Origin of the sequence: Streptomyces odontomachi (assembly GCF_024435355.1) — a bacterium.
Taxonomy (GTDB): Bacteria; Actinomycetota; Actinomycetes; order Streptomycetales; family Streptomycetaceae; genus Streptomyces; species Streptomyces odontomachi.
The window spans coordinates 172,596-230,034 of the sequence record NZ_JAMJWG010000012.1 but is presented as its reverse complement, the minus strand read 5'-3'; the positions used below and the strand labels follow the sequence as shown (position 1 = coordinate 230,034).

49 protein-coding genes (2 of these 49 only partly in view) are annotated in these 57,439 nt (G+C 70.9%); 30 read left to right on the top strand and 19 right to left on the bottom strand.

The features are described from left to right. Both NQO67_RS24470 and NQO67_RS24465 read right to left on the bottom strand, forming a co-directional pair. Positions 1-122 carry the 5' portion of a GNAT family N-acetyltransferase gene (locus NQO67_RS24470; RefSeq protein ID WP_255952363.1) on the bottom strand. Its footprint begins 418 nt before the window's first position, so 122 of the gene's 540 nt are visible here — the first part of the coding sequence; its start codon is at positions 120-122; its stop codon lies off the left edge, out of view. Further along, positions 107-1,366, bottom strand: coding sequence for a helix-turn-helix domain-containing protein (locus NQO67_RS24465; protein WP_255952362.1), 1,260 nt, complete (start codon positions 1,364-1,366; stop codon positions 107-109). Before NQO67_RS24465 ends, NQO67_RS24470 begins: the two co-directional genes overlap by 16 nt. A 359-nt stretch (positions 1,367-1,725) precedes the next feature. Here NQO67_RS24465 and NQO67_RS24460 point away from each other — a divergent pair, with 359 nt between their 5' ends. Both NQO67_RS24460 and NQO67_RS24455 read left to right on the top strand, forming a co-directional pair. Continuing rightward, positions 1,726-2,037, top strand: a complete 312-nt coding sequence (locus NQO67_RS24460) for an ATP-binding protein (protein WP_255952361.1) — start codon at positions 1,726-1,728, stop codon at positions 2,035-2,037. Continuing rightward, complete coding sequence (locus NQO67_RS24455; RefSeq protein WP_255952360.1) at positions 2,034-2,243, top strand: hypothetical protein; 210 nt, start codon at positions 2,034-2,036, stop codon at positions 2,241-2,243. The genes NQO67_RS24460 and NQO67_RS24455 overlap by 4 nt, the downstream gene beginning before the upstream one ends. 12 nt (positions 2,244-2,255) lie before the next feature. Here NQO67_RS24455 and NQO67_RS24450 read toward each other — a convergent pair whose 3' ends face one another. After that, positions 2,256-5,582: an NACHT domain-containing protein gene (locus tag NQO67_RS24450; RefSeq protein ID WP_255952359.1), complete on the bottom strand. Its 3,327-nt coding sequence runs from the start codon at positions 5,580-5,582 to the stop codon at positions 2,256-2,258. A 601-nt stretch (positions 5,583-6,183) separates the two neighbouring features. Between NQO67_RS24450 and NQO67_RS24445 the strand changes: the two genes are divergently transcribed. Further along, a complete protein-coding gene (locus NQO67_RS24445) occupies positions 6,184-6,825 on the top strand; it encodes a tetratricopeptide repeat protein (protein ID WP_255952358.1) in 642 nt (213 codons plus the stop codon). Positions 6,826-7,235: 410 nt separating this feature from the next. Here the strand turns inward: NQO67_RS24445 and NQO67_RS24440 are convergent, their stop codons facing one another. From NQO67_RS24440 to NQO67_RS24420, 5 genes are all read right to left on the bottom strand, one after another. Continuing rightward, the gene (locus NQO67_RS24440) at positions 7,236-8,339 is read right to left on the bottom strand and encodes an ABC transporter ATP-binding protein (RefSeq protein ID WP_255952357.1); all 1,104 of its coding nucleotides are present in this window, start codon (positions 8,337-8,339) and stop codon (positions 7,236-7,238) included. A 26-nt stretch (positions 8,340-8,365) separates the two neighbouring features. Continuing rightward, on the bottom strand, positions 8,366-9,418 hold the full coding sequence (locus tag NQO67_RS24435; protein WP_255952356.1) for an ABC transporter ATP-binding protein: 1,053 nt from the start codon (positions 9,416-9,418) through the stop codon (positions 8,366-8,368). A gap of 10 nt (positions 9,419-9,428) precedes the next feature. Then, complete coding sequence (locus NQO67_RS24430) at positions 9,429-10,409, bottom strand: ABC transporter permease (RefSeq protein WP_255952355.1); 981 nt, start codon at positions 10,407-10,409, stop codon at positions 9,429-9,431. Between the two features lie 99 nt (positions 10,410-10,508). Next, positions 10,509-12,287 (bottom strand): ABC transporter substrate-binding protein, encoded by a 1,779-nt coding sequence (locus NQO67_RS24425; RefSeq protein WP_255952354.1) that lies wholly within the window; start codon positions 12,285-12,287, stop codon positions 10,509-10,511. A gap of 98 nt (positions 12,288-12,385) precedes the next feature. Further along, positions 12,386-13,414 carry an ABC transporter permease gene (locus tag NQO67_RS24420; protein WP_374119086.1) on the bottom strand — a complete coding sequence of 343 codons (1,029 nt, stop codon included), beginning with the start codon at positions 13,412-13,414 and terminating at the stop codon, positions 12,386-12,388. 411 nt (positions 13,415-13,825) lie between these two features. On the opposite strand from NQO67_RS24420, the gene NQO67_RS24415 reads away from it, so the two are divergent. From NQO67_RS24415 to NQO67_RS24395, 5 genes are read left to right on the top strand one after another with little or no spacing between them, the layout of a single operon-like run. Then, on the top strand, positions 13,826-15,460 hold the full coding sequence (locus NQO67_RS24415; protein WP_255952353.1) for a peptide ABC transporter substrate-binding protein: 1,635 nt from the start codon (positions 13,826-13,828) through the stop codon (positions 15,458-15,460). 11 nt (positions 15,461-15,471) lie between these two features. Continuing rightward, positions 15,472-16,395: an ABC transporter permease gene (locus NQO67_RS24410; protein WP_255952352.1), complete on the top strand. Its 924-nt coding sequence runs from the start codon at positions 15,472-15,474 to the stop codon at positions 16,393-16,395. Beyond that, the gene (locus NQO67_RS24405; RefSeq protein WP_255952351.1) at positions 16,388-17,344 is read left to right on the top strand and encodes an ABC transporter permease; all 957 of its coding nucleotides are present in this window, start codon (positions 16,388-16,390) and stop codon (positions 17,342-17,344) included. Before NQO67_RS24410 ends, NQO67_RS24405 begins: the two co-directional genes overlap by 8 nt. Positions 17,345-17,371: 27 nt before the next feature. Beyond that, entirely contained in the window at positions 17,372-18,364 is a 993-nt protein-coding gene (locus NQO67_RS24400; RefSeq protein WP_255952443.1) for an ABC transporter ATP-binding protein, read from the top strand. Next, positions 18,357-19,454, top strand: coding sequence for an ABC transporter ATP-binding protein (locus tag NQO67_RS24395; protein ID WP_255952350.1), 1,098 nt, complete (start codon positions 18,357-18,359; stop codon positions 19,452-19,454). Before NQO67_RS24400 ends, NQO67_RS24395 begins: the two co-directional genes overlap by 8 nt. Positions 19,455-19,911: 457 nt before the next feature. Here NQO67_RS24395 and NQO67_RS24390 read toward each other — a convergent pair whose 3' ends face one another. After that, positions 19,912-22,377, bottom strand: a complete 2,466-nt coding sequence (locus tag NQO67_RS24390; RefSeq protein WP_255952349.1) for a S9 family peptidase — start codon at positions 22,375-22,377, stop codon at positions 19,912-19,914. A gap of 233 nt (positions 22,378-22,610) precedes the next feature. On the opposite strand from NQO67_RS24390, the gene NQO67_RS24385 reads away from it, so the two are divergent. The 8 genes from NQO67_RS24385 to NQO67_RS24350 all read left to right on the top strand — a co-directional run bounded on the left by NQO67_RS24385 (position 22,611) and on the right by NQO67_RS24350 (position 30,932). After that, a complete protein-coding gene (locus NQO67_RS24385; protein ID WP_255952348.1) occupies positions 22,611-22,805 on the top strand; it encodes a hypothetical protein in 195 nt (64 codons plus the stop codon). 200 nt (positions 22,806-23,005) lie between these two features. Continuing rightward, entirely contained in the window at positions 23,006-23,893 is an 888-nt protein-coding gene (mshB, locus tag NQO67_RS24380) for an N-acetyl-1-D-myo-inositol-2-amino-2-deoxy-alpha-D-glucopyranoside deacetylase (RefSeq protein WP_255952347.1), read from the top strand. Between the two features lie 112 nt (positions 23,894-24,005). Then, entirely contained in the window at positions 24,006-24,413 is a 408-nt protein-coding gene (locus NQO67_RS24375) for a DUF6113 family protein (protein ID WP_255952346.1), read from the top strand. 244 nt (positions 24,414-24,657) lie between these two features. Continuing rightward, on the top strand, positions 24,658-27,192 hold the full coding sequence (locus NQO67_RS24370; protein WP_255952345.1) for a hypothetical protein: 2,535 nt from the start codon (positions 24,658-24,660) through the stop codon (positions 27,190-27,192). A 170-nt stretch (positions 27,193-27,362) separates the two neighbouring features. Continuing rightward, entirely contained in the window at positions 27,363-28,310 is a 948-nt protein-coding gene (locus NQO67_RS24365) for an ABC transporter ATP-binding protein (protein ID WP_255952344.1), read from the top strand. After that, positions 28,307-29,047: an ABC transporter permease gene (locus NQO67_RS24360; protein WP_255952343.1), complete on the top strand. Its 741-nt coding sequence runs from the start codon at positions 28,307-28,309 to the stop codon at positions 29,045-29,047. Before NQO67_RS24365 ends, NQO67_RS24360 begins: the two co-directional genes overlap by 4 nt. Beyond that, positions 29,044-30,321, top strand: coding sequence for a sensor histidine kinase (locus NQO67_RS24355; protein ID WP_374119084.1), 1,278 nt, complete (start codon positions 29,044-29,046; stop codon positions 30,319-30,321). Before NQO67_RS24360 ends, NQO67_RS24355 begins: the two co-directional genes overlap by 4 nt. After that, a complete protein-coding gene (locus tag NQO67_RS24350) occupies positions 30,318-30,932 on the top strand; it encodes a response regulator transcription factor (protein WP_255952342.1) in 615 nt (204 codons plus the stop codon). Before NQO67_RS24355 ends, NQO67_RS24350 begins: the two co-directional genes overlap by 4 nt. 91 nt (positions 30,933-31,023) lie before the next feature. Here the strand turns inward: NQO67_RS24350 and NQO67_RS24345 are convergent, their stop codons facing one another. Together NQO67_RS24345 and NQO67_RS24340 are read right to left on the bottom strand one after the other, a co-directional pair. Further along, complete coding sequence (locus NQO67_RS24345) at positions 31,024-31,977, bottom strand: transglutaminase family protein (protein ID WP_255952341.1); 954 nt, start codon at positions 31,975-31,977, stop codon at positions 31,024-31,026. Positions 31,978-32,012: 35 nt separating this feature from the next. Next, positions 32,013-33,101, bottom strand: coding sequence for a GNAT family N-acetyltransferase (locus tag NQO67_RS24340; protein ID WP_255952340.1), 1,089 nt, complete (start codon positions 33,099-33,101; stop codon positions 32,013-32,015). A 138-nt stretch (positions 33,102-33,239) separates the two neighbouring features. On the opposite strand from NQO67_RS24340, the gene fdxA reads away from it, so the two are divergent. Beyond that, positions 33,240-33,560 carry a ferredoxin gene (gene fdxA, locus NQO67_RS24335; protein WP_255952339.1) on the top strand — a complete coding sequence of 107 codons (321 nt, stop codon included), beginning with the start codon at positions 33,240-33,242 and terminating at the stop codon, positions 33,558-33,560. A gap of 568 nt (positions 33,561-34,128) precedes the next feature. Continuing rightward, positions 34,129-35,220 carry a bifunctional succinyldiaminopimelate transaminase/glutamate-prephenate aminotransferase gene (locus NQO67_RS24330; protein WP_255952441.1) on the top strand — a complete coding sequence of 364 codons (1,092 nt, stop codon included), beginning with the start codon at positions 34,129-34,131 and terminating at the stop codon, positions 35,218-35,220. Positions 35,221-35,318: 98 nt separating this feature from the next. On the opposite strand, the gene NQO67_RS24325 is transcribed toward NQO67_RS24330, so the two are convergent. Beyond that, positions 35,319-35,639, bottom strand: a complete 321-nt coding sequence (locus tag NQO67_RS24325; RefSeq protein WP_308295695.1) for an ATP-binding protein — start codon at positions 35,637-35,639, stop codon at positions 35,319-35,321. A 389-nt stretch (positions 35,640-36,028) separates the two neighbouring features. Beyond that, positions 36,029-37,042 (bottom strand): heavy metal transporter, encoded by a 1,014-nt coding sequence (locus tag NQO67_RS24320; protein ID WP_255952338.1) that lies wholly within the window; start codon positions 37,040-37,042, stop codon positions 36,029-36,031. Between the two features lie 170 nt (positions 37,043-37,212). On the opposite strand from NQO67_RS24320, the gene dapE reads away from it, so the two are divergent. Both dapE and NQO67_RS24310 read left to right on the top strand, forming a co-directional pair. Further along, on the top strand, positions 37,213-38,292 hold the full coding sequence (dapE, locus tag NQO67_RS24315; protein ID WP_255952337.1) for a succinyl-diaminopimelate desuccinylase: 1,080 nt from the start codon (positions 37,213-37,215) through the stop codon (positions 38,290-38,292). Positions 38,293-38,488: 196 nt separating this feature from the next. Beyond that, the gene (locus tag NQO67_RS24310) at positions 38,489-39,238 is read left to right on the top strand and encodes an LOG family protein (protein ID WP_255952335.1); all 750 of its coding nucleotides are present in this window, start codon (positions 38,489-38,491) and stop codon (positions 39,236-39,238) included. 82 nt (positions 39,239-39,320) lie between these two features. On the opposite strand, the gene folP is transcribed toward NQO67_RS24310, so the two are convergent. Next, on the bottom strand, positions 39,321-40,205 hold the full coding sequence (gene folP, locus NQO67_RS24305) for a dihydropteroate synthase (RefSeq protein ID WP_255952334.1): 885 nt from the start codon (positions 40,203-40,205) through the stop codon (positions 39,321-39,323). Between the two features lie 298 nt (positions 40,206-40,503). On the opposite strand from folP, the gene NQO67_RS24300 reads away from it, so the two are divergent. Both NQO67_RS24300 and NQO67_RS24295 read left to right on the top strand, forming a co-directional pair. Continuing rightward, complete coding sequence (locus tag NQO67_RS24300; protein WP_255952333.1) at positions 40,504-40,920, top strand: DivIVA domain-containing protein; 417 nt, start codon at positions 40,504-40,506, stop codon at positions 40,918-40,920. Then, a complete protein-coding gene (locus tag NQO67_RS24295) occupies positions 40,917-41,534 on the top strand; it encodes a DNA-3-methyladenine glycosylase I (RefSeq protein WP_255952332.1) in 618 nt (205 codons plus the stop codon). The genes NQO67_RS24300 and NQO67_RS24295 overlap by 4 nt, the downstream gene beginning before the upstream one ends. A 75-nt stretch (positions 41,535-41,609) precedes the next feature. Here the strand turns inward: NQO67_RS24295 and chcB are convergent, their stop codons facing one another. Then, a complete protein-coding gene (chcB, locus tag NQO67_RS24290) occupies positions 41,610-42,425 on the bottom strand; it encodes a 2-cyclohexenylcarbonyl CoA isomerase (protein ID WP_255952327.1) in 816 nt (271 codons plus the stop codon). Between the two features lie 448 nt (positions 42,426-42,873). Here chcB and NQO67_RS24285 point away from each other — a divergent pair, with 448 nt between their 5' ends. Continuing rightward, on the top strand, positions 42,874-43,041 hold the full coding sequence (locus tag NQO67_RS24285) for a DUF3117 domain-containing protein (protein WP_003966491.1): 168 nt from the start codon (positions 42,874-42,876) through the stop codon (positions 43,039-43,041). Positions 43,042-43,148: 107 nt separating this feature from the next. On the opposite strand, the gene NQO67_RS24280 is transcribed toward NQO67_RS24285, so the two are convergent. Then, on the bottom strand, positions 43,149-43,781 hold the full coding sequence (locus NQO67_RS24280; protein ID WP_255952440.1) for an O-methyltransferase: 633 nt from the start codon (positions 43,779-43,781) through the stop codon (positions 43,149-43,151). Between the two features lie 471 nt (positions 43,782-44,252). Here NQO67_RS24280 and sigE point away from each other — a divergent pair, with 471 nt between their 5' ends. The 6 genes from sigE to NQO67_RS24250 all read left to right on the top strand — a co-directional run bounded on the left by sigE (position 44,253) and on the right by NQO67_RS24250 (position 53,296). After that, a complete protein-coding gene (gene sigE / locus NQO67_RS24275; protein ID WP_255952326.1) occupies positions 44,253-44,948 on the top strand; it encodes an RNA polymerase sigma factor SigE in 696 nt (231 codons plus the stop codon). Then, positions 44,945-45,835, top strand: coding sequence for an anti-sigma factor family protein (locus tag NQO67_RS24270; protein ID WP_255952325.1), 891 nt, complete (start codon positions 44,945-44,947; stop codon positions 45,833-45,835). The genes sigE and NQO67_RS24270 overlap by 4 nt, the downstream gene beginning before the upstream one ends. 754 nt (positions 45,836-46,589) lie before the next feature. Further along, complete coding sequence (locus tag NQO67_RS24265; RefSeq protein ID WP_255952324.1) at positions 46,590-48,929, top strand: WD40/YVTN/BNR-like repeat-containing protein; 2,340 nt, start codon at positions 46,590-46,592, stop codon at positions 48,927-48,929. A 334-nt stretch (positions 48,930-49,263) separates the two neighbouring features. Beyond that, positions 49,264-51,576 carry a S1C family serine protease gene (locus tag NQO67_RS24260; protein WP_255952323.1) on the top strand — a complete coding sequence of 771 codons (2,313 nt, stop codon included), beginning with the start codon at positions 49,264-49,266 and terminating at the stop codon, positions 51,574-51,576. Between the two features lie 305 nt (positions 51,577-51,881). Further along, a complete protein-coding gene (locus NQO67_RS24255) occupies positions 51,882-52,310 on the top strand; it encodes a sec-independent translocase (RefSeq protein ID WP_255952322.1) in 429 nt (142 codons plus the stop codon). A 323-nt stretch (positions 52,311-52,633) separates the two neighbouring features. Next, entirely contained in the window at positions 52,634-53,296 is a 663-nt protein-coding gene (locus NQO67_RS24250) for a hypothetical protein (protein WP_374119083.1), read from the top strand. 121 nt (positions 53,297-53,417) lie between these two features. On the opposite strand, the gene NQO67_RS24245 is transcribed toward NQO67_RS24250, so the two are convergent. The 3 genes from NQO67_RS24245 to NQO67_RS24235 all read right to left on the bottom strand — a co-directional run bounded on the left by NQO67_RS24245 (position 53,418) and on the right by NQO67_RS24235 (position 56,666). Continuing rightward, positions 53,418-54,551 carry an Mrp/NBP35 family ATP-binding protein gene (locus NQO67_RS24245; RefSeq protein WP_255952321.1) on the bottom strand — a complete coding sequence of 378 codons (1,134 nt, stop codon included), beginning with the start codon at positions 54,549-54,551 and terminating at the stop codon, positions 53,418-53,420. A 173-nt stretch (positions 54,552-54,724) separates the two neighbouring features. Further along, positions 54,725-55,333 (bottom strand): DUF1003 domain-containing protein, encoded by a 609-nt coding sequence (locus NQO67_RS24240; RefSeq protein WP_255952320.1) that lies wholly within the window; start codon positions 55,331-55,333, stop codon positions 54,725-54,727. Beyond that, positions 55,323-56,666 (bottom strand): magnesium transporter MgtE N-terminal domain-containing protein, encoded by a 1,344-nt coding sequence (locus NQO67_RS24235; RefSeq protein ID WP_255952319.1) that lies wholly within the window; start codon positions 56,664-56,666, stop codon positions 55,323-55,325. Before NQO67_RS24235 ends, NQO67_RS24240 begins: the two co-directional genes overlap by 11 nt. Before the next feature lie 404 nt (positions 56,667-57,070). Between NQO67_RS24235 and NQO67_RS24230 the strand changes: the two genes are divergently transcribed. Beyond that, positions 57,071-57,439: the 5' portion of a hypothetical protein gene (locus NQO67_RS24230; protein ID WP_255952317.1), read on the top strand. 303 nt of this gene lie beyond the right edge of the window; the window shows 369 of its 672 coding nt (coding positions 1-369); it begins with the start codon at positions 57,071-57,073; its stop codon lies beyond the right edge, outside the window.

The following is a 57,439-nucleotide window of genomic DNA, read 5'->3' as shown; positions in this document are numbered from 1 at the left end:
TCATCGGGGTCTTCCGCATACGTATCTGCATGTACGTCCAAGAGGATCTGCCGGATTCTTGGAAGGTCCCCGTGGGTGAAGTGCCGTACGTCCACTTCAACGGTGGTCAAGCTCGACTCCATTCGGCTCGATAGCGGTCGCCCCACTCGCGTGCGGTGACGTTGGTTGGCGCGAGGGTAATGAGATCCCGGTAGTAGTCACCCAGCCTGGAACGCAGTCGCCCTGGAAGGTGCTGCCCAGACATCAAGGCAAAGACTTCGGAGGCAGTCGAACAGGCTTGGTCCACGTCTTTTTGGTGGAGTTGGGTCAGCGCGACTTCTGTTGTGGCCAGGGCGCGATTGCGACGAAACTGCTCCGGCAGGCTGGCCAATGCCCTGTGCCCGTATGCTTCAGCAGTGACAGGGTCACCCACGCGATCATGTACAACTGTGCCGATGGAATACAGCTCGGCACCACTGTAGAAACCGCTCCAAGCCGGTCGGGGCAGGGGCGGGTCGATCTTGCTGAAGGCTTCTTCTGCGTGGCCGAGATAGCGCGTGGCAGTTTTGCGATCACCGAGGTACGAGTGGCCGACAGCGATGCGAGCATGGGCGAGCGACCCGAAGAACGGATCTCGGCGTGCCACAGACGTCGACTGCGCAGCGTAGGCGGCGTCCACGGCCAACGGGTATTGGCAGCGCTGACGAGCGAGCATGGCGCGCAGGTTCCACAGCTGAAATTCCGTCGAGGAGTCGTTGGCCAGGCCCGCCAGATTCAGGGCCTGGTCCAGGTGTTGCTGAGCCCGATCCAAGCATCGGTCATCAATGGCGGACCATGCTGCTGTCGCCAAGTATCCCGCCGCTACTCCATACAGACGTTGTCGAATGCGCTGGGTGGCCCCCCGCTTCTGTAGCTCCAATGCCGTTCCTGCGCCGGACATGGCCCTGCGTTCCAACGAACCGTTCCCGCCCTGCCGTTGGTCGAGGAACATCATTGTGTCAAGGTCCTTCTGGAGCTTGATCACATCGGACGTACCCACACCAGGCCGTGCCAGAAGGGGCGCAACGGCAGCGCCGGTGCCTGCCGTCGTGGTGAGAAAGTGACGACGCCGCACGGAATCCTCCGTTGAAGTGGCCGGGTCACCCCTCCCGCGTGGCGGGGTGAACCCCAGATCAGCAGCAGTGCATCCGAACACCGCTTCTAAGGCTTCCCGTTGCCGAGGGTACGGGCACAGCGTCTTTCCGGTCAGCCAATAGCGCACCGTCCGCTCGCTGACCGTTCCTTCGTGGCCCGCGTCCCGCAGGCGCGCGTTCACCGCCTCCGCCAGGCCGGCCTGGGTGAAACCCGCCTCGGTCATGCGCTGCCTGAGTTTTTGGTTCCCCTCCATGAAGGCACCGTAGTCACTCGGTCGCCCACAGTGAAATGACAGAACGGGAAATTTCCGGTCCGCGAGGTGGCGCACTCCATTCCACTTTCCTTACCCAGAGTGACCATCGGGACGTTGACTTACCAGGGCCGCCGTAGCTCCTCTCTCCCCCCGGCGGCACCGAAGGGCGCCCGCGCCGGCTCCTCCCGACCGGGCGCGGGCGCCCGTCCCACCGCCCACACGACCCCGAGGTCCCGATGCCTGCGACCGCCGCCCCCAGCCCCACCGGGCACCCCGCGTACAGCGACACGTTCCGCTGCACCCCGCACAGCGCGTCCGAGGCGCGCAGCCTCGTGCGGACCGCCCTCTACGCCTGGACCTTGGACGACCTGACCGACACAGCCGCCCTCATCACATCCGAACTGACGACCAACACGATCCGGCACACCGCAAGCCGCACCATGCGCGTGACCATCACCCGCCTGGAACCGGAACTGATCCGCATCGGCGTCGTCGACAAGAGCAAGAAATTTCCGGTCCCGTGCAAGCCGACCGACGAAGAAACGCAGGGCCGCGGCCTGGCCGTGATCGAGCGCCTGGCGCACCGCTGGGGCGTGGACCCGTTGCCGTGGGGCAAACGGGTCTGGGCCGAACTCGGCCGCCGGACTGACGCCACCGGGACCACCCGATGACCGCCCCCCGCCGCACCCCCTGGGTCGGCGACCAGGTCCACGACACGGCAACCGACCGCGCCGCCATCATCACCGACGTCCAGCACGGCAGCACCTACCTCCTCCGCCCACCGCACGGCGCCGGCCCGCACTGGACCACGACCGACCCGACCCACCTCACCGTCACCATCCCCCGCGAACAGCGCCGCGCGGAGGACCGCATCTGATGACCGCCTACCTCAGAAGAGGCGGTCGTGCACGGGCGCGTACCCCTCCGCCATGGTGATCGCCGCCGCCATCTGCTCGCGGACCCCTTCGTCCTCCTCAACGGCCGCCTGAGCGCGCAGCGCGGGAACGGTCGCGCGATCCGCCGACCAGAGCGCCCCGAGCAACCGGGCGGCCGTCACACGCACCTCGGGGTGGGGCGAGTTGGACAGGGATACGGTAAGAAAGCCGGGACACCCGGGGGCGTCGTGGCGGCACGCCCGCTCGCGAAGTTCCTTGACCTGCTCCTGAACAGTGGGTTCAGCGGGCAAGTGGGCCACGAGTGCATCGCGTGCCCGGCTGCGGACGCCGGCGTCGGGGTCGTGTGCCGCACGGTCCCGGAAGAAGTCGCGCACGGTGAGATCTCGGCCCCAACGCCGGGCGAGCGTGCTGTGGAGCTCACCGCGGACGCTGGCGCTGGGATCATAGACAGCACGGTCCTGGATGAAGTCGCGCAGAGCGCAATCTTGGGGCTGTAACAGCGCGAGGAAGACCAGGGTGATGCCGCGGATGCCGGGGCTGGGATCGTGTGTGGCGAGGTCCCGGAGGAATCGGCGTGTGGCAGGGTGGGCAACCCAGTCCAAGGCGAGTGTAGTGAGAGCCGCGGAGCGGGCGTCGATGCGAGGGTCGTATGCGGCGCGGTTCCGGATGAGACCAAGTGTGGCGGGCTGGTCCCTGTAGTAGAAGGAAAATGCTGCGAGAGCCGTGTCGCCGATGTCGGTGTCGAGGTCCTGCATCGAGCGGAAGACGAACTCCCGTACCCCGGGACCGTCGCACCAGTGCCTGATAAGCGTCCCCAGCGCCTCGCTGCGGACGTCGGCGTTGGGGTCGTGCGTGGCGAGGTCCTCGATGAAGCCGCGGACGGTGGGATCTTGGGGCCAACGGGCGGCGAGTTCGCCGATGGCTCTGCTACGCACGCCGTTGTCCGGGTCGTGGCTGGCGAGGTCCTCGATGAGGTCGCGGACGGTGGGATCTTGGGACCAGCAGCCGGCAAGCATGCCGATGACTCGGCCGCGGATCTCTGCGCTCGGGTCGCGCGCAGCGTCGAGGACCAACCCCCGTACCGCAGCATCCTCGGTCCACCGCGTGGCCAGGACGGCGATGGCAGCGCTTCTGACGTCGGTGTTGCGTTCGTGTGCGGCGACGTTCTGGACTAGCTCACGAACCGTACCTGAGCTCGGATGCTGCCGCACGAGCTCTCTGTAGGCCTTGATCCTCAGAGCCGGGTAACACGACCGCGAGGCGACGACCGCCAAGACATCTTTGTCGGTGTACATGCTGAGCGCAGCCGAGGACAGTTTGGAGTCCTCCGTCGTGAGAAGCCAGCGCAGGACATGGCGGCGTCCGGCCCACTGATGGCCGAGCAGGGCGAACGAGGCTTTGATGTCCGACTCGATCCGGGGCCTGACGTACCCTGCCTCCTCCCCGAATTCCGTCAACGCCTTCGCGGTCCTGACGCTCTGCGCCTCCAACAGGCCGACCCTGCGTACCTCCGCCAGCGCACGCAGCGCCAGGACACGGGTCCCGGCAATGACCTGGTCCTCCTCGTCCTTGCCTTTCAGGCTCAGGATGGTGTCGACGGCCCGGCCCGCCACCCGCTCGCCGATCTGACCCACGACCAGCAGCAGCACTTCGTGCCACGCGGAGTCATGGGCGCGCTGGGCGAAGACGTCGTCTAACAGTTCCTCGTCGCTCAGGTCGCGCTGTCCGTAGCGGCGGACGATGTCGCTCGCCGCCAGGTACTCCAGGAAGGCGCGGTGCACGAAGCCGTACACCTCGCTGCCGTACCGGCTGAGGATGAAGTTCCGTTCGCGGAACTGCTTGACCATGGCGCGCGCGACCTTCTTCGCCGGGGCCAGGTCGAGTTGCAGCGTCTCCCGCATGTACGTGGTGAAGACCTGCTCCACGTCCTCCCCGAGGACCTGGTTTCCGGCGATGCCGCTCTCGCCGTTCTGCATGTGGCGGGCGAGGTGTTCCAGCATCTCGCGCCGGTCGCGGTCGTCGAGGTCGGCGATGGCGCAGACCTCAGGGGTGAGGTTCAGGTGCTTGGTGTCCTCGTCCCAGTGGGCGATGAGGACGTTGACCGCGTGCTGGTACACGCCGGCACGGTCCCGGGGCAGTCGTTGCCGGCGGGCGATGATGGCCAGGATCGTCAGCAGCAGGGGGTTGCCCGCGAGCTCACGCACCGGGCGCGAGACGTCGATGGCTTCGCACAGGCGCCCATGAAGGCGTTCTGCCGCTGCCTTGTCCGCCGGGCACACGGTCTCGTACCAGCGGCGGGCGAACTCGGCGATCTGGTCGTCGTCGAGGCTCTGGATCATGTAGTGACGAAAGCCCGCCGAATCGAGTGCGTGCGCACGGTAGCCGATCACCCGGGACGTCACGGCGATGCGGATCGCTGGGTAGCGCTCGGCGAAGCCGGTGATGCGATGGGTCACGTCATTCCGGACGCCCGGGTCGAAGAGTTCGTCGAGTCCGTCGAAGACGACGAGGGCCCGACCGTCCGCCAGACGGCTGCGCAACAGCGCGGGATGCGGCGCGCGGCGCTCCTGCTCGTAGAGATGGGCGAGGAAGTCCTCGAAGGTGCGCTCCCGCCAGTCCGCGTCGGCGTAACGACGCAGTTCGATCACCACCGGCAGCAGTTCGGCCAGGGGCGCCAGCGGGCCGGAGAGCGCACGGGAGGTGAGGGACAGTGCCAGATAGCGGGCGAGCGTCGACTTGCCGGCGCCCGGGTCGCCGAGCAGCACCAACCGACCGGACTCAGCGGCGGCGAGGGTTTCCAAGAGCGGCACCTTCGGCCGCTCCCGGTATGTCTCACGGGCCTTCACCCACATCTCCCGGTCCAGTCCGGGCACCGATGGAGTCTCCTCGGCCGTGCTCGGCAGCTCGCCGCGTTCTGCCAGACGCCGGTGTAGTTCCACGGGGAGTTCGACCGGGGGCGGGTCGGCGCGCAGCATCGGCGGCACGAAGACCTCGCGCAACTCCACGCGCGGGTGTTCGCCCTCGGTCGTCGGTATGAGGACTTCCAGGTCCAGCCGGCCGTACATGGAGCGGATCTGTCGTGCGTAGGCATCGAGTTCAGAGATCTCCGCCTCAGGAGACAGCGGGGCGCATGCGGGCCCTGTCAGGCCGCCCAGGTTGACGATCAGCCGCCGGTTGTCATTGACGGTGCTGCCTCTGCCCGTCGCGTTGTGGGAGGCGTCGTGACCCGCTCCCACGGCGCTGGTGCCGCGCGCGGACACCCGCTCGGGCCCGCCGGCAGGTAAGTCCGCGAAGTTGGCGTCCGAGGTATTCGAGCTCACTGTTCCTCGGCCTCGCTCCCGTTGCCGATCGCGTTTCCCGCCACGTCCCCTCCCGCCGCGACGGCACCGCGCCCGGATGCTGTCACTTGGGGCTGAGACGCCGCCACAGGGGTGGACGTGGGCGGGGCCGACGCCCGTCTCGCCACCCTGGACCTCCCCCCGACCGCGTTACCGGACACATTTCCCCCGGCCGCCACTGCTCCGCGCCCGTGCGCGCGAACCCCGCCGCCGGCATCCGTTCCAGCATCGGCGGCACCACCGCCGCCTTGCCGCACCCCGACCACCACGCTCACCGCAGCCACCACGAGCGCCACGACGGAGCCCGTAACGCTTGCGAGCCGGTCACCCGTGTCCAGGTCGACAAGGACCGTCACCGCAACCAGCCCGACTGCCGCTATCCCGCAGACCCCTGCGACCAGCCAGGCCCAACGCCGCGCCAGGACCCCATCATTCACCACGTGCCGCCCCTCCCTGCCCGACCGGGCTGAACTCACCAAAGACTACGCATACAGTGCGCAGCGCAAGGGCGCTCTCGCCCAACAGCCGCCCGGCCCCGTGCACATCGGGACCCCTCCCCGGTCAGGGCACCTACCGTGACCGCATGATGTTCGGCAAACGGGCGAGGTCGGAGCGTGGCTATCGGCAGGCTGCCGAGGCCGGTGACCCAGAGGCGATGTACAAGCTGGCGACTCTGCTGCTGGGCAGGTCGCGCACCGTCGCCGAGGGGGTGACGTGGTGCCGGCGGGCTGCCGAGAACGGCCACGTCGAGGCCATGAACAGCCTGGGGCTGACGCTCCACTCGCAGGGCAGGCTGTCCGAGGCCGAAACGTGGTTTCGGCGTGCGGCTGACAAGGGCCACCTGGAGGCCATGCACAACGTGCCGATCCTCCTCCAACAGCGTGGGGAGAGCGCAGCAGCCGAGGAATGGTTCCGGCGCGCGGCCGAGCACGGTCACCCGAGGGCGATGTACAACCTCGGTGTCCTGCTGCGGGACAACGGCAGTTCCGCGGAGGCGATGTCCTGGTTCCGGCGCGCGGCGGATCAGGGCAACGCCGATGCGATGTACAACCTCGGTACGCTGCTCTTCCAGCGCGGGGACTACGCCCAGGCCGAGACCTGGTTGCAACGGGCCGCGGACCGCGGCGACGCAGACGCCAAGGCCAACCTCGCAATGGTCCGGCTCGCGCTCCGCAATGATGTGAAGGTGGTCCACCTCCGCCGGGACACCCCCGACGAGGACTGAACCGACAAAGATCGGCCGTCCCCACAGCCGCCACGAAACGGCCCCCGCCCTCCCGCGGTCGCCGACGCAACAGCCCCACCTCCTCGCAGTCGCCGACGAAACAACCCACCGCCCCGCAGTCGCCGACGAGACAGAAGGGGGTGCGGGGGGATGTGCGCGCGCAGGATCCGGACCAAGTGCCGGTGACCCCACGGACGCACCGAGCGGGCCGGACCGAGCACGTACATCCCCCCGCGCCCCCGACTCACGCCGCAACCGCAGGCACCCAAGGGGCGCGGGGAACGGCGCGAGCAACCACACCCGACCAGCGGCCAGACGACAACAGAACACCCCCAAAGGAAGCCGCCCGCAGGGCAAAAAAGGGGGGGCGCCCCCAAGGAGGGCGCCCCAAGAACAGGTTCGCAAGGACGTCAGTCCTTGGTCACCACCCCATCCGCATCCTTGATCAACACCGGCGGCGGCGCCATGTCATCCCCCGACGCGACGGCCTGCACCACGATCTCCTCGCCCGGCTCCCCGGCCGCCTCGGGATAGTGGCACGCCGTCAGGTGGGTCTCCTTGCTGCCGTCCGCCCGCACCAGCGGCGGCGTCTCCGTCGCGCACTTCTCCGTCGCCTTCCAGCACCGGGTGCGGAACCGGCAGCCGGACGGGGGGTTCACGGGGGACGGCACGTCCCCCATCAACCGGATCCGCTCCCGCACCGGCGCACCGTCGGGCACCACTTCCGGCACCGCGGACAGCAGCGCACGCGTGTACGGGTGGCGCGGGTTGCTGTACAGCTCGTCGCGGTCGGCGATCTCCACGATGCGGCCGAGGTACATCACCGCGACCCGCTGCGAGAAGTGCCGGACGACAGCCAGATCATGGGCAATAAACACAAACGCAATGCCCAGCTCCCGTTGCAGCTTCTGCAACAGGTTGACGACCTGCGCCTGAATCGAAACGTCCAGTGCCGACACCGGCTCGTCGGCCACGATCAGCTTGGGTTCCAGGGCGAGGGCCCTGGCCACCCCGATCCGCTGCCGCTGCCCGCCGGAGAACTCGTGCGGGAAGCGGTTGTAGTGCTCGGGGTTGAGGCCGACCGTCTCCAGCAGCTCACGGACCCGGGCCTCCCGGCCGCCCTTCGGGTTGATGTCGTTGATCTCCATCGGACCGGAGATGATCTTGCCGACGGTCTGCCGGGGGTTCAGCGAGGCGTACGGGTCCTGGAAGATCATCTGGATCTCGGAGCGTACCGGAGCCAGTTCGCGCCGCGAGGCGTGCGTGATCTCCTGGCCGCGGTAGTGGATCTTCCCGGCGGTCGGCTCCAGCAGCCGGGTGATCAGCCGGCCCGTCGTCGACTTGCCGCAGCCCGACTCACCGACCAGACCGAGGCTCTCGCCCTCGTTCACCGAGAAGTCGACGCCGTCCACGGCCTGCACCGCGCCGATCGTCCGCCGGATGGGGAACCCACCCGTGATCGGGAAGTGTTTGGTGAGCCCGGCAACGTCCAGGAGGGGAGTGGTGCTGCTCATTGTCGTGAAGTCCCGTCTCTTGTACGTCAGTGGGGCTGCGCCGCGGCGCCGTGGCCCTCGACGACCGCGGTCAGGCCAGGGGCGAGCCGGTCGCGCTGCTCGGTGGTCAGATGGCAGGCCGCACCGCGGCCCTTCAGCAGCCGCAGGATCGGCTCGTCGGTGGAGCAGGTCGCGCCGCCGACCTCCCGGGTGAAGGCACAGCGCGGGTGGAAGCGGCAGCCGGTCGGCGGGTTGAGCAGGCTCGGCGGGGTGCCGGGGATCGGGTTCAGCGGTACGTCCACGGAGCCCTCCAGGGAGGGCATGGAGCCGAGCAGGCCCCAGGTGTACGGGTGCTGGGGGTTGCTCAGCACCTCCTTCTTGCTGCCGCGCTCCACGCACTTGCCGCCGTACATCACCAGGACGTCGTCGGCGATGTCGGCGATCACCCCGAGGTCGTGGGTGATGAAGATGATCGACGTGCCGGTCTCCTGCTGGAGCTCCTTGAGCAGGTCCATGATCTGGGCCTGCACGGTGACGTCCAGCGCGGTGGTCGGCTCGTCGGCGATCAGCAGCTCGGGGTTGCAGACCAGCGCCATCGCGATCATGGCGCGCTGCCGCATGCCCCCGGAGAACTGGTGCGGGTAGTCGTCCACGCGCAGATCGGGCTGGGGGATGCCCACCTTGTTCAGCATCTCCACGGCCCGCGCCCGCGCCTCCCGCTTGGAGGCGCCGGTGTGCTTGCGGTACGTCTCACCGATCTGCCGGCCGATGGTGTGGTACGGCGACAGGGAGGCCAGCGCGTCCTGGAAGATCATGGCCATCTTGTTGCCGCGCAGCCGTTCCAGCTCGCGCTCGGTCGAGGTGAGCAGGTCCTGCCCGTCAAGCAGGATCTCGCCGTCGATCTTGGTGTGCTCCGCGTTGTGCAGGCCGAGGATGGCGAGGTTGGTGACGGACTTGCCGGAGCCCGACTCACCGACGATGCCGAGCGTCCTGCCGTGCGCCACGTCGAAGGAGAGCCCGTCGACGGCCTTGACCATGCCGTCCTCGGTGGAGAAGTGCACGCGCAGATCACGCACGGAGAGGAAGGGGGTGCTGCTCATGATGGCTCTCCTAGGCGAGGCGGACGCGCGGGTCGAGGAGCGCGTACACCGCGTCGACGATGATGTTGAAGACGACGATGGCCGCGGCCGCCACCAGGATGACGCCCAGCAGCATCGGCAGGTCGTTGTCCCGGACCGCCTTGACCGACAGGGAGCCGATGCCGTGCAGGCCGAAGGTCTGCTCGGTGATGATGGCGCCGCCGATCAGGACGCCCAGGTCCAGGCCGAAGATGGTCACGATGGGCCCCATGGCGCCGCGCCAGGCGAACCGGAAGAAGACCGTCCGGCGGGACAGGCCCTTGGCCCGAGCGGTGCGCACGTAGTCCTCGCTCATGGACTCCACCATCTGCGAACGCGTCATACGCGTGTAGTTCGCCGTGAAGATGAGCGCGAGAACGAACCACGGCAGCAGCAGCCCCTGGAACCAGCCGCCGAAGTCCTGGGTGATCGGGACGTCCTTCGGGCGGCTGAGGATGTGCCACTGGTCGGCGAGGTAGTACATGGCGACCACACCGACGATGTAGATCTGGAGCGACGAGCAGATCAGGGACGCCGACGAGGCCACCTTGTCCAGCGTCTTGCCCTGCTTGACGGCGGCGATCATGCCGGTGCCGACACCGAAGACGACGAAGACCACCGCGCTGCCCACGGAGAGCGAGACCGTGGTCGGGAAGCGGTCCAGGATGGTGTCGAGGACGGGCTCCTTGTTGGTGAACGAGAACCCGAGGCACGGCGCGGGGCAGTTGCCGAACCCGCCGTAGCTGCGCCCGACGAACACGGCCTTCAGCCAGTGCCAGTACTGCACGGGCAGGGGGTCGTCGATGCCCAGGTTGTGCCGCACCAGCCTCAGCGTGTCGGGCGTGCAGACCTTGCCGCAGGCCACGCGCGCGGGGTCGCGGGGCGCGACGTAGAAGAGGAGGAAGGTGATGACACTGATGATCAGCAGGATGACCAGTGCGCCGACGATCCGTCGGACGAGGAAGCGAGACATGGTGGTGGGTTTCCCTGGGCAGACGCCTACGGCGGGGAGCGGAACGGGTGGGGCACCCCACGGTGGGGCACCCCGTGAGGTGCCCCACCCGTGGCGCAATCAGGCCTTGACGTAGAGCTTGTAGAGGATGGCCGCGGAGAAGTTCGGGTCGAAGAGCGCACCGCCGACCTTCGAGCCGTGCAGGTAGAAGCGGCGCTGGAAGGTCTCCGGGATGATCGGAGCGAGTTCCTTCATGATCCGCTCGTCCAGGGCCTGCCAGGCCTTGCCCGCCTTCTGCTGGTCGGCGATCAGGGCGTTCTTCTTGATGGCCTCGTTCACCCAGTCGACGTCGAGCTGCGAGATGTTGTTGGAGCCGTCGGCGATGGTGGCGCCGTCGAACAGCGGCTGGATCATGGTGAAGCCGGTCGGCCAGTCCGGTGCCCAGCCGAACCACATCACGTCGAACTGGTTGTCGATCTGCTGGATCTGGTCGTAGTAGTTCGTGGAGTCCAGCGGCTTGAGGACCGGGGTGAAGCCGGCCGCCTCCAGGGCGTTCTTGATGACGACCTTGGTCTTGTCGTAGTTCTGGCCCTGCGGGAAGGCGTAGACGATCTTCTGGCCTTCCTTGCCGGCCTCCTTCAGCAGCTTCTTCGCGGCCTCCGGGTCGCCCTTCGGCTTCGTCAGCTTGCCGTAGGCGTCGTACTTCTTGTAGCCGAGGAGGTCGGGGCTGAGGATGCTGGTGGCGAAGTCGCCGGCCGAGGGACCGCCGTAGATCTTCCGGATCTGCTCCAGCGGCCAGGCGTAGTTGAGCGCCTGGCGCACCTTGACGTCCTTGACCCGCTTGCAGTTGATCCCGTAGTAGTACGAGCCGGTCAGCAGGCCGTTCCAGGAGCGCTTCTTCAGCTCGGGGTCCGACAGCACCTTCTGGATGCGGTCCGCCGGGACACCGCTGTAGGCCATGAGGGCGTACTGGTCGTCGCCGTCGTCGGCGATCATACGGTCGGCGGCGGGCAGCGACTCGGGGCCGAACTCGAAGACGAACTGGTCCGGGTACGCGTTGCGGATCGAGTCCGTGGCCGGGTCCCAGTGCTCGTTGCGCACCATCGTCATCGACTTGTCGATGTCGTGCTTGGAGATCTTGTACGGACCGCAGGAGACCGGGTCCTTGTCGTACTTCTCCTTGGTGTCGTGCTTGACCGGCACGGGGCCGTAGGAGGCCATCGCCAGGGTGAAGTTGAGGTCCGGGCGGGCCAGCTTCAGGTTCAGCGTGATGGTCTTCTTCGCCGAGTCGATCTTGATCCCGTCGAGGTGCTTGCCCTTGTCGGGGCCCTGGTAGACCTTGCGGAACTCAGCGGTGCCGGTCAGGGCGTTCTGGAGGTAGCTCGCGCCGTTGGTGGTGTAGCTGGAGAAGCCGCGCTCCAGGCCGTGCCGGACGTCGTCGACCGTGAGCTCGCTGCCGTCCTCCCACTTGAGGCCGTCCTTGAGCGTGAAGGTCCAGGTCTTGCCGCCGTTGGACATGGTGCCCGTGTCGGTGGCCAGGTCGCCGACCAGCGTCATCGAGCCGTCGTCGGCGATCTTGTAGCCGGTCAGGGTGCGGGAGTAGAGGTTGGCCGCCTGCGCGTTCCAGGAGAACCAGATCTGCTGCGGGTCCAGGTGCGAGAAGTCGTCCGGGGCGATGGGGCGGATGGTGCCGCCCTTCTTGGCGCCCTTGATCTCCGGTGCCGGGCCGGTCGAGTCCTCCTTGGTACCGACCGTGACGGTGCCGGTGTACTTGTCGGTGCCCGCGTGCCCGCCGTTGCCGTCGTCGCCGGAGCTTCCGCTGCTGCACGCCGAGAGAACCATGGATCCGCCGGCCACCGCGGACGCGGTGATGACGAAGTTTCTGCGCGATATGGACATGTCTACCTGCTTGGGTCGTTGGTCGGAAGCTCCGGAAGGCCCCGTCGCCATCCGGATGCCGGAAGGGCCCGTCGTCCCGTCCGGAGAAAGCCTTTGTGTCAGCGCTGGGTCTTGGGGTCCAGCGCGTCACGTACGGAGTCACCGAGCAGGTTGAAGGCGATCACGAAGATCACCATCGTCACACCCGGAAAGAGCATGAAGGTGATGTCGCTCTGGTAGACCTCCGCACCTCGCGAGATCATGACGCCCCAGTCCGGTGTCGGTGACGTGAGCCCGACCCCGAGGAAGGCGAGGCCCGCCTCCGCGGTGACGTACAGGGGCAGCGCGAGGGTCGCCTGAATGAGGATCGGCGTCCAGAGATTGGGCAGCAGTTCCTTGAAGATGATCCGTGTCGGGGAGGCGCCGGTCACCTTGGCCGCCTCCACGAACTCCCGCTCGCGCAGGGCGAGCACCTCACCGCGCAGCAGACGGGCGATCGACGCCCAGCCGAAGGCGGTCATCACCGTGATGAGGCTGACGACTGTCAGCCAGACCGGGGTCTCGTTCTCCGGCGGAACCAGCACGGAGATCATCACCGGCCAGAAGGCGATGAAGAAAAGCGTTTGCGGAAAGGCCAGCAGGATGTCCATGATGCGGCTGATCAGGTAGTCGGTCTTACCGCCGAGGTATCCGGCGGTGATTCCGACGATGATGCCGATAGTGGTGACCAGCAGCGTCGTGGCAGCCGCAATGAGCAGGCTGTTCCGGATTGCGTAGAGCAGGAAGGTGAAGACGTCCCGGCCGAGTCCGGGTTCCACACCGAACCAGAAATCGCTGCTGATGCCGCCGTTCGGCTTGATGGGTGAGCCGAAATCGTTCAGCAGGCCGTCCTGGTTCTGCCCGTAGGTGGTGTACGGGTCCTTTCCGTAGAGCTTGGCGATCAGCGGCGCACAGAGTCCTATGACGAAGTAGGCGATGACCACATAGGCGGATATGACGCCGGTGCGGTCACGCTTGAATCGCCGCCACGCCAGGCGTCCCGGCGAGCGGCCCTCAGCGCCCTTGGCCCCTCCGGGGTCCGGCGTGAGCATCGACTTGTCTGCCACCACCTCAAGAGGGGCGGCGGCGGATGGCGTTGGGGAGGTCATGGCACTCCTGGCCCGAAGGGGGGTCATCACAAACTCCGCAGGATGCACCCACGGGCTACGCGGACCTTTTCAACCACGTTCGTCCAGGGTCAATGAATCGCAGGCGGCCTTGGCCCGCTCTTTGTTCTTTTGGCGATTACATGACCAAGTCTCTACCTGGCCGTTATATCTACGGGGGTAGATTAATCCACATCTTTGGGTGGTTTCGGAGCGAAACCGGCATTGAGTTCGATAGCCGGGACGAGGGTCTCGGAATGCGTACGGCCCCTCGAGGGGCCCCTCGGCCGCCGCGCATACGGGTGGCTGGATATGCGCGGTGTCCGGGTGCGAGTGATAGTGGGCCCACGCCGTCCGGCCCCCCGGTTCGAGGCAGGGCAGTGCGTCCGCTTTCAGCCTTCGAGGAGGACTGCCATGCGTTCAGCCACGCCTGTCACCTGGGGCGGATGCCTGATGGCGGTCGCGCTCACCACGACGGCCTGCGGCGCGAGCGGGCAGAACGGTGCTGGAACGGACTCCTCCGGAGTGGTGCGAGCCTCCTGGGCCGACCCCCAGAACCCGCTAGAACCCGCCAACACCAATGAGGTCCAAGGCGGCAAAGTGCTCGACATGATCTTCCGGGGCCTGGTCCGCTACGACCCACGCACCGGACGGGCGCAGAACATGCTCGCCCGGAAGATCACCACGGCGGACTCCCGGAACTTCACCATCACGCTGAAGCCCGGCTGGCGCTTCTCCGACGGGGAGCCGGTCACCGCCCGCTCCTTCGTCGACGCCTGGAACTACGGCGCCAGCCTGAAGCACAATCAAAAGAACGCCTACTTCTTCGGCTATATCGACGGCTACGAGAAGGTCCACCCACTTTCGGGTAAACAGCGCGCGAACACCTTGTCGGGCCTGCGGGTCACCGGGCCGCTTACGCTCACCGTGCGGTTGAACCAGAAGTTCTCCACCTGGCCGACGACGCTTGGTTATGCGGCGTTCGCACCACTGCCGCGTAGCTTTTTCACCCATCACTCCAGCTGGCTGAAAAGGCCGGTGGGCAATGGCCCGTACACCGTGACGTCCTATACCAAAGGGTCCCAGATGTCCCTACGGAAATGGGACCGCTATCCGGGCCGGGACAAGGCGCGCAACGGCGGCGTGGACCTGAAGGTCTACACCGACAACAACACCGCCTACACCGACCTGACCGCGGGCAACCTCGACCTCGTCGACGACGTGCCCGCCGCACAGCTCAGGAACGTCAAGGCCGACCTCGGCGGCCGCTACCTCAACACCCCCGCCGGCATCATCCAGACCCTCGCCTTCCCGTTCCACGACAAGCGGTGGAACACCAAGGACGGCTGGAAGGTCCGCAAGGGCCTGTCCATGGCCATCAACCGCAAGGAGATCACCGAGAAGATCTTCCAGAGGACCCGCACGCCCGCCACCGACTGGACCTCACCGGTGCTCGGCGCCGAAGGCGGCTACCGGGCCGGGCTCTGCGGCGAGGCCTGCACCTACGACCCGAAGCGCGCCAGGCAACTGGTCAAGGAGGGCGGCGGCATCCCGGGCGGCCGGCTGACCATCGCCTACAACGCCGACAGCGGCAGCCACAAGGAGTGGGTGGACGCCGTCTGCAACAACATCAACCGGGCCCTCGGCAAGGACACCGCCTGCGTGGGCAGCCCCACCGGCACCTTCGCCGACTTCCGCAGCAAGATCGCCCAGGGGAAGACGACCGGGCCCTTCAGGGCCGGCTGGCAGATGGACTACCCCCTCATCCAGAACTTCCTCGAGCCCCTCTACTACACGGACGCCTCGTCCAACGACGGCAAGTGGTCGAACAAGACCTTCGACCGGCTGGTGAACGAGGCCAACGCCGAACCCGACACCGCCGCGGCGGTCAAGAAGTTCCAGCAGGCCGAGGACGTGGTGCGGGACCAGATGGCCGCCATCCCGCTGTGGTACCAGAACGGCAGCGCCGGCTACTCCGACAAGATCTCGCACGTCGCCCTGAACCCGTTCAGCGTGCCCGTCTACGACCGGATCACGGTCAAGAGCTGAGGCGGCCCGGCATGGGACGGTATCTGATCCGGCGGCTGCTCCAGATGATCCCGGTCTTCTTCGGCGCCACCCTGCTCATCTTCCTGATGGTCAACGTGATGGGGGACCCCGTCGCCGGACTCTGCGGCGAGCGACGGTGCGACCCGGCGACGGCCGCCCAGCTCAAGCGAGAGTTCGGGCTCGACCGACCGGTGTGGCGGCAGTACCTCACCTATCTCGGCAACCTGTTCAGCGGCGACTTCGGCACCGCCTTCAACGGGCAGCGCGTCACCGAGCTGATGTCCACCGCGTTCCCGGTCACCCTCCGGCTCACCCTCGTCGCGATCGTCTTCGAGGTCGTCATCGGGGTCACCCTCGGGGTGCTCACCGGGCTGCGGCGCGGTCGCTGGCTGGACACCTCCGCGCTGCTGGTCACCCTCGTCGTCATCTCGGTGCCGACGTTCGTCACCGGCCTCGTGCTGCAACTGCTGCTCGGCCTGAAGTGGGGGATCATCGCACCGGCGGTGTCCACCGCCGCCCGCTTCGACGAGCTGATCGTCCCCGGCCTGGTGCTCGCCGCGCTCTCGCTCGCCTACGTCACCCGGCTGACCCGGACCTCTCTCGCCGAGAACCGGAGCGCCGACTACGTCCGCACCGCGATCGCCAAGGGCCTGCCGCGCCACCGGGTGATCACCCGGCATCTGCTGCGCAACTCCCTCATCCCCGTGGTCACCTTCATCGGCACCGACATCGGCACGCTGATGGGCGGCGCCATCGTCACCGAGCGGATCTTCAACATCCACGGTGTCGGCTTCCAGCTCTACCAGGGCATCCTCCGCCAGAACACCCAGACCGTCGTCGGCTTCGTGACCGTCCTCGTGCTGGTGTTCCTGCTGGCGAACCTGCTGGTGGACCTGTTGTACGCGGTGCTCGACCCGAGGATCCGCTATGGCTGAGCCCGGCTCCGCCACGCCCGAGTCCGCGGGAGACCCGGCCGCCTCCGGGATCGACGCGCCGGAGTCCACCCCGCCGGCGCCGGCGGCCGGCGAGCCGACCGGCAGGCCACGCAGCCTCTGGTCCGACGCCTGGCACGACCTGCGCCGCAACCCGGTCTTCGTGACCGCGGCCCTGGTGATCTGCTTCCTCGTCCTGATCGCCCTGTGGCCATCGCTGATCGCCTCCGGCAACCCGCTCGACTGCGACCTGATGAAGGCCCAGCAGGGCCCGTCGCCCGGCCACCCCTTCGGCTACGACGGCCAGGGGTGCGACGTCTACACGCGCACCGTGCACGGCGCCCGCGCCTCCGTCACGGTCGGCGTGTGCGCCACCGCCGGGGTCGCCCTGCTCGGCTCCGTGCTCGGCGGTCTTGCCGGATACTTCGGCGGGGTCTGGGACGCGGTCCTCTCCCGGATCAGCGACATCTTCTTCGGCATCCCCGTCGTCCTCGGCGGCCTGGTCCTGCTCTCCGTGGTGACCAGCAACACCGTCTGGCCGGTGATCGGCTTCATGGTGCTGCTCGGCTGGCCGCAGGTCTCCCGTATCGCACGCGGCGCGGTGATCACCGCCAAGGAGAACGACTACGTCCAGGCGGCGCGCGCCCTGGGCGCCTCGCACTCCCGGCTGTTGCTGCGGCACATCGCCCCCAACGCCATCGCGCCCGTCATCGTCGTCGCCACCATCGCGCTGGGCACCTACATCGCGCTGGAGGCCACCCTGTCGTTCCTCGGCGTCGGCCTGAAGCCGCCCAGCGTCAGCTGGGGCATCGACATCTCCGCCGCCTCCCCCTACATCCGGGGCGCCCCGCACATGCTGCTCTGGCCGGCCGGCGCGCTGGCCGTCACCGTGCTCGCGTTCATCATGCTCGGCGACGCGGTGCGTGACGCCCTCGACCCGAAACTGCGCTGAGGAGCCGCCGTGCTGACCAGGCCCGACATGATCCGTCCCGAAGGGTCACGGCTGCTGGACGTGCGCGACCTGCACGTGGAGTTCCGCACCAGGGACGGCGTCGCGCGTGCCGTCAACGGCGTCAGCTACAGCGTCGGGGCCGGCGAGACGCTGGCCGTGCTCGGCGAGTCGGGCTCCGGCAAGTCCGTCACCGCACAGGCCGTCATGGGCATCCTCGACACGCCGCCCGGCCGGATCACCGGCGGCGAGATCCACTTCCGCGGCCAGGATCTGCTGCGGCTCGGCGAGGACGCCCGACGCCGGGTCCGCGGCGCCCAGCTTGCCATGATCTTCCAGGACGCGCTCTCCGCCCTGAACCCGGTGCTCAGCGTCGGCCGGCAACTCGGCGAGATGTTCACCGTGCACCAGGGCCTGACGCGCAGGCAGGCCCGCGCCCGTGCCGTGGAACTGATGGACCGCGTCCGCATCCCGGCGGCCAAGCAGCGCGTCGGCGACTACCCGCACCAGTTCTCCGGCGGGATGCGCCAACGCATCATGATCGCGATGGCGATCGCCCTGGAACCCGCGCTGATCATCGCCGACGAGCCGACCACCGCCCTCGACGTCACGGTCCAGGCGCAGGTGATGGAGCTGCTCGCCGAGCTCCAGCGCGAGTCCACCATGGGCCTCGTCCTCATCACCCACGACCTCGGGGTGGTCGCCGGCGTCGCCGACCACATCGCCGTGATGTACGCCGGCCGGATCGTGGAGACCGCCGCCGTGCACGACATCTACAAGGCGCCCGCGCACCCGTACACCAAGGCGCTGCTCGACTCGATCCCGCGGCTTGACCGCAAGGGCAGGGGCCTCACCGCCATCCGCGGCCTACCGCCCGACCCGCTGCGCGTCCCGACCGGCTGTGCCTTCCGACCGCGCTGCCCGCTCGCCCAGGACGTCTGCGCCACCGAGCCGCCGCTGCACGAATCCGGCCCGGCCCGGCGCAGCGCCTGCCACTTCTGGAGGGAGACGCTCGATGGCTGACGCAGCGCCGCCCGGCCCGCCCGCGCCGCCCACGCCGCCCGCGGTTCCGCGGGAGGACGCCCGGGGCGCCCCGGCGGCCGACCGAGAGCCGCTGCTCGACGTGCGCGGCCTCGTCAAGCACTATCCGCTGACGCAGGGCGTGGTGTTCCAGCGGCAGATCGGCGCGGTCCGCGCGGTCGACGGGGTCGACCTGCGCCTGGCGCACGGCGAGACGCTCGGCATCGTGGGGGAGTCCGGCTGCGGCAAGTCGACCCTCGCGCGGCTCCTCGTCCAACTGGAGCGCCCCACCGCCGGCACCATCACATACCGGGGCGAGGACGTCACGCGGCTGAGCGGACGGGCCCTCAGGGCGGTGCGCCGCAACATCCAGATGGTCTTCCAGGACCCCTACACCTCCCTGAACCCCCGCATGACGGTCGGCGACATCATCGGCGAACCGTACGAGATCCATCCCGAGGCCGCGCCCAAGGGCTCACGGCGGCAGCGGGTGCGGGAGCTGCTGGAGGTCGTGGGGCTCGACCCGGACTGCGCGGGCCGCTACCCGCACCAGTTCTCCGGCGGTCAGCGGCAGCGCATCGGCATCGCGCGCGGGCTCGCCCTACGGCCGGAGATCATCATCGCCGACGAGCCCGTCTCCGCGCTCGACGTCTCCGTCCAGGCACAGGTCATCAACCTCATGGAGCGCCTCCAGGACGAGTTCGAGCTGTCCTTCGTCTTCATCGCCCACGACCTGTCGATCGTGCGGCACATCTCCGACCGGGTCGGCGTGATGTACCTGGGCCGGATCGTCGAGACCGGCACCGACGAGGAGATCTACGAGCACCCGACGCACCCGTACACCCAGGCGCTGCTGTCCGCGGTGCCGGTCCCGGACCCCGATGCGCGGAACGCCTCGGAACGGATCATCCTGGCGGGTGACGTCCCGTCGCCGGCGGCGATCCCGTCCGGGTGCCGGTTCCGCACCCGGTGCTGGAAGACGGTGGAGCGCTGCGCGCGGGAGGAACCTCGGCTTGCGGTGCCGGCGGTTTTCGGCACGGCAGCCGGTCCCGCGGCCCATCCTTCGGCGTGCCACTGCGTGGAGCGGGGCTAGGGGGCGGGACGGTGGCGGATACGGCTTCCGGCCACCGTCCGGTGGTCCGGGCGCGACGGAAACGGCCCCTTTCGGTCGGTGGCGATCTCGCGGCCTCGTTGTGGTTGGTCGCGCAGTTGCCCGCGCTCCTGATGCGGGCGCTGTGCGCCCTTGGGGGGGCACGTAGTGCCCCGTCAAGGGGCGCGGGGAACTGCGCGAGCAACCCACCACCGGGCCGGTGGTCCGGGCGCGACGGATACCGCCCCACCGGGCCGGCAACCGCCCCGCAGGGCGCCCCGCGGCGAACCCGGAACCGTTTAACGACGATGCAACGCCGCCGACGTCACGGCGATATACGTACGTCCCATCCTGATGGACGTACGGCCGTGCGGGTGCCGTTGAGATCGGCCGGGACGCGAATGCCAAGGCGCGGCATGTCCCGGCCGATCACCCGCGCCCCTCGGGGGGGCGCCCCGGCTCAGGACCCGGCAGCCGGTCCGGTCGGGCCCAGGGACCGCTTCAGGAAGTCGACCTGGAGCAGCAGCAAGTTCTCCGCCACCTGTTCCTGCGGCGTCATGTGCGTCACCCCGGACAGCGGCAGCACCTCGTGCGGGCGGCCCGCCGCGAGCAGCGCAGAGGAGAGCCGCAGGGAGTGCGCGACCACCACGTTGTCGTCCGCGAGGCCGTGGATGATCATCATCGGGCGGTGCGGCTCGGCGGGCGCCACCAGCGTGCCGTCCGCGACGAGCGAACTGTGCGCGTACGCCGCCGGCTCCGCCCCCGGATCGCCCAGGTAGCGCTCCGTGTACTGGGTGTCGTACAGCCGCCAGTCCGTCACCGGGGCGCCCGCGATGGCCGCGTGGAACACGTCCGGCCGGCGCAGTACCGCCAGCGCCGCCAGGTACCCGCCGTACGACCAGCCCCGGATCGCCACCCGGTCCAGGTCCAGCGGGAAGCGGCCGGCCAGCGCGTGCAGGGCGTCGATCTGGTCGTCCAACGTGACCGTGAAGTCGCCGTGGATCGCCTTCTCCCAGGCCGGCGAGGGCCCCGGCGTGCCCCGGCCGTCCGCGACCAGCACCGCGAATCCCTGGTCGGCGAACCACTGCGAGGTCAGATGGGCGTTGTGCGCGGCCCGTACCCGCTGGGCGTGCGGGCCGCCGTACGGGTCGAGCAGCACCGGCAGCGGGCCGTCGCCTTCGCGATAGTTACCGGGCAGCAGAACGGCGCACGGAATCCGGCGCGCACCCGCGGCGCTCCGGCCGCCCGCACCGATCGTCGCGCCGTCCTCAGCTGCCCGTGCACCCGCGTGATCACGTGCGCCCGCGCGGGGAGGATTGAGTGCGCCCCCGGGGCGTACGGCCTGCTCACCGCCGGTCTGTGCACCCGGGACCGGGCCGTCGGCGGCCGGTTCCGACGCGGTGGCCGGTGCCACCGCCTCGGTGAGCGTCACCCGGGGCGTGCGGCCGGGGCGCTCGGCGTCCGAGGCGAGGGTGGTCAACCGCTTGCCGTCGCGCAGCACCTGGGCCGCGACACCCGGCGTCCGAAGCGTCGCCGACGCCAGTACCGTCAGCGCGCCGGAACGCACCGCACCGTGCACCCCGGGCTCCTGCGAGACGCGCTCCACCCCCAGTTCGTTGACGCGGTACACATGCACCTCGCCGATCTCCGGCAGCTCCGCGGCCTCGCCGGCGGACGCCGCGACGAGCACGTCGTCGTCCGAGACGTCGAGCACCGCACGCACCTGCAACTGCGGCCCGGTCAGCGGCCGGTCGCCCACCGACAGCACCCGGGCGCCGCCCTCGTCCGCGATCCGCACCAGGTGGCCGCTCGGCGACCAGCAGGGCGACCCGGCGAAGAGGTCGAGCCACCGTTCGTCCTCGTCGGCGTGGACCATCCGGGTCGAGCCGGTCTCCGGGTCCACGGCGAGGAAGAGCTGGCTGCGCTGGTCGCGGGCCTGCACCAGCAGCAGCGGCGGCCCGTCGGACGACCAGTGCACCCGGGCCAGATAGGGGTACCGCGCCCGGTCCCAGGTCACCTCGGTACGCGAACCGGCCAGATCCAGCACGAACAGCCGGACGTCCGCGTTGGCCGTGCCCGCCGCCGGGTAGGCGGTGCGCGCCGGCTCCCGCTCGGGCTGCGCGGGGTCCGCGATCCACCACCGCTGCACCGCGGTGTCGTCGACGCGGGCCACCAGCAGCCGGTCGGACTCGGGCGACCACCAGAAGCCGCGCTGGCGCCCCATCTCCTCGGCCGCGATGAACTCCGCGAGACCGTAGCCGACGCCCTCCGACTCCGGCTCGGCGAGCGCCCGGTCGGCCGCGGTGCCCCCGTCGCCTTCCGCTTCCGCGGCGTCGGCGACCGGCACGACGCGCAGGGCGCCAACGGACACGTAGGCCACCTGCCGGCCGTCCGGCGAAGGGCGCGGGTCGAGCACCGGGCCCGACACCGGGAGTTCGCGCGTCGTGGCGGTCGTGAGGTCCGTCGCGAACAGCCGGCCGGACAGCGCGAACGCCGCCCACCGCACGGCCCCGTCCGTCGCATAGCCGACGATGCCGGCGCCGCCTTCCCGGCTGCGTTCGCGCCGGGCCCGCTCCGCCGCGGACAGCCGCTCCGGCGCGGTGCCCAGCAACGCCAGCGGATCCGCCACCACCCGCTCCGTGCCCTCCGGTCCCTCGGTCAGGTCGAGGACCCACAGCACTTGGGCGCGGTCGGTGCCGGAACGCGACCGGAGGAAGGCGATTCGTTCGCCGTCCGGCGCGATCGTGAACGCTCGCGGCGCTCCGAGGGTGAAGCGTTGGGTGCGGGCTTGCCGGCGCGGAAAGGAGTCCTGCGGGTCCCGCGAAGCGGGCGCGGACGGCCCCTGCGTACCGGTCGCCGGGCGAAGGTGCGAGGCGGGGCCGTGCCCGGGGCCGCCGTGCGGGGGGTGTGCTGGCTGGGTGCTCATCCTCCGAGACTAAAGTGCGGCTCGCCGGGTCAGGGGACGGCGCACGCCATGCGCCCCTCGTGCTGCCGTGCACCACGTATGTGCGATTCAAGCCCGGCGAACGGATAGTTATGATCAGTTGCGCTGGGTGGGTACCCCGGGGGCACGTCCCTCGGGCAAAATCTCTCTTGGCTCGTCATGTTGTGTGTCGTCATGTTTGCGTGTGTTACGACTGATCCTGGAGGTGGGCCGCCGTGGCACTCTCGATTTCGGTGGTAGTGCTGCTGCTGGTCATCGTCTTCATCCTGATCAAGAAGTCCGGTCTCAACGCCGTGCATGCCATCGTCTGCATGCTCCTGGGCTTCTACCTGGCCAGCTCCTCCATCGCACCCACCATCACCGAACTCACCAACAACGTGGCAGGCATGATCAGTAACATCAAGTTCTGACCGCCCTGCGCGCCCCGGCTCCCGTACCGACGCGCGGTGCGGCGCGCCCGTCCGCCGTCGCGTGACCCGAGCACCCCCGAGGGTCCACCCATGCCTCCGTACGCAAGGCTGGGCGCACCCCCGGCCCTGGTGCGTCTCCCGGGCCGTGTCTCTTGGGCACGGTGGTCCGGCCGGGCTTCCGGGCCTCATAGGGTGGGCCCATGACACAGTTGCCCGCTCGGCGTCTGCTCCTGGTCCACGCCCACCCGGACGACGAGTCGATCACCACCGGCGCCACCATGGCCAAGTACGCGGCCGAAGGCGCCCATGTCGCCCTGGTCACCTGCACGCTGGGCGAGGAGGGCGAGGTCATCCCGCCCGCGCTCGCCCATCTCGCCGCCGACCGCGACGATCGCCTGGGTCCGTACCGTGCGGGTGAACTTTCCGTGGCCATGCGCGAACTGGGCGTCACCGACCACCGTTTCCTCGGCGGCCTCGGCCGCTTCCGTGACTCCGGGATGATGGGCCTCGCCCAGAACACCCGGGTGAACGCCTTCTTCAGCGCCGACGTCGACGCCGCGGCGGCGCTCCTCGCCGACGTCATCCGCGAGGTGCGCCCCCAGGTCCTCGTCACCTACGACCCGAACGGCGGCTACGGCCACCCCGATCACATCCAGGCCCACCGGGTCGCCATGCGCGCCGTGCAACTCGCCGCCGAGCCCGGGGCGACCGGCGCCGCGCACACCGTTCAGAAGGTCTACTGGAACCGTGCCCCGCGCTCCGTCGTCGAGGACGGATTCGCCCGGCTGGCCGCCGAGTTCGACCGGTTGCCGTTCCCCGCCGTGGCCACTCACGCGGACGTGCCCGGGCTGATCGACGACTCCGAGATCACCACGCGGATCGACGGCACCGCCCACGTCGCCGCCAAGGCCGCCGCGATGCGCGCGCACGCCACCCAGATCGACGTCGTCGAAGACTGGTTCGCGCTCTCGAACCACCTCGCCCAGCCGATCTTCCCGGTGGAGTACTACCAACTGGTGCGCGGCGGCGAGCACCGGCCGCCGGACGCGGCCCCCGAGACGGACCTCTTCGAGGGCGTCGCAGTATGAAACGGCGCCCGGGGGCCAGGAGGGGGTGCTCCGGCGCGGGGCGAACGACGCGGTGGGCGCCCTTGGTGGCGCGTGAGCACGCACACGTACGGACGGAATTGGTGAGGGCTTGATGAACACGGCGAAGAGACCGACGGTCCCCGGGGGCCCCGGGAGCTACCTCACCCGTCCGCCCGACCCCGCCCGGATCGCCGCGTACCTGGGCCTGTTCGTGCTCGGCGCGGTGATCGGAGCGGCCGGTGCGCTCATCCAGGACGCCTGGTTCCCCGGCGGTCTGCTGCTCGCCCTGGCGGGCGCTGCGGGCCTGTTCCTGGGCGGTGAGCGGGCCATCGGTACCCGTGCGGGCGCCGTCGCTCCCGGTGCCGGTTGGCTGATCGCGGTGCTGCTGCTCACGGCCACCCGTCCCGAGGGCGACTTCCTCTTCGGCGCCGGAGTCGGTTCGTACGTGTTCCTCCTCGGGGGTTTGGCAGCCGCGGTGATCTGTGCCACCCTCCCCCGAGACATCCAGGGCCAGGGCTGATCCCCGGTGCCCCGGAAACCGGGCGGCGGATCTGCCCGTCCAGGTGAGTGACCCACCACTTCGCTGTGACCTGACCGATCTTGCCTGCGGGCGGCGTTCGTTCACCGGCGCCGGAAGCGGTCCGAGAGTGGTTAGTAAGGTGGTGCGCGCCGTCGAGCCTCCTCCTGCCCCGGCGGGGGGACCCCAACGCCCGGGGCGTGCCCAGGGGGAGAACGGGCGGCGGAGCCAAACAGGAGAACCTGCCTTGAGTCGAGAAACTGACAATTCGTCCTCCGGACCCCAGGGCGCCTACCCCTCGGGGACACCGCCCTATGGCACGCCGGCGCCGGGCACCGCCCCCGGCGCGGACGGCGCGGACGCGCAAGGGCAGGCCGCCGGAGGTGCCTCCCCGGCCCTTTCCGGCACCGAGGGTGCACCCCCGCAGCAGCGCAAGACGGAGACCAGGCTGACCACCAGGGTCCGGATCAACATTCCCGGATCCCGACCCATCCCGCCGGTCGTGATGCGCACCCCGATGTCAGACCTGGACGGCTCCGGCGCCGCGGCCGACGCGAAGGACGCCGCGCAGACCGGGGCCGGCGACGCGGGGAGCGGCCCGGGCGCACCGGGTGCCGCAGGCCCCGTCGATCCCGCCGCGGCCGGTGCCGGCGACAGCACGGGCGCCCAGGCGGCAGGGGCTGCGCCGGGCGGGCAGGAGCAGCGCACCAGCGACTGGTTCGCACCACCCCCGCGCAAGCAGAGCGGGTCACGCGGGGGCCCGTCCTCCGGGAGCACGGACGGCGCAGGCACCTCCTTCGACACCGGCTCATCCTTCGACCCCGGCACCTCCTTCGGGTCGGGTGCGGACATCGGCTCCGGCACGGGATCCGGTCTCGGCGCGGGTTCGCCCTACGACACGGGGTCCCACGCAGCGTTCGACACGGGTTCCCAGGCGGCGTTCGACACGGGCTCGCACGGGGCGTCCGGGTTCGGCGCGGGCTCCGGTTCGGCCTTCGACGGCACCGGTGCGGACGGGGGCTCCACCACCCCGGCCGGGCTGCCGCGCCGCCACACGGACCACGGACCGAGTTCCTACAGCGGTGGCACCGGCGGCGATGCGTTCGGGGACTACTCCGAGCGCGGCGGATTCGCCGACCCCACCCCCTCGGCGGGCACCCCGATCGACCCGACGTCCGGCGCGCCGCGCCCGGGGGGAACTCCCGCGGCGCCCGAGGGGCCCGACACCACCCCGCGCAGCGGCCTGTACGACCTGTTCGGCGACGTGCCCACCGACGAGTCCACCGGGGCGCACAGGCGTTCCGGCCCGGCCGGCGGAGTCCCCGGGGCCGACGACCCGGGGTCAGCCGGCGCCGTGGCCACCGGGCCGATGGGCACCGGCCGTGGCCCGCGCGACTCCGACCTCGCGTACTTCTCGGAGGACGGTGCACGATCCGGCCCTGCCGGCCCCACCGGCGGGCCCGTCACCGGCGACAGCGCCCTGCCGACACGGACGCGCACCGGGGGCGCCGGCTCGGCGACCGGCGCCCCGACGGCCGGTGGCCCCGTGGGCGGCGGCCCGATGGGCGGCGAGCCGTCCGGCCCGCCGCGCCGGATGAGCGACGACACGGCCGAGCTGACGCCGGTCAAGCCCGCACGCGGACCCGAAGAGAACGTCTCAGGGCACACGGTCACCAGCGGCATCCCGGTCGTCCCGGCCAACCAGAGCTCACCGTTCGGTGCCTCCGGCGAACCGCCGGAGCCCTCCGAGAGCGCGCTGACGCACACCCCGCCTAAGCTTCCCGAGCCGGCCCCGGCCAAGAGCAGCCCGAAGCCCGCCGCCGCCCCGCCGAAGAAGAAGGGCGGCAACAAGCTGGTGCTGCTGGGTGCGGGCCTGATCGTGGTGGCCGGCGGCGCGTACGGCGCCGGGCTCCTGGTGGGCCACTCCGACGTCCCCAAGGGCACCACCGTGCTGGGCGTCGACATCGGTGGCGGCACCCGCGACGAAGCCGTCAAGAAGCTCGACGCGGCCTTCGGCGACCACACGAAGCAGACCCTCCCGCTCTCCGTGGCCGGCAAGACCGTCCCGCTCAAGCCCGACCAGGCCGGGCTCGCGCTGGACATGGACGCGACCGTGCAGGCCGCCGCGGAGCGGGACTACAACCCGGTCACCGTCATCGGCTCGCTGTTCGGCAGCACCCGTGTCGTGCAGCCGGTGATGCCCGTCGACGAGGAGAAGTTGCAGGCCGCCCTGCAACGTGCCGCGGGCGGTGCGGGTTCGGCGGTCGACGGCACCATCAAGTTCGAGAAGGGCCGCGCGGTGGCGGTCTACGGCAAGAGCGGCAAGGGCATCGACGCCGGCCGGTCCACCGCGGCCGTGGAGCAGGGGTACGAGGCACTGGTGGAGAAGGGGCACGTCGACCCGGTGCAGGTCCCGCTCACCGAGCGCAAGCCCACCGTCTCCGACAGCGAAGTGGACCGGATGATGCGCGAGTTCGCGGTGCCGGCGATGTCGGGCATCGTGAAGATCAGGGCCGGCGGCCAGGAGATCCCGTTCGGCCCTGAGCGGTCGCTGCCGCAGATCCTCGGCGTGCAGGCGGTCAACGGCAAGCTCGTCGACACCTACGACCGTGCCGCCGTCAAGCGGCTCTACGGCAACATCTTCGACGGGATCCTCATCACACGGGCCAACGGCAAGAAGACGCCGGTGCAGCCCGAGGATGTGATCAGCGTCATGCGCAAGGCCCTGCTCGGCAGGTCCGCCGAGGAGCGGATCGGCGTCATCGACCTCAACCCGAACTGACCGCGTGGGGCGCCCGTCGGGCACCCCGTACGCGGTGGTCAGGAGGTCGACTCGAATACGCCGGCGTGCCCCGGCGTATTCCTGTCATGCCTTCACCCATGACATCTGTCATCCCCAAGGCACGACCTCCGACACTGATGCTGGGGCGCTGCGCCCGTCAGGATGGGGGTATGACGACGACAGTTTCAACCGCCGCCACCTCGGGCGCCGCCACCTCGGTGGTCCGCTTCGAGCAGGTGGCGAAGGCGTACGGGGACGTACGGGCGGTGGACGGGCTCACCCTGGACCTGCCCGCCGGCCAGACCGTGGCCCTGCTCGGGCCGAACGGGGCGGGCAAGTCGACCACGCTGGAGCTGCTGCTCGGGCTGCGCAACCCGGACCAGGGCACGGTCCGGCTGTTCGGCGGCACGCCGCGTGAGGCGATCGCCGCCGGGCGGGTCGGTGCCATGCTCCAGAGCGGTGGCCTGATGGACGAGGTCACGGTCAGGGAGCTGGTGCGGCTCGCCTGCGATCTGCACCCCAAGCGGCATCCGGTCGACGAGGTGCTCGCCCAGGCCGGCATCTCCCAGATAGCCGACCGCAAGGTCAACAAGCTCTCCGGCGGCCAGGAGCAGCGCGTACGGTTCGCGCTGGCCACCGCCGGCGCCAACGACCTGATCGTGCTGGACGAGCCCACCACCGGCATGGACGTCTCCGCCCGCCAGGCCTTCTGGGCGACCATGCGCGAACAGGCCGACCAGGGCCGCACGGTGCTCTTCGCCACGCACTACCTGGAGGAGGCCGACGCGATCGCCGACCGGGTGCTGGTGCTGCACCGCGGCAGGCTGCTCGCCGACGGCAGCTCCGCCGAGATCAAGGCCAAGGCGGGCGCCCGCCGGATCTCGTTCGACCTGGAGGGCCTCGACGAGGAACTCGAGCGCCGGCTCGCCGAGCTGCCGTTCCTCAGCAACATCGACGTCTCCGGGCGCACCGTGCGCATCCAGTCCACGGACGCCGACGCCACCATGCACGCCGTCTACGGGCTCGACCTGTACCCCCGCAATCTCGAAGTGGCCGGGCTCGGCCTGGAGCAGGCCTTCGTCGCCATCACCGCAGCCGAGGAGGCCAAGACCGCATGACCAGCCTGATCCGGCTCGAACTCACCCGGGCCCTGCGCAACCGCAAGTTCCTGTTCTTCTCGGTGGCCTACCCGTGCGTGCTGTTCCTGATCATCGCGGGCAGCGCGGGCAGCGACACCGAGGTCAAGGGGACCGGGCTGACCCTGGTGACCTTCTTCATGGTGTCGATGGCGTCGTTCGGCGCGCTCACCGCCGTCCTGATGGGCAACAGCGAACGCATCGCCAAGGAGCGCGAGAACGGCTGGGTGCGCCAGCTGCGGCTCACCACGCTGCCCGGCCGCGGCTACGTGTTCGCCAAGATCTCCAGTGCCGCGGTGGTCAGCCTGCCCTCGATCGTCGTGGTCTTCGTCGTCGCGGCCGCTGCGAAGGGCGTACGGCTCGGCGCCGGGCAGTGGCTCGCGCTGACCGGTGCGATCTGGGCGGGCAGCCTGGTCTTCGCGGCGCTCGGGGTGGCCATCGGCTACCTGGCGACCGGTGACGCGGTCCGGCCCATCACGATGATCATCTACTTCGTGCTGTCCATCCTGGGCGGCCTGTGGATGCCCACGACCACGTTCCCGAAGTGGCTCCAGAACATCGCCGATTACCTGCCCACGCACGCCTACGCCGGTGTCGGGCAGGCCATCGAGCTGGGCGATGTCCCGCACGGCAAGGACTTCGCCATCCTCGTGGTCTACTTCCTCGTCTTCGCCGGCGCCGCCGCCTGGCTGTACCGCAAGGACACCCGGACGGCATGAGCGTCGTGCACGAGGACGTGCCACAGTCGCGGTCGGGGTCGCAGGCGCCCGCGGCGACGGTCGTGTCCGAGGACCGCCCAGGGGGCCTGCAGATTCCTTACGGCAGGCCCCCCAGGAACCGGCGCGAGGCCGTCCGCAAGCTGTTCTGGATGGTCATCTGGCTGGTGTACCTGAGCCAGCCGGCGAGCAGCCTGGTGCGCGGCGAACACGGCACCGCAGGCACCGTCTGGGGGTGGACGGGGCTCGCGATCTTCGTGGTGTCGTACATGTCGCTGGTGTTCCGGCACACCAGCCGCGCCCTGGAGCGCCCCCGTGTCTGGTGGATCCTCGTCGGGCTCTGCGCCCTCTCGACGGCGTTGACCTGCACCCTCGGCCAGGCCTGGGTGGTGCTGTACGTGTACGTCGCGGTGGCCTGCGGCGCCACGTTGCCCCTCCCGCTCGCCGCGTACGCGATCCTGACCGTGGCCCTCATGGCGGAGGGGTTCGGCATGCTGGCCGACGGTGAACCGAAGCACGGCTTCAACCCTGGCACCATGCTGGCCATCCTGCTCGGCGGCTTCGCGATGACCGGCGTACGACAGCTGGTGCTGACGACCGTGGAGCTGCGCCGGGCACGCGCCACCGTCGCCCAGCTCGCCGCCAACGAGGAACGCCTGAGGCTCGCCCGCGACCTGCACGACCTGCTCGGGCACTCGCTCTCCCTGATCACGCTCAAGAGCGAGCTGGCCGGCCGGATGCTGCCCGGCGCGCCGGACAAGGCCGCCCAGCAGGTCACGGACATCGAGCAGGTCAGCCGCCAGGCCCTCGCCGACGTCCGCGAGGCGGTCACCGGCTACCGCCGCCCGCGGCTGCTCAGCGAACTCGCCGGCGCCGAGGTGGCGCTGACCGCAGCCGGCATCACCCCCGTCGTCCCGGCCAAACCCGACCTGGAACTCCCCGCCGACCTCACCGAGGAACGCGAGTCGGCCCTGGCCTGGACGTTGCGCGAGGCGGTCACCAACGTCGTCCGGCACTCCGGGGCCCGGCGCTGCACGATCGACGTGAAGCGCCGCCAGGCCCTGGACGGCCCCTGGCTGGAACTGTCCGTCGAGGACGACGGCACGGGCGGCTCCGCCACCCCAGGCAACGGTCTCACCGGCCTCACCGAACGCCTGGAAGCGGTCGGCGGCACCCTGGAGGCGGCGTCCCGGCGGCGCAACGGTTTCCGCCTGCTCGCCAACGTCCCCCTCACCACCCCGTCCGCCGAAACGGCCCCCGTAGGATCCGGTGCATGAGCCACACGATCAAGGTCCTCCTCGCCGAGGACCAGTCGATGGTCCGCGAGGCCCTGGCCGCGCTGCTCGGCCTGGAACCGGACATCGAGGTGGTCGCCCAGGTCTCCCGCGGCGACGAGGTGCTGGCCGCGGCACGTGCCCATGACGTGGACGTGGCGCTGCTCGACATCGAGATGCCCGGCAAGAGCGGCATCGAGGCCGCCGCGGAGACCCACCGCGCGCTCCCCGGCCTCAAGCTGGTCATCCTCACCACCTTCGGCCGCCCCGGCTACCTGCGCACCGCCATGGAGGCCGGCGCCGACGCCTTCCTCGTCAAGGACGCCCCCGCCGCCCAGCTCGCCGAGGCGATCCGCAAGGTACTCACCGGCGAACGCGTCATCGACCCCACCCTGGCCGCCGCAGCCCTCGCAGAAGGCGCCAACCCCCTCACCGAACGCGAACGCGACGTCCTACGCGCCGCCGCCGACGGCTCCACCAACGCCGAACTGGCCACCACCCTCCACCTCTCCCCAGGCACCGTCCGCAACTACCTCTCCACGGCCATCCAGAAACTGGCCGTCCGCAACAGGACGGAGGCGGTACGGATAGCCAGGGACAAGGGGTGGTTGTGAGCAAGAGAGCCCGTCCGGCGTTTGAGGACGAGCCTGAAGGGCGATGACCGCGCCCCGGGCGCGCCCCGGAAGCAAGAACCCGGCTCGGGCGTCAGTTGAGCATCGCCCGAGCCGCCCGCGCGCGCCGAAGCAACACGTCCGCCGCCCCCCGATCCACCGCGCCCACCACCTTCGCATACGCCTCGAACTCCGCCGCCCCGGCGAGATACTCCCCCCGCTGCACCAGCAACTCCGCCCGCTCCTGCCGCAACCGGGCCGGGTGCGACGGCAGTTGCAGCATCAGCTCCACCGCCCACAGGGCCACGTCACTGTGCTCCGGCCGCGCCGCGGCCCACGCCCGGATGTTGTTGAGGATGCGCACCACCACGTCGAGCGGATCCGCGGGCCGCAGCATCGAGGCCTCCAGCGGCGTCCCGGCCGCCCCGGCGACGATCCGCTGCGTGTCGACGTCGGTCAGGACCCGTCCTCCGTGGAACGGGTCCACCAGTACCTGACCGGACAACTCCGCCCCCGACGCCGCGTGCTCCGCGCCCGCTTCGGCGGCCCGTTCGCCGTACGGTCCGATGCCCACCACGAAGTGGCCCGGCAGCGCCACCCCGTACACCGGCGCCCCGGCCCGCCGCGCCACCTCGATCCAGACGACGGACAGCAGGATCGGCAGACCGCGGCGCCGGCGCAGCACCGTGTGCAGCAGCGAGGAGTCCAGCCGCCGGTAGTCGCCGGGTGTGCCACGGAAGTCGTAGCGTCCGCCGAGCAACCCGGCCAGCGCGCGCGCCCAGGCGTGCGATCCGCCGGGTCGGAACGGCAGTTCGCCCGCCAGCCGGTCCAGCTCGACCTGGGCCGCGTCGATGCCCGCCTCGTCCAGGGCACCGTCCGCCTGCGCGGCCACCAGCAGGCACAGCCGGGCCAGGTCCGGCCGCTCGGACCGGGCCTCCACGGCGAACGCCCGCCGCCACTCGGCGGCCCGCTCGGGCTCCGGGGGCCGCGGCGTGCACTGGGGGTCGTGCGGGTCGTGCGGGGGCTGGTCGGGGTGCGACGAGGGCATGCGGCTGGCCTTTCGGGCGGTCGGCGTACGGGCCGTCACCCCCGATAGTGGTGGTAGAGGTGGTGCACGTCGAATCCCATTCCGCCGTACATCGTCGTCGCCACCGTGTTGTCCGATTCGACCTGGAGCCAGGCCGCCGACGCGCCCTCGGCCAGCGCCTGCCGGGCGAGCGCTGTCATCACGGCCGTCGCGAGCCCACGGCGCCGGGCGTGTGGCGCCACCTCGACGGCCATGAAGCCCGCCCAGCGTCCGTCCACCACGCACCGCCCGATCGCCGCGGGCACCCCGGCGTCCGTGCCGTCGGTCTCGGGCACGGAGGCGAACCACACCGAAGGCCCCGCGGTCAGCACCGCCCGCACCACGGGGTCCGGTTCGGCCGCGGCGTCGCCGGTCCGGTTGTACTGCCGCAGCCATCCGGCGTCGATCTCCCGGGCGAGTCGCACCCGCCGCACGGTCGCTTCACGTGCGTCCGCGTCGCCGCCCTCGCCGGCGTCGGCGAGCGGCGCCAGCGGGGCGATCCGCAGTTCGGACGACACCTCACGCACCCAGCCGGCCGCCTCCAGCCGGGCGCCGAGCAACTCCTGGGTGCCCTCGGCACCGGTCGAGACCTGGACGTAGGGCGGCAGGCCGCGCTGCGTGTACCAGGCACGCACCCGGGACAGGGCGGTATCCAGGGGCAGCCCCGGATCCCCCAGCGGCAGCACCGAGTTGGCCCGGCGGGTGAACGCCACGCGCCGCACCTGCGCACCGGCACCGTCCCCCGGTACCGTCCGCACCGCGGCGCGCAGCTCCCAGTCGCCGAGGCGCTCGCGTTCCACCGGCTGCCAGGCGCGTGCGGTGATCCGGGCCAGTTCCTCGTAAGATGCGGCGGGGCCGCGGCGTCTGGCCGGTGCCGCGGGTACCACCTTGCCAGCGACGAGCGAGGATTCCTCGATCCTGACCCGGTCACCGAAGCGGCGCGTGATGATCAGCACACCATCGTCCCACGATGTGAGAACACCGACCGCGTCCGTGAATGTGGCGCCGGAATCGGGGGACCCCACCAGGCGGCGCACGGAAACGCGTTTGCCCACGTCAGCGGCGGTAATGCGGACAGCAAGGCGCCCCTTGGCGGCGAATTCCACGGCTTGGCCCACCCCTCGTGTTCGGATCCGGTCCCAGACCGGAGATACTAGGTGCGGGCATCGACGAGCCGCGCTCCCGCGCGCCAGGCGGCGGGCCTGAGGAGGCCCGCAAGCGCCCTATCGAGGAGGAACGACAGCGTGACCTACGTCATCGCGCAGCCTTGTGTGGACTTGAAGGACAAGGCGTGCATCGAGGAGTGCCCGGTCGACTGCATCTACGAGGGCCAGCGGGCCCTCTACATCCACCCGGATGAGTGCGTCGACTGCGGTGCCTGCGAGCCGGTCTGCCCGGTCGAGGCGATCTTCTACGAGGACGACACTCCGGAAGAGTGGAAGGACTACTACAAGGCGAACGTCGAGTTCTTCGACGAGCTCGGCTCGCCCGGCGGCGCCAGCAAGCTCGGTCTCATCGAGCGCGACCACCCCTTCATCGCCGCGCTGCCGCCGCAGAACCAGTAAGCACCCGCCCATCCGGCGGGCTTCCGCCCCGCCGGCGAGCAGGCGCGCAACGCGCAGGCAGCCGCGCCCCGCACGCCCGACCCGGTGCCGCTGGCCTGAGTCCCTCGGACCACGCAGGTCTCGGCCACCCGGATCGTCGGCCGAGGCAGTGAGCGGCCCGGCAGTTCCGGGCGCTGTGCAGCACCGGGGAGCGTCGCATCGGTCCCGTACGGCCCGCCGCCGTGCGGGACCGAGGCATGTGGCGGGGCGGTGGGAGCGGCTGGCTGGAATCATGGGGGTGGTGGCCGGCCGTGGTCCCCGGGCGCCCGCCGCCCGACGAGCGGCGGCCGACCGCCCGGGTACCGAGCCGCCCGCGGCCCGCGGTCCCGCGCGGGCACCGATCGCAGGCTCGCGGCCCCGATCCGCAGCACTCGGAACCGGAACGCCAACACGAACCGGAACGCGAACACGAACCGGAACACGAACAGGACCGCGGGCACCGATCCGCAGGAACAGGAAAGTGAGCACCGTGTCCAGCACCGCCTCCGCGTCCACCCCTGACTCCCCTTCCACCCCTCCGTCCTCCTTCCTGGCGGTCTCCGACCGGCTGCCGGTCTTCCCCTGGGACCGGCTGGAGCCGTACAAGGCGACCGCGACCGCTCACCCGGACGGCATCGTGGACCTGTCCATCGGCACCCCGGTCGACCCGGTGCCCGACCTCATCCAGAAGGCCCTCGCCGAGGCCGCGGACTCGCCGGGCTACCCGACGGTGTGGGGCACCCCGCAGCTGCGTGACGCGCTCACCGACTGGTGCGAGCGGCGGCTCGGGGCGCGCGGCCTGACCCACCGCAACGTGCTGCCGATCGTCGGCTCCAAGGAACTGGTCGCCTGGCTGCCCACCCAGCTCGGCCTGGGCCCCGGCGACCGGGTCGGCTACCCGCGGCTCGCCTATCCGACGTACGAGGTCGGCGCCCGGCTGGCGCGCGCCGAGGCCGTCGACTACGACGACCCGACCGAACTCGACCCGACGGACCTGCGGCTGCTCTGGCTCAACAGCCCCTCCAACCCGACCGGCCGGGTGCTCGGCAAGGACGAGCTGACCCGCATCGTCTCCTGGGCGCGCGAGCACGGCGTGCTGGTCTTCAGTGACGAGTGCTACCTGGAACTGGGCTGGGCGGCGGAGCCGGTCTCGGTGCTGCACCCGGACGTCTGCGGTGGTTCCCACGAGGGCCTGGTGGCCGTGCACTCGCTCTCCAAGCGGTCCAACCTGGCGGGCTACCGTGCCGCGTTCCTCGCCGGTGACGAGCGGGTGCTCGGCGAGCTGCTGGAGATCCGCAAGCACGGCGGCATGATGACGCCCGCCACGACGCAGGCCGCGGTCATCGCGGCGCTCGGCGACGACGAGCACGTGCGCGTGCAGCGCGAGCGTTATCTCGCGCGGCGCGCTGCGCTCCGGGACGCGCTGCTGAAGCACGGCTTCCGGATCGAGCACAGTGAGGCCAGCCTCTACCTGTGGGCCACCCGGGACGAGTCCTGCTGGGACACCGTCGCGCACCTGGCCGACCTCGGCATCCTGGTCGCGCCCGGCGACTTCTACGGCCCTGCCGGTGACCGCTTCGTGCGCGTCGCGCTCACCGCGACGGACGAACGTGTCGCGGCGGCGGTCCACCGCTTGGCCTGACGCGGTGCGGCGCGGCTGACACGACGGCACCCCCCTCAGGGGCGCGGTGAGCGGCGGATGCCGCAGCGTCGCACTTCCGAGGGGGGTGCAGTAGGGCGTCAGGCCGCCGGCAGGCCGTGCATGGTGTGGGCGGCCGTGCCACCCGCGGCCATGCCCGCGCTGCCCGCCGCGCCACCGGCCATCCGCTGGGCGGCGGTCACGGGGCTGCCAGCCGTGCCGTCGGCGGTCCGCGTGACCTCCTTCGAGGCCGAGTCGACCACGCCGGTGGGTGCGTGGTCGAGGGTGCTCAGTCCGACCGGCGTCGACATCTCGGGCAGCACCGTGGCGCTCGCGGAGCCCGCCGCACCGATCACGGGAGCCGCGCCCGCCGCGACGAGCAGCGCGGTGCGGGCGATCCGGCGGGTCAGGGGGAGGGACATGTTGCTCCTTACGGCGGAGGGAACGGTGACCTGTCCGGCGTACTCGGACGCCGTGACTACCGCTCGATCACCGCGAAGGTTGCGGTGGGCGGAGGTAAAGAGTCCGCAATGCGGAGGCCGGCCGGGCGCGGGCCGCGAGCTCGGGAACCTCGTCGCAGCGGATGGCTGCGGAATCCTTCCCTCCGGGTGTTCCCAAGGCCGCCGGACGGACCGTCCGTACCCGCGCGCCCGGAGTCGCCGACCTCGTGGCACCGAAGCCGCCATCCCTCGTTCGAAGGGGAGATCGCACGGGCGTCCGGTGCCTGGCCTCGGCGTCGTCACCGGGCCCCGAACGGATGAAACGCGGACGGTGACGGTGATGGCGACCCTGGACCGCGGCGCACCCGCGGTCAGCGTGCCGTGACGATGACGACCCGGTCGGAGCCTGCGGAACGCGAGCCGTCCTTGCCCTCACCGTGGGCGGCGTGCCATGCGTCGCCGGACGACGCGGACCAGTCGTGGCCGGCGTAAGCGACACGCTCGATGTGCAGTCCGGACGAGTTGGCGACCGCCCAGTGCGCCAGCTCCCAACCGCGCTGCTCGGTGTCCGGACCGGCCGAGCCGGCCGCCGCACGGACCGGCACGGTCACCGTGCGCGAGGCCTCCCCGCGGCTCGCGGCACGATCCGCCGCAGCCGGTTCGTGCCCCGCCGGGTCCGCCGGCGCCGTCGACCCGCCCACCGGCACCTCGGAGGCCGTCGAGGTGAGCACGTCGCCGCCGAAGTCGTGGACGAGCGCCTTGCGCACCTTCGCCGGGTCACCCGGTCCCGAACCGGAGCCGCCCTCGCAGGTCAGCGTGGCGGCGGCGCGGCCGGTGAGGGCGGCGGCCAGCAGCGTGGCGTCCGGCTCGTGCTTCGCGTACGCCTGCGGATAGGCGCTGTGCTGCACGCGCTGCGCGGCGACCGTCAGCGGCAGCCGTGAGTAGCCCGGCACCTTGGCCAGGTGCTCGTAGAACCGCCCGGCCGCGTACGCCGGGTCCATGATCTGCTCGGCGGTACCCCAGCCCTGCGAGGGGCGCTGCTGGAACAGGCCGAGCGAATCGCGGTCGCCGTGGTCCAGATTGCGCAGGCCCGACTCCTGGATGGCGGTCGCGAGCGCGATGGTCACCGCACGCTCCGGCATCCCGCGCGAGGTGCCCACCACCGCGATGGTGGCGGCGTCGGCCGCCTGCTCGGGCGCGAAGCGGAACACCGCGCCGTCGCCCTTCCCGGAGACGACGGTGCAGCGGCCCGGAGCCCTGCTGCCCTCGGGGCCGTACCGCACCGCCAGGTAGATCGCGAGCGCCAGCAGCACCGCGAGACCCACCCCGGTACGGAGCAGCCGGCCGGACAGGGAGGGTGCGGGGGGTTTGGGACGCGCGGACACGCGTCCACGGTACTGGAGCTTCACCAGGGCGAACTCACGTCCGTGCACGCTCCGGTGGACATGGTGGTATCGGCTCGCACGCGGGGTCTCGGGGGCGCCCGGTGGCTTCCCGCGTCGGGCCGGTGGCTGCGCGCGCCTGGCCGGCTGCTGCGCGCGTTAGGGTCGTCGGCATGGACGCCACCTCCCTCGACCTCACGCTCGATGCCGCTGAGCTCACCGCGCGGCTCGTCGACTTCCCTTCGGTGAGCGGCAGCGAGCAGCCGCTTGCCGACGCGGTCGAGGCGGCGCTGCGCACCCTGCCGCACCTCACCGTCGACCGGCACGGCAACAACGTGGTGGCCCGCACCCACCTCGGCCGCCCCGATCGAGTGGTGCTCGCCGGCCACCTCGACACCGTGCCGATCGCCGACAACGTGCCCTCCAGGCTCGACGAGAACGGCATCCTGTGGGGCTGCGGCACCTCCGACATGAAGTCCGGTGTCGCCGTCCAGCTGCGGATCGCCGCCACCGTGCCGGCGCCCAACCGCGACCTCACCTTCGTCTTCTACGACAACGAGGAGGTCGCGGCGGACCTCAACGGCCTCGGCCATGTGGCCACCGCCCACCCGGACTGGCTCGCCGGCGACTTCGCCGTGCTGCTGGAGCCCTCCGACGGACTCGTCGAGGGCGGCTGCCAGGGCACGCTGCGGGTGCTGCTGCGCACCGCGGGGGAGCGGGCGCACTCGGCGCGCGCCTGGATGGGCTCCAACGCCATCCACGCCGCCGCACCGATCCTGAACCGGCTCGCCGCCTACGAGCCGCGCCGGCCCGTCATCGACGGCCTCGAGTACCGGGAGGGCATGAACGCCGTGCGCATCGAGGGCGGTGTGGCCGGCAACGTCATCCCGGACGCCTGTACGGTCACCGTCAACTTCCGGTACGCCCCCGACCGCTCCGAGGGCGATGCCCTGGCCCACGTCCGCAAGGTGTTCGCGGACTGCGGCGTCACCGAGTTCGTGGTCGACGACCACAACGGCGGTGCGCTCCCCGGCCTCGGCCACCCGGCCGCCGCGGCGTTCGTGGCGGCGATCGGCGGCACCCCGCAGCCCAAGTTCGGCTGGACCGACGTCGCCCGCTTCAGCGAGCTCGGCGTCCCCGCCGTGAACTACGGACCCGGCAATCCGCTGCTCGCCCACAAGCGTGACGAGCACGTCGACACCGCCCGGATCCTGGCCTGCGAGGAACGGCTGCGCACCTGGCTGAGCGCCTGACCCGAGCGGGGGCCGGTGCCGCAGGCCGACTACGGCGTATGCCCACGGCGCACGCCCGCGTGTCGGCGGCTCGCTCACCCGCTCCGCGCCCGCCGGTGGTCATGCGTTTCTCGCAGGTCATCCGGAGTTCCGGTGCAGGCCACGTCCATGGATCTACGCTGAAGAGGCCTTGAGTCTGAAGCGGAAGGGGACGTCTATGGGCAGTCCGGAAGCAGGTGGCCCACCTGGCGAGCAGTACCTGGGACCCGTGGTCCGCAGGCGGGAGCAGGTCCAGCCGGGCACCACGGACCAGCGGCTGCTGGACACCGAGGGTGACTCGGAGTGGGTGCACACCGACCCGTGGCGCGTCATGCGCATCCAGTCCGAGTTCGTGGAGGGCTTCGGCGCCCTGGCGGAACTTCCCAGCGCGATCAGCGTCTTCGGGTCGGCCCGCACGCCACCGGGGTCCGACGAGTACGAGGCCGGGGTCAGGATCGGCCGTGCGCTGGTCGAGGCCGGTTTCGCGGTGATCACGGGCGGCGGCCCCGGCGCCATGGAGGCGGCCAACAAGGGCGCGCGCGAGGGCAAGGGCATCTCCGTCGGCCTCGGTATCGAGCTGCCCTTCGAGCAGGGGCTCAACCCGCACGTCGACTTCGGCATGAACTTCCGGTACTTCTTCGTCCGCAAGACCATGTTCGTGAAGTACGCGCAGGGCTTCGTGGTCCTGCCGGGCGGCCTGGGCACCCTGGACGAGCTCTTCGAGGCGCTCACCCTCGTCCAGACCCGCAAGGTCACCCGCTTCCCGATCGTCCTGTTCGGGTCCGCGTACTGGGGCGGCCTGGTCGACTGGCTGCGCGGCACGGTGGTCGCCCAGGGCAAGGCGTCCGAGAAGGACCTGCTGCTCTTCCACGTCACGGACGACGTCGACGAGGCGGTGGCCCTGGTGTCCAAGGAGGTCTCCGGCTAGGCGGTCCCGCCGACGTTCGCTGCGGTGCACCGTGCCCCGCAAGGGGCACGGGGACGGGGGCTTCAGGAGGGGGCGCGCACCGTCAGGCGAGCCCCCGGCGGGCCACCGCCGGCGGTCGGTGGCCCGCGATGGACGCGACCATGTCGAGCACCTGCCGCGTCTCCGCCACCTCGTGCACCCGGTACACCCGCGCGCCCAGCCACGCCGAGACGGCCGTCGTCGTCAGCGTGCCCAGCAACCGCTCCTTGACCGGGCGGTCGAGCGTCTCGCCGACGAAGTCCTTGTTGGAGAGCGACACCAGTACCGGCCAGCCCGTGGCGGTCATCTCGTCGAGCCGCCGGGTCGCCTCCAGGCTGTGCCGGGTGTTCTTGCCGAAGTCGTGCCCCGGGTCGATCAGCACCGACGCACGGGGCACACCCAGCGCCACCGCCCGCTCGGCGAGCCCCACGGTCACCTCGAGGATGTCGGCCATCACGTCCTGGAACGCCACCCGGTGCGGCCGGGTACGCGGCTCGGCACCGCCCGCGTGCGTGCAGACCAGACCCGCCCCGTGCCGCGCGGCGACCTCGGCGAGCTTCGGGTCGACCCCGCCCCACGCGTCGTTCAGCAGGTCGGCGCCGGCCGCGCAGACCGCCTCGCCCACCTCGTGCCGCCAGGTGTCCACGCTGATGATCACGTCCGGGAACCTGCGGCGGACCTCGGCCACGAAACCGACCGTGCGACGCGCCTCCTCCTCGGCCGTCACCGCCTCGCCCGGACCCGCCTTGACCCCGCCCACGTCGATGATGGCGGCACCCTCCGACACCGCCTGCTCGACCCGTGCCAGCGCGGGCTCGTCACGGAACGTGGCGCCCTGGTCGTAGAACGAGTCCGGGGTCCGGTTCACGATCGCCATGATCACCGGCTCGTGCGGGCCGAACTCCCGGCCGCCCAGCCGGAGCGTCCCCTGCGGTGTGCCCTCTGACATCCCCAGAGGCCTCCTTCTTGCTGCTGTGGGCCGACCACGCCGTCTTGTCGCTGATATGGGCCGCTCAGGTCATCCGACCGATCATGCCATCCGGCCGTCCGTGTCCCTAGGGCCTGTCCGGCGGATCAGGCCGCATTCGGGTGGCGGCCACCTTTCGGCCCAGATGGGCGTGCCAGACCCCGCGACCGCGGCAAGATCCGCCGGACAGGGCCTGACTGTCGGTGCGGCATGGCACGATCGGAGGCGACGGTTCGCAGGGACGGACCGTCGGCAGCCGAGTGTGGGGGCCCTGGGAGTAATGGTCGTGTTCTTGTTCCTGGTCGTCGCCCTTGTGGTGGTCGTCGCCGCGGTGACGCTGGCCGCAGTGGGCGGCGGTGACGGCGCAGCGCTGCCCGAGGCGGCACCCGAGCAGTGGACGGACCCGCTGCCCTGGGACCGCCCGCTGTGCCGTGACGACGTCGAGGCGCTGCGCCTGCCGACCGCGCTGCGCGGCTACCGCATGGCCGAGGTCGACGAGACGCTCGGCCGGCTCGGCGCCGAGCTGGAAGAGCGTGACGCCCGCATCGCCCACCTCGAGGCGATGCTCAGGCCCGCGCCGGCAGCCCCACCGCCGGCCACCCTGGGCGGCTACCCCTCACCCGCCCCCGGCTACCCGACGGCACCGCCGAGCGGCTACCCGATGTCGAACGGCGAGATGCCGGGGGACCCCCGATGAGCGCGGACGACACACCGACGAACGGCGCCGCGGTGGCCGGGTCCGACGGCGTCCTGCGCTGCCCGTGGGCCCTGTCCACCGAGGACTACGCGGTCTACCACGACGAGGAGTGGGGTCGTCCCGTGCACGGCGACGACGCGCTCTACGAACGGCTCTCCCTGGAGGCGTTCCAGTCGGGCCTGTCCTGGATCACCATCCTCAGGCGCCGGGAGGGCTTCCGCGCCGCCTTCGCCGACTTCAAGATCGCGTCCGTGGCCACCTTCACCGAGGCCGACCGCACCCGGCTGCTCGCCGACCCCGGCATCATCCGCAACCGCGCCAAGGTCGACGCGACGCTCGCCAACGCCCGGGAGCTCGCCGAGTGGTCCCCGGGCGAGCTCGACGAGCTGATCTGGTCCTACGCCCCCGACCCGGCCGCGCGCCCCGCCCCGCGCAGCATCGGCGACGTGCCGGCGACCACCGACGAGTCCACCGCCCTGTCCAAGGCGCTGAAGAAGCGCGGCATCCGCTTCGTCGGCCCGACCACGGCGTATGCGTTGATGCAGGCGTGCGGGTTGGTCGACGACCACCTGGTCGGCTGCGCGGCGCGCGGGCGGTGGGCCGCTGACCGGTGAGGTCCGCGCCCGCCGGGGTCGCGTGGGCTGCCGTGTGCCGGCGTGCGCTGGCTGAGACTGCCGACCCGGGTAGGACTACCGACCCAGGTAGCGGGGCCGGCGCTTGTCCACGAAAGCCTGGACGGCGATCGTGTGGTCCTCGGAGGCACCCGCACGCGCCTGCAACTCCGCCTCCTTGGCCAGGGTCTCCTCCAGCGAGTGGGCGGCCGCAAAGGCGACGGACTCCTTGAGCGCCGCATAGGCGAGCGTCGGGCCCTCGGCGAGCGCCCGGGCCGCGCGCCCCGCCTCGGCCGCCAGGTCGGCGGCGGGCACCACCCGGCTGGCGATGCCCAGCTCGTACGCCTCCTGGGCGGTGATGCTCCGCGGGAAGAGCAGCAGATCGGCGGCGCGCCCCGGGCCCACCACCCGCTGGAGCGTCCACGACAGTCCGGAGTCGGCGGTCAGCGCCACGCCGGCGAACGCGGTCGTGAAGCTCGCCGTGTCCGCGACGACGCGGTAGTCGGCGGCCAGGGCGAAGCCGAAGCCCGCGCCCGCCGCGACCCCGTTCACGGCCGCCACCACCGGCTTCGGCATGCCGGCCAGGGCGCGCACGATCGGGTTGTAGTGCTCGGGCACCGTGTTCATGACGCTCGCGCGTGCCTCGCCGCCGCTGGTCTCGCGCGCCGCTGCCAGCAGGCCGATGTGCTCCTTGAGGTCCTGGCCGACGCAGAACGCCCGATCCCCGGCCGCGGTCAGCAGCACCGCACGCACCGCCTCGTCGGCCGCCGCCGCCTCGACCGCGTCGCGCAGCGCGTTCTTGGCCTCGATGTCCATCGCGTTCATCGCACGGGGGCGGTTCAGCGTGATGGTGGCGAGAGAATCGTTCACCTCGTACAGCACAGAATCGGCCATGACGGTCCTTTCGAGCTATCGAATCGATCCGCGGGGGGTGGCCCCAGGAACGCGTGGTCCCACGGCGGCACGGGTGTCGTGCCCTTTACCGGCCCTACCCAGGGGCTTACCCGGGGCTTACCCGGGACAGCATGACCCAGGTCACCTTCGGCGACGCAGGGCCGACATGTGACCTGCGTCAAAGCGTGTCACCGCGGTCGGACGGTGCGAAAAGCACCGGGAACGGGGCTCCTGGTATCCGTTGCGACCACATCGCCGAATTGAGTGGTTTTGCGGAAGCGCGTTGCCTAAGCGATGCCGAACGATGTTGTTCATCGGGTCCTGCGATGCGGGATAATGGCCAGGAAGCAATGTGTTCGATGCCGGTGACGCCTGTCCGTGACGGGCAGTGCGCGCCCTGCTAGGGGCCGTCGGCTGAGATGAGCTGGTTTCAGGAAGGGGAACGAGCATGGCGGCCATGAAGCCGCGGACGGGCGACGGCCCGCTCGAGGTGACCAAGGAGGGGCGGGGCATCGTCATGCGCGTTCCGCTCGAAGGCGGCGGTCGGCTTGTCGTCGAGTTGACCCCGGACGAGGCCGACGCCTTGGGCGACGCCCTAAAGAAGGTCGTCGGCTGACGCGGAGCGGCCGAGAACCCTCCAGTGCCCCGGTGCCGCGCGCACCGGGGCACTGGTGTCAACGGGAGCCACCTCCGGCAGGGCAGGGCCCTCGGGTAGCCGTGTGATCAGCGCTTGACCGCGCAGAGCAGTCCGTCCCCCATCGGCAACAGCGAGGTCACCAGCTCGGTGCTCTCCCTGACCGCCCGCACCAGCTCCCGCAGCCGCACCACCTCTGCGGGCTGCGGCCCCGAGTCGACCGTGCGGCCGCCCGCGAAGATCCCCTCGAAGCAGACCAGCCCACCTGGCCGCAACAGCCGCAACGATTCGTCCAGATAGTCCAGGCACTCCATCCGGTCGCCGTCGCAGAAGACGAGGTCGTAGCCGCTGTCCGCGAGCCTCGGCAGCACGTCCAGGGCGCGGCCCGGGATGAACCGTGCGCGATTGCTCGCGAAGCCCGCGGCACGGAAGGCCTGCCGGGCGAACTGCTGGCGCTCCGGCTCGGGGTCGACCGTCGTCAGGACGCCGTCCGCACGCATGCCGTGCAGCAGATGGATTCCGGAGACGCCGGTGCCGGTGCCGATCTCGGCGACCGCCTTCGCGTCCGCCGCGGCGGCGAGCAGGCGCAACGCGGCGCCCGTGCTGGGTGACACCGGGCGCAGCCCCGCGTCCCGGGCCCGGTCGCGGGCCCAGCGCAGCGCGTCGTCCTCGGCGACAAAGGCGTCGGCGAACGCCCAGCTCGTCTGCCCGTTGCCGGTAATGACCCTCTCCCGTCCCCTTAGTGGCCTGGCCGTGACTGTATCCTCCCCCGCCCCCGGCCGCGGTCGGACAGGAGGTGCCCTCGCGGACCGGGAACCCGCCGGTCGGACCGGACGTTCTACTGAGCGGGGACACCCTTGCGGAGGGCCTCAGGGCGCGTCCGCGGGGGACGAGGCAGGAAGGCGGGCGGGGGAATGCAGGATGCCGAGAGCGCGGAGACGGACGGGGAGACGGTAAGGGCGCACAGCGCCAACCTCGGAAGGGCGGCGGTGGGCTGGGGGCACCTCCCATGCCCTCAAGGCAGTGGGGGAGGGAGGGCGAGGCGGCCGCAGTGCGTAACGGAAAGCCGACAGGCAAATCTCGGTAAAAACACTTATCCGGAGCTAACGGGCGAGGTGGTTATGGTAGGGGCTCTACTGGACACCGCCAGAGCCGATAGGGGAGGTGCGGCTACGACTGGCGACCGGAGGGGAGTGCTACGGCGACTCCTCGGGACGTCAGATGAGCCGAGATCCGTGACCAAGAACGCTGACCGTTTCCACTCCACCGAATCCGCACAGACCGCGACCTTTGCCGCCGACGCGGACTCGCAGGCGTGGACGCCTCCCACCTGGGAGGAGATCGTCAGCACGCACAGCGGCCGGGTCTACCGCCTCGCCTACCGACTCACCGGTAACCAGCACGACGCCGAAGACCTCACCCAGGAAGTCTTCGTCCGCGTCTTCCGCTCGCTGTCGACCTACACCCCCGGCACCTTCGAGGGCTGGCTGCACCGCATCACGACCAACCTCTTCCTGGACATGGTCCGCCGCAAGCAGCGCATCCGCTTCGACCAGCTCGGAGAGGACGCCGCGGAGCGGCTGCCCAGCCGCGAGCCATCCCCGCAGCAGATCTTCCAGGACACCCACTTCGACGCGGACGTCCAGCAGGCGCTCGACACCCTGGCGCCCGAGTTCCGCGCCGCCGTCGTGCTCTGCGACATCGAGGGCCTGTCGTACGAGGAGATCGCCGCCACCCTCGGCGTCAAGCTGGGCACGGTCCGCAGTCGTATCCACCGCGGCCGTTCACAGCTGCGCAAGGCCCTCTCGCACCGGTCGCCTGAAGCCCGTGCCGAGCGTCGGGGGCTCGCCACCGTCAGCCCCGCATCCGGAGGGGGCGCCAGCGCGTGAGTGGATCACAGCCGACACCCGTCGAACAGCATCTCGGCGACCGGCTCGCCGCCCTGGTGGACGGCGAACTCGGTCATGACGCCCGTGAGCGGGTCCTCGCGCACCTCGCGACCTGCCCGAAGTGCAAGGCCGAGGCCGACGCGCAGCGGCGCCTCAAGAGTGTCTTCGCCGAGACGGCACCACCGCCGCCCTCCGCAAGCCTGCTCGCCCGCCTCCAAGGCCTGCCCGCCGGTGACGGCGACGCCGGCGACGACTCCGACCCGTTTCGCGGCGAGGGACTCGGCGGCACCGGCGTCTTCCGGATGACCGGCGACGCCGCAGCAAGGCTGCCGCTCCGCCCGAAGCCGCGCGCCCCCTTCGGCTACGGCCCGTCCGGTCCCCACACCCCTGTGCTCCCCGACAGCGAGCGCGGCTTCCGTATCCACGACGTGAGCCGGCAGGAAGCGGAGCGCTCCGCCGCATCACGCGGCCGACGCTTCGCCTTCGTGGCCGCCGGTGCCGTCTCGCTGGCCGCCATGGCGCTCGGGGGGCTCTCCACCGGCGTACCCACAGCCGCCGGCAGCACGGGAGGCGCAGTGCCGAGCAATGCCACGCCGCTGCGCACCGTCGGACCCGCCGCGGCGGCCGACGCTGCGCGCCGCAGGAACGGTACGTCCGTGGCACGCAGCGCAGACAGCCGCGGCACGCTCCCGCAATCGGTCACCCCGATCGCGGCCAACGCCCCCCTGCTCCCCAGCGTCCCCACACCCCACGGCGGAGCCGCGGCGTCCTCCGAGATCCCCGTCACCTCATTCGGCGCCGCCCCCTACGCCCCCCTGATACAGGCGACCCCCACGTCCACCAGCACGCCATACGCGTCCTGGGTCACGGACACGGCCACTCCGTAGACCTGGAGCGGGGCTGCGGCCCGAGCACCGTGCCCCGGCCCCGAAGCCCCGAGCCCGAGTCCGGGCACGGGCACGGGCCGGAGCACGCCACCGCGGCACGGTAAGCGCCCGGGCCCACCGCGTCGAACCCTCGGTGACGTTCCCGTACCAAGATCCGGAGCGGCGGGGCGCTGGCGCGCCGGTGAGCCATCGCGCCAAAGACCCGGAGTTCCGAAGCCCCGAAGCCCCGAAGGGCCCGTGAGCCAGACGGCCAGAGGGACGGGACGTCGAAGCCCGAAGGGCCGGAGCCCCGGTGCGCCAGTGAGCCGGCGCGTCAAAGCCCTCAAACGCCGGAGCCTCGAAGACCCGGAGCCCCGCAGCGCCGAAGACTCCGAGCGCCCCCACTCCTCACCCCAGGGCCGAAACCTCCTCACCCCAGGGCCGAACCCGCTCACCCCAAGGCCGAATCCACCAAGCCGTTTCGACTTTCGCCGCCAAGAGGTCCGACCAATTTGTCGATTCGCCGTCGAATTCGACACCCGTCGCGGCCCGCGGTCCGACCCGGTTCGACCCCGTGCCCGCACCCCGGTCCCGCCCGGGCGAATCGCCGCCGCCCCTGGTGCGACCAGGCAGAACAACAACCTCCCGGGAATTCAAGTCCCTTGGGTTTCCATGGCCCGACCAACCGGCTAGCATCCACCGTTGAACATGCTATGGGAGCGCTCCCATTCCTGATTGGTCTGGAGAATCGGACGGCTCGGAGAGGAAGAGACCCATGCGAAGGAGACCCGTCGGTGCGCTGACGGCAACATTGGCGGTGGTTGCCGCCTGCCTCGTGGGCCTGGTGGCCACGCCCACCACCGCGGCATCGGCCGCGGCGGCGACGCCCAAGGGGGCAGCGGCCTCGGCGACCGCAGCGGATGCCGCGTACACGTGGAAGAACGTGCGGATCGACGGGGGCGGATTCGTTCCCGGCATCGTGTTCAACCAGAAGGAGCCCGACCTGGTCTACGCGCGGACCGACGTCGGCGGCGCCTACCGCTGGGACGAGTCCGGCAAGCAGTGGAAGCCGCTGCTCGACTGGGTGGACTGGGACCACTGGGGCTGGACCGGCGTGGCGAGCCTGGCCAGCGACCCCGTGAACCCGGACAACGTCTACGCGGCCGTCGGCAGTTACACCAATGACTGGGACCCCGGCAACGGCGCCATCCTGCGCTCCGGCGACCGTGGCGACAGCTGGAAGTCCACCACGCTGCCGTTCAAGATCGGCGGCAATATGCCCGGCCGGGGCATGGGTGAGCGCCTGGCCGTCGACCCGAACGACGACAAGGTCCTGTACTTCGGTGCCCCCAGCGGCAAGGGCCTGTGGAGGAGCACCGACTCGGGCGCGACCTGGTCCCAGGTGGCCAACTTCCCCAACGTGGGCAACTACGCGCAGGACCCGAGCGACACCACCGGTTACGCCAGCGACAACCAGGGCGTGATCTGGGTGACGTTCGACAAGAGCTCCGGCACTGCGTCCAGCGGCGCCACCAAGACCTTCTACGTGGGCGTCGCGGACAAGCAGAACACCGTCTACCGCACCACCGACGGCGGTTCGAGCTGGGAGCGGATCGCCGGGCAGCCCACCGGCTACATCGCCCACAAGGGCGTCCTGGACGAGAAGAACGGCTATCTGTACCTGGCCACGAGCGACACCGGCGGCCCGTACGACGGTGCCAAGGGCGAGGTGTGGCGCTACGCCACGGCCACCGGCGAGTGGACCAACGTCAGCCCGGCGACCGGCGACGACGACTACTACGGGTTCAGCGGCCTGAGCGTGGACCGGCAGCACCCCGGCACCCTGATGGCCACCGGCTACAGCTCCTGGTGGCCGGACACCCTGATCTGGCGGAGCACCGACAACGGTGCGACCTGGACCCAGGCGTGGAACTGGACGAGCTACCCGGACCGCAGCTTCCGCTACACCCTCGACACCTCCTCGGTGCCCTGGCTGTCCTTCGGCGCCAACCCGCAGCCGCCCGAGACCACGCCGAAGCTCGGCTGGATGACGGAGTCGCTGGAGATCGACCCGTTCGACTCCAACCGGATGATGTACGGGACCGGTGCCACCCTGTTCGGCACCGAGAACCTCACCACCTGGGACAGCGGCGGGAAGATCACCATCAAGCCGATGGTGAAGGGACTCGAGGAGACCGCGGTCCAGGACCTCATCAGCCCGCCGTCCGGCGCCCCGCTGATCAGCGCCCTCGGCGACATCGGCGGCTTCGTGCACAAGGACCTGGACACCGTCCCGTCCCTGATGTTCACGCAGCCGACGCTGGACTCCACCACCAGCCTCGACTACGCCGAGTCCACCCCCGCGACCATCGTGCGGGTCGGCAACTCCGACGACACCGCCGTGCACCGCATCGGGTTCTCCACCGACGGCGGCAACAACTGGTGGCAGGGCAGCGAGCCGTCCGGCGTGACCGGCGGCGGCACCGTCGCCATCGCGGCCAACGCCAGTGCGGTGGTGTGGAGCCCGGAGGGCACCGGCGTCTACCGCTCCACCGACTACGGCAGCTCCTGGACGGCCGCCAGCGGCATCCCGAACGGAGCCACGGTGGAGGCCGACCGGACCGACGCGTCCGTGTTCTACGGCTTCAGCGCCGGAAAGTTCTACGTCAGCACCAACGGTGGCGCGAGCTTCACCGCCACGTCCGCGTCCGGCCTCCCGTCGAGCGGCAAGGTGCGCATGACGGCCGTTCCCGGCACGGCGGGTGACGTCTGGCTGGCCGGCGGCGCGGACGACGCCACCTACGGCCTGTGGCACTCCACCGACTCCGGGGCCACGTTCACCAAGGTCAGCGGGGTGGACGCGGCGGACGCCATCGGCCTGGGCAAGGCGGCACCCGGCAAGACCTATCCGGCGCTCTACACCAGCGCCAAGATCGGCGGCGTGCGCGGCATCTTCCGCTCCGACGACGCCGGCGCGACCTGGCAGCGCATCAACGACGACCAGCACCAGTGGGGCTGGACCGGCGCCGCCATCACCGGAGACCCGCGCGTGTACGGGCGGGTGTACGTCGCGACCAACGGCCGCGGCATCCAGTACGGCGACATCGCGGGCTGAGTTCCTGTCACCGCGAGGTGGTCACACCGACCGTGTGACCCGTGGCGGATGAGCCCGTACCAGTGACCCGTGGCGTGTGCACCGGCGCACGCCGCGGGTCGAACTGGTCGTGGGCGGCGGGCAGGACGAGGACCAGGCGAGGTCGGGACGAGGTCCGGATCGAGGTCAGGGCGAGGTCCGGACCAGGGACGTACCGATGGGTGGCGCGGACCTGATTGAATCCTGCGTGGATATGCCGCGCGGCTTCGCCCGCGCGCGGCGTCCGCAGTCGCTTAAGCGGTGACCGCCGAGCGGCCGGCCGAAGCCGTGCCGCAGGCCAGGCCCTGGGGAGATCATGAACGAGGGGAAGCCCACGAAAGCAAAGTGGTGGAGCCGTCCCCGGCCGAGCGCGCCGGACGACGCCCCGCAGGGGAGCGGGCCCGCCGGACCCTCCGGCCCGCCCGAGGCACAGGACGGTCCGACGACTCCGGACACCCTGGTCGCCCCGGACATCCACACCTCGAACGCCCCGGAAGCCCCGGACGCCTCCGGGGACTACATCGTGGCGCCGGCACGGCCCACCTCCGTCGCGTCCGGCACCCAGGCATCCGGGACCGACGCGTCCGGGACCGACGAGTCCGGGACCGGGGAACCCGGGACAAGCAAGACCGCGACCGGTGCCGCGACAGCACCGGAACCGGCGGTTTCCAGCCAATCAGCGGATGCTGCCGAGTCCACCGGCGCGACCGATGCGACCGGTTCCACGGCCCTGGTGGGCCCGCCGGCTCCGCCGGCTCCGTCGGCCCCGACGGACGCACACGAAGCCGCCGGTGCCCGGGACGTCCCGGACAACCCCGCAGCTGCGGCGGGAACCCCCGCGGCCCCGGCGGAGCGCCCCCGCCCCGTACACGACCCCGACCCGTACAGCACCCCGCCGTACGGGGAGCCGGGGCCCTGGGCGCCGGCGCCCCCGGTGCAGCACCCCGGGGCGACGCCCGCCCAGGGGACCACGCTCCCGCCGCAGCTGACGACGACCACCACGCACGGCGCACCGGTGCCCGGCCCGGCGCCGTCGTACGACACCGGCGTGCCGGTCGGCGCCGCCCCCGCCGCCCCGGCGCCGTACGCCACGGTCCCGCCGCAGGCACCGGCGGGACACGCACCCGCGGGACACGCCTCGACCGGACACACACCAACCGGACATGCCCCGACCGGACCCATGCCAACCGGACACCTGTCGACGGGACAAGCGCCAACCGGACACGCCCCGGCCGCGCCGCCCCAGCCCCCCGGACCGCAGCAGTTCGTGGACCCGGGGGCGGCGCCACCCGCCCAGTTCCCGGACCCCGGCGCACCGCAACCCGCCCCCGCGATCCCGTATGCGCCCGGCGCAACGCCCGGGTTCGCGGATCCGCAGGCCGCCGGGGTGCCGGAGGAGCAGGACGTGATGTCCGGCGGGCGCTGGCCCGCGTACGATCCGTGGGCCGCGCCGCTGCACCAGACGGGGGCCGCACCGCGGGATCCGAAGCGTGGGCGCCGCAGCGCGGTGCTCGTGCTCACGATCGTGGCGCTGGTGGCCGGGCTGATCGGTGGCGCGCTCGGGTCGTACCTGGAGCGCACGGGCGACTCGGACATCACGCTGCCGCAGGCCGGCGCGGAGTCGAAGGACCGGGCCCCGGGCAGCGTCGCGGGGATCGCCGCCAGCGCACTGCCGAGCGTCGTGACGATCCACGTCCGGGGTGACACCGAGGCGGGCACCGGCACCGGGTTCGTGCTCGACGGCAAGGGGCACATCCTGACCAACAATCACGTCATACAGCCCGCGGGTTCCCACGGCGAGATCTCGGTGACGTTCAGCGGCGGCCAGACCGCGAAGGCCAGCGTGGTGGGCCACGACAGCGGCTACGACCTGGCCGTGATCAAGGTCTCCGGTGTCTCGGGGCTCAAGCCGTTGCCCCTGGGGAACTCGGACAACGTCCAGGTGGGCGACCCGGTGGTGGCGATCGGAGCCCCGTTCGACCTGGCCAACACGGTGACGTCGGGGATCATCAGCGCCAAGGAGCGTCCGATCACCACCGCGGGCAGCGAGGACAGCGACGGCAGTGACGTCAGCTACGTGGACGCCTTGCAGACCGACGCCCCGATAAACCCGGGCAACTCGGGTGGCCCGCTGGTCGACAGCAAGGCGCGGGTGATCGGCATCAACAGCGCGATCCGTTCCGCCGACAGCGGTGAGAGCTCCGAGGGCGGCCAGGCGGGCTCCATCGGCCTGGGCTTCGCCATCCCGGTCAATCAGGCCAAGCGCGTCGCCGAAGAGCTGATCAACACCGGCAGCGCCACACATCCCGTGATCGGTGTCACCCTCGACATGGACTACTCCGGCGACGGCGCCCGCGTGGCCGACCAGGGGAACAGCGGTGGCCCGGCGGTGACCGAGGGCGGCCCTGCCGACCAGGCCGGCATCCGGGCCGGCGATGTCGTGACCCAGGTGGACGGCGTGCCTGTGCACTCGGCCGAGGAACTCATCGTTCGGATCCGTGCCCACCGCCCCGGCGACAAGCTGGAGCTGACCCTGCGGCACGACGCCACCGGCGACGGGGGCGACACGGCTGGAGGCGGCTCGACGCACGAGGTCACGCTGGTGCTGGGCACCGAGAAGGGCGACTGAGACGCGCGTTCGCACATGCCATTATGGCGGCATAACGGAATCAAGAGTTGAAGTGTCTGAAACGGAAAATTCGGAGATTCAGTTATGAATCATCCGAGAATGTGGTGGCGATCCTGCCCCGGGCCGAGGCCCGGGGCAGTACCGGACTGGCCGGCTCCCCAGGTACCGTGGAGCTGGTCCGAAGACGCTGTCAGAAGACCATGAAGAAGAGCTGTCACGGACGACCGCCATGGACGACCTTCCCCCACCCCTGAGGGCGTGGGCGGTACCTCCAGCGGGCCGAGGACATCGCGAGGAGCTGCAAGGTGTTCAATGACATAGGCGCACTTGAGGTAGTGACGCTCATCGTCCTCGCCGTGCTCGTCTTCGGTCCGGACAAGCTACCCAAGGTCATCCAGGATATTTCGCGGACCATCCGCAAGATCCGGGAGTTCTCGGAGAGCGCCAAGCAGGACATCCGCAACGAGCTGGGGCCGGAGTTCAAGGACTTCGAGTTCGAGGACCTCAACCCCAAGACGTTCATCCGCAAGCAGCTGGACAACGAGGACCTCGGGCTCAAGGAACTCCGCAACGGCTTCGACCTGAAGAAGGAGATGGCCGACGTCGCGGACGCCGTGCACGGGCGCGGCGGCGACGACCGGGCCACGGGCTCCGGCGGGTCAGGCGGACGCGTGGACATGACCAAGAAGCCGGATCACGGCGAGCCCCCGCCGTTCGACGCCGACGCCACCTGAGGCCTGGGACCGGGCCCGGCCCGTCGACGGCATAGGTAGCCGCCGTTGACGTTCCGAATCGCCGGTTGACGTCCCGAGTCGCCGGTTGACGCGCCCGAGCCACCGTTCGGGAAGGCGCCCCGGCTGATCGGGGGGGGCATTATGACCCGGCCGGCGGCGGTCCGTGGCGGCGACCGGGTGAGCTGGTCACCGGCCGACCGGTTTTCCTTGATCAGCTCTTTCGGGTGGCTATTCTGCCTTGTTGGTGTGTGGAGCTGACGGGGGAACGCCCGAGAGGGGCGGGCCGCCGGGCTCCGAACGTGAACAAGGAGGCACGCGGCCAGATGGAAATGACGAGTCGATGGGGCGATCAGTCGCCCACGACACGCAGCGGACCGGACATTTCCACGGCTGCCCGGCGCCCTGCCGACGGCTTCCTCATGGCGACGTTCCCCTGGTACGGCCTGGACGAGGCGTTCACCGGACCGCGTTGGCTGATGCAGGTCGGCACGTCGGCGGACGGTTCCGTGGAGCACGGCTCGATCGGGCACGGGGACGAGCCCCTCGTCCGCAGCGAGGGCAGCGGGGACGACAGAGAGCGGTTCGCCGTCGTCGTCACCGTAGCCGCCAACCCCGTACGGCGCAGCGCGGACGGATCGGGGGTGCTGGAGGCCACCTCGGTCTCCTCGGCGGCCTGGCTCGCCGGCGTCGGGCTGCTCACCATGACCTGGCCGGGCCAGATGGACCACACCCTGCGCGACGACTGGCTGGACCAGCAGACCGAGACCGCCTGGGTGCTCGCCGACGACCTGCACGGCCCCGACTGGGCCGTGCTCTCGCTCCCGGTGGACGGCCAGCCGACGCCGTTCCGCTACCGCGAGTCCGAGTACGGCTGGGTGCTGGCCGGATCCACCGAAGCGGGTGTGCACCTGGGCGCGTACGGGCGCGGGATGAGCGCGTACGGCGTCGGCTTCTCGGTGATCACGGACATCAGGGCCTACGGCTGACGGGTGGCCCGCTCAGTTCCCCGCGCCCCGTCGAGGGCGCGGGCGAACCGGAGCGGGCCCGGAACCCGCGCGAGAGCCCGGAACCCGCGCGAGAGCCCGGGAGACGGGCTCTGGAACAGCCCTAGAACTTGTTCCGCGGCGTGATGCCCAGGGACATCCCTGCGAGCCCGCGCTCGCGGGCCCCCAGCTTGGCGGCGATCTCGTGCAGCGCCGCACCCGCGGGGGAGTCCGGGTCGGTGATCACGACGGGCTTGCCCTCGTCGCCGCCCTCGCGCAGCCGTACGTCGATGGGGATGGCGCCGAGCACCGGCACCTCGGCACCGGTGGCCCTGGTCAGGCCCTCGGCGACGGTCTTGCCGCCGCCGGTGCCGAACACGTCGACCATCTCGCCGCAGTGCGGGCAGGGCAGGCCCGACATGTTCTCGATCACACCGACGATCTTCTGGTGGGTCTGCACGGCGATCGAGCCGGCCCGCTCGGCGACCTCGGCAGCGGCCTGCTGCGGGGTGGTGACGACGATGATCTCGGCGTTCGGCACCAGCTGGGCCACCGAGATCGCGATGTCGCCGGTGCCGGGCGGCAGGTCGAGCAGGAGCACGTCCAGGTCGCCCCAGTAGACGTCGGCGAGGAACTGCTGGAGGGCGCGGTGCAGCATCGGGCCGCGCCAGACGACCGGCGCGTTGCCCGGCGTGAACATGCCGATCGAGATGACCTTCACACCGTTCGCGGACGGCGGCATGATCATGTTCTCGACCTGGGTGGGACGGCCGTCGGTGCCGAGCATGCGGGGGACGCTGTGCCCGTAGATGTCCGCGTCGACCACGCCGACCTTGAGGCCGTCGGCGGCCATCGCTGCGGCCAGGTTGACCGTCACCGACGACTTGCCGACGCCGCCCTTGCCGGAGGCCACCGCGTACACCCGGGTCAGCGAGCCCGGCTTGGCGAACGGCACCTCGCGCTCGGCCTGGCCGCCACGCAGCGACGTCGCCAGCTCGCGGCGCTGCTCGTCGCTCATCACGTCCAGCGTGACGCCCACGTGCGTGACGCCCTCGACGGCGGCGACGGCATCGGTCACGTTCTGGGTGATGGTCTCCCGCATCGGGCATCCCGAGACCGTGAGATACACCGTGACGGCAACGGCGCCGTCGGCGCCGACCTCCACGGACTTGACCATCCCCAGATCGGTGATGGGCCGCTGGATCTCGGGGTCCTTCACCGTAGCCAGCGCCTCGCGCACCGCGTCTTCCGTAACCATACGAAACAGGGTACGGCGTGCGAAGCACGTCTGTAGAGGGTGGTGGTGGGCGACGGGTGGGCGGTACGTGGCTCGAAGTGCGTTCGATGGGGAGGTGGGAACTGGGGACGTCCGGGGAGGGCCGGCCATGTCCTCGGGGCTGGTGGAGGGAGCAGTGACGCCTGTGTCCCAGGTCACGGACGGCGTGGTGATCCACGCCGCTCCGCACCCCCGCCGGGGGGTGCGGACGGGGCGTCGGCACCGGCTCCGTCCGCGGTTGCCCCGGTCGTCTCCAGCAACCTCGCCAGGTCCTCCAGTTCGGACCGTATCCAGTCCCGAGTGGCGACCTCGCCGAGGCCGGTGCGCAGCGCCGCCATCTCGCGGCTCAGGTACTCCGTCTCCGCGATGGACCGCTCGTTGCGCTTGCGGTCCTGCTCCAGGTTGACCCGGTCCCGGTCGTCCTGGCGGTTCTGGGCCAGCAGGATCAGCGGGGCGGCGTAGGAGGCCTGGAGGGACAGGGCCAGGGTCAGGAAGATGAACGGGTACTCGTCGAAGCGCCACGAGGGCGGGGCGAGGACGTTCCAGGCGATCCAGACGATGATCGTGAAGGTCATCCAGACCAGGAACCGCCCGGTGCCGAGGAACCGGGCGATCCGCTCCGACAGCCGCCCGAAGGCGTCCGGGTCGTACTCCGGAAACAGCCGGCGGCGCGGCACGAGCGGCTGGTCCATGCGGCCCCGCGACGGGCGCACCGGCTCACCGCGTACGTCGCGCTGATCCCGAAGGTCGCGGTCAAGGGCCATCGTGCACCTCCTCGGGCCACGTGTACTCGCTCTCCCGCCAGTCGTCCGGCAGCATGTGGTCCAGCACGTCGTCCACGGTGACCGCGCCGAGCAGCGCCCCGCTCTCGTCGACGACCGGCGCCGCCACCATGTCGTAGGTGGCGAAGAAGCCGGCCACCGCGGGCAGCGGTGTCTCAGGGCCGAGCGTCTGGAGGTCCTGGTCCTGGTCGAGCAGGGAGCCGACCAGCGTGAACGGCGGGTCGCGCAGCAGCCGCTGGAAGTGCACGGTGCCCAGGTACTTGCCGGTCGGGGTCTGGTCCGGCGGCCGGCACACGTACACCTGGGCGGCGAGCGCCGGTGACAGCTCCTCCTCGCGGACCCGGGCGAGCGCGTCGGCGACCGTCGCGTCCGGTCGCAGCACCACCGGTTCGGTGGTCATCAGACCGCCCGCGGTGCGCTCCTCATAGGCCATCAGGCGCCGCATGTCGGCCGCGTCGGAGGGGCGCATCAGGGTCAGCAACCGCTCCACGTCGTCGTCCGGCAGCTCGCCGAGCAGGTCGGCCGCGTCGTCGGGGTCCATCGCCTCCAGGACGTCGGCGGCGCGTTCGTCCTTGAGCTTGCCGAGGATCTCGATCTGGTCGTCCTCCGGGAGCTCTTCGAGGACGTCGGCGAGCCGGTCGTCGTTGAGGGCCGCCGCCACCTCGGCACGGCGCTTGGCCGAGAGGTGGTGCAGCACGTTCGCGAGGTCGGCGGGGCGCATCTGTTCGAACGTGGCCAGCAGGTTCTCGGCGCCCTGGCCCTGCTCCTCCAGCGAGAACCCGGTCACCGCCGACCACTCCACCGTCAGCGTCTCGCCCTTGTGCCGCCGGAACGCGCCGGCCTTGCCCTTACGGACGAAGACCCGGTCGATCTCCCAGTCACGGCGGGCCGAGACCTGGTGCACGGACAGGTCGAGGACGGTCACCTGCTCGTCCGTCTCGAGCAGGCGCACCCGGCGATCGAGCAGCTCACCGAAGACCAGCCGTTCCGCCGGGCGCTGTTCGAAGCGGCGCATGTTCAGCACGCCGGTGGTGATGACCTGGCCCGCCTCGATGCTGGTCACCCTGGTCATGGGCAGGAAGATCCGTCGACGGTTGACCAGCTCGACGACGACGCCGAGCAGTCGGGGCGGCCGGCGCGCCAGGGCCTCCCGGCGGGTGCCGTCGGCGGCGGGCACGGCGGGCACGCCGCGGGGTTCCTGGTGGCGCAGGATGGTGACCAGGTCCCGTACCCGCCCGACCTGATCGCCGTTCGGGTCGAACACGGCGATGCCGGCCAGGTGCGAGACGAAGATCCGGGTGGCGCCTGCCGCCATGCTGCACGCCTCCTTCCGCCACGGGCGATGCGCGGTGCCGCGGCGGTCTGCCGCGGTGGGTCGGCGGCCGGGCTGGTCCGGGCCGGCCGGATGGGCGGGGCGGGGTCACATCGGTGCATTGTCGACCAATACGCGCTTCAGGCTAGTCCGTCCTGGTCCGGTACGCCTTGGCGGGCGTTCCGCGAGAGCGCTGGTCATGCTGCTGCGGCCGGGCTCGGGGCGCCCCGGTACGCTGCCGTACTGCCGCCGGGCGCGGGTGCCCCGAGTCGCCGCCCGGACCACGCCGCTCCTGATCGATCCGGACGAGAGGCAGCCTTCACGTGACATCGATTTCCCGCCGCCGTCTTCGTCCTGTCGCACGCCTGAGGACGGGTGTGCTGGGGGCGGGGCTGATCGTTGCGGGGATGGTGCTCGCCGGCTGCTCCGGCGACCCCGACGCGAACACCAACGGCGAGGGGAAGCTGGAGCCCGCGCAGATCCAGAAGGACGCCCAGAAGGCCGCCAAGGCCGCCTCAGCGGTACGGCTGGCCGGCACGGTGGTCAGCAAGGACGGCACCTACCGGCTCGACATGCGGCTCAAGGCGAGCGGTGGCACCGGCTCCGTCACCACCAAGGGCAGCACCTTCCGGCTGCTGCGGGTCGGCGACCACCTCTTCCTCAAGGCGGACGCGAGCTGGTGGAAGGACAAGGGGGGCAAGGGCGGTACGGACACGGCCGCCGCCAAGGCGCTGGGCGGCAAGTACGTCCGGGTGCCGAAGGGCGACGCGTCCTAC

What these genes read in the sequence shown, in the direction of transcription:
- NQO67_RS24295 (WP_255952332.1), top strand. Translation starts at nt 40,917, where the DNA reads ATGAGCGCGGACGACACACCGACGAACGGCGCCGCGGTGGCCGGGTCC.
- NQO67_RS24350 (WP_255952342.1), top strand. Translation starts at nt 30,318, where the DNA reads ATGAGCCACACGATCAAGGTCCTCCTCGCCGAGGACCAGTCGATGGTC.
- folP (WP_255952334.1), bottom strand. Translation starts at nt 40,205, where the DNA reads ATGTCAGAGGGCACACCGCAGGGGACGCTCCGGCTGGGCGGCCGGGAG.
- NQO67_RS24345 (WP_255952341.1), bottom strand. Translation starts at nt 31,977, where the DNA reads ATGCCCTCGTCGCACCCCGACCAGCCCCCGCACGACCCGCACGACCCC.
- NQO67_RS24355 (WP_374119084.1), top strand. Translation starts at nt 29,044, where the DNA reads ATGAGCGTCGTGCACGAGGACGTGCCACAGTCGCGGTCGGGGTCGCAG.
- dapE (WP_255952337.1), top strand. Translation starts at nt 37,213, where the DNA reads ATGGACGCCACCTCCCTCGACCTCACGCTCGATGCCGCTGAGCTCACC.
- NQO67_RS24410 (WP_255952352.1), top strand. Translation starts at nt 15,472, where the DNA reads ATGGGACGGTATCTGATCCGGCGGCTGCTCCAGATGATCCCGGTCTTC.
- chcB (WP_255952327.1), bottom strand. Translation starts at nt 42,425, where the DNA reads ATGGCCGATTCTGTGCTGTACGAGGTGAACGATTCTCTCGCCACCATC.
- NQO67_RS24285 (WP_003966491.1), top strand. Translation starts at nt 42,874, where the DNA reads ATGGCGGCCATGAAGCCGCGGACGGGCGACGGCCCGCTCGAGGTGACC.
- NQO67_RS24415 (WP_255952353.1), top strand. Translation starts at nt 13,826, where the DNA reads ATGCGTTCAGCCACGCCTGTCACCTGGGGCGGATGCCTGATGGCGGTC.
- NQO67_RS24360 (WP_255952343.1), top strand. Translation starts at nt 28,307, where the DNA reads ATGACCAGCCTGATCCGGCTCGAACTCACCCGGGCCCTGCGCAACCGC.
- NQO67_RS24395 (WP_255952350.1), top strand. Translation starts at nt 18,357, where the DNA reads ATGGCTGACGCAGCGCCGCCCGGCCCGCCCGCGCCGCCCACGCCGCCC.
- NQO67_RS24325 (WP_308295695.1), bottom strand. Translation starts at nt 35,639, where the DNA reads ATGTCCCTCCCCCTGACCCGCCGGATCGCCCGCACCGCGCTGCTCGTC.
- NQO67_RS24390 (WP_255952349.1), bottom strand. Translation starts at nt 22,377, where the DNA reads ATGAGCACCCAGCCAGCACACCCCCCGCACGGCGGCCCCGGGCACGGC.
- NQO67_RS24235 (WP_255952319.1), bottom strand. Translation starts at nt 56,666, where the DNA reads ATGGCGGCAGGCGCCACCCGGATCTTCGTCTCGCACCTGGCCGGCATC.
- NQO67_RS24400 (WP_255952443.1), top strand. Translation starts at nt 17,372, where the DNA reads ATGATCCGTCCCGAAGGGTCACGGCTGCTGGACGTGCGCGACCTGCAC.
- NQO67_RS24300 (WP_255952333.1), top strand. Translation starts at nt 40,504, where the DNA reads ATGGTCGTGTTCTTGTTCCTGGTCGTCGCCCTTGTGGTGGTCGTCGCC.
- mshB (WP_255952347.1), top strand. Translation starts at nt 23,006, where the DNA reads ATGACACAGTTGCCCGCTCGGCGTCTGCTCCTGGTCCACGCCCACCCG.
- NQO67_RS24425 (WP_255952354.1), bottom strand. Translation starts at nt 12,287, where the DNA reads ATGTCCATATCGCGCAGAAACTTCGTCATCACCGCGTCCGCGGTGGCC.
- NQO67_RS24245 (WP_255952321.1), bottom strand. Translation starts at nt 54,551, where the DNA reads ATGGTTACGGAAGACGCGGTGCGCGAGGCGCTGGCTACGGTGAAGGAC.
- NQO67_RS24365 (WP_255952344.1), top strand. Translation starts at nt 27,363, where the DNA reads ATGACGACGACAGTTTCAACCGCCGCCACCTCGGGCGCCGCCACCTCG.
- NQO67_RS24310 (WP_255952335.1), top strand. Translation starts at nt 38,489, where the DNA reads ATGGGCAGTCCGGAAGCAGGTGGCCCACCTGGCGAGCAGTACCTGGGA.
- NQO67_RS24440 (WP_255952357.1), bottom strand. Translation starts at nt 8,339, where the DNA reads ATGAGCAGCACCACTCCCCTCCTGGACGTTGCCGGGCTCACCAAACAC.
- NQO67_RS24455 (WP_255952360.1), top strand. Translation starts at nt 2,034, where the DNA reads ATGACCGCCCCCCGCCGCACCCCCTGGGTCGGCGACCAGGTCCACGAC.
- NQO67_RS24435 (WP_255952356.1), bottom strand. Translation starts at nt 9,418, where the DNA reads ATGAGCAGCACCCCCTTCCTCTCCGTGCGTGATCTGCGCGTGCACTTC.
- NQO67_RS24375 (WP_255952346.1), top strand. Translation starts at nt 24,006, where the DNA reads ATGAACACGGCGAAGAGACCGACGGTCCCCGGGGGCCCCGGGAGCTAC.
- NQO67_RS24445 (WP_255952358.1), top strand. Translation starts at nt 6,184, where the DNA reads ATGATGTTCGGCAAACGGGCGAGGTCGGAGCGTGGCTATCGGCAGGCT.
- NQO67_RS24430 (WP_255952355.1), bottom strand. Translation starts at nt 10,409, where the DNA reads ATGTCTCGCTTCCTCGTCCGACGGATCGTCGGCGCACTGGTCATCCTG.
- NQO67_RS24260 (WP_255952323.1), top strand. Translation starts at nt 49,264, where the DNA reads ATGAACGAGGGGAAGCCCACGAAAGCAAAGTGGTGGAGCCGTCCCCGG.
- NQO67_RS24240 (WP_255952320.1), bottom strand. Translation starts at nt 55,333, where the DNA reads ATGGCCCTTGACCGCGACCTTCGGGATCAGCGCGACGTACGCGGTGAG.
- NQO67_RS24405 (WP_255952351.1), top strand. Translation starts at nt 16,388, where the DNA reads ATGGCTGAGCCCGGCTCCGCCACGCCCGAGTCCGCGGGAGACCCGGCC.
- NQO67_RS24465 (WP_255952362.1), bottom strand. Translation starts at nt 1,366, where the DNA reads ATGGAGGGGAACCAAAAACTCAGGCAGCGCATGACCGAGGCGGGTTTC.
- NQO67_RS24250 (WP_374119083.1), top strand. Translation starts at nt 52,634, where the DNA reads ATGGAAATGACGAGTCGATGGGGCGATCAGTCGCCCACGACACGCAGC.
- NQO67_RS24420 (WP_374119086.1), bottom strand. Translation starts at nt 13,414, where the DNA reads ATGACCTCCCCAACGCCATCCGCCGCCGCCCCTCTTGAGGTGGTGGCA.
- NQO67_RS24265 (WP_255952324.1), top strand. Translation starts at nt 46,590, where the DNA reads ATGCGAAGGAGACCCGTCGGTGCGCTGACGGCAACATTGGCGGTGGTT.